Source organism: Pseudonocardia sp. ICBG601, from assembly GCF_020496245.1.
Genome location: NZ_JAHLJA010000183.1, coordinates 1 through 57671, shown reverse-complemented (window position 1 = coordinate 57671; position 57671 = coordinate 1). Strand labels below are relative to the sequence as shown.

The following is a 57671-nucleotide window of genomic DNA, read 5'->3' as shown; positions in this document are numbered from 1 at the left end:
AGGTCATCGTCCGGGCTTCCGGTGGTATCGGTGCTGGTCAGGGCCTCGACGCGAGGGCCGGTGCGCATTCCGGCGTCGGTGTCGAAGATCGTTTTTTCGGTGGCGGACAGGACGGTTTGGATTTTCATGCCGGGGCGGTTGTCGAGTTTCCACAGTGCGCGGCCTTGCGCTTGCATGGCCCATCCGGTGATCGCGGCCTGCTCGGTGGTCGAGAGGCCGAGTTGGTCGGCGAGGTCGTCGGTGATGGCGTCGGATTGGCCGAGGAGGATTTTCGTCGAGCACAGGGCGAGGAAGTCCCGGGCGATCGCGGCCTCGTGTGATCCGGCGGCGCCGACGGCGTGGAGGTCGGACGGCTGGTGCATGATCAATAACTGGATGGTGCGATCACTGCGGGACAGGCGTAGGTCGGCGTTGATGGCCTGGACTGCGCGTAGGCCCAGGCCCATTTGGCGCCAGACCTCGTCGCGGACCACGATCCGCGGCGCCCCACCCGCCCCGCCGGTGCCGGTGTTGTCGACGGTGTTGTGCAGGGTGGTGAGCATCGACGACCACATCCCGAGGCAGGTCAGGGCGACGTTCATGGCTTTGTCGCCGAGTGGGTCGAGGCGGGACAGGTCCATGGATTGGATGGGGGCGTCCCAGTCGAGGTCGAAGTTCGTCTCGGCGTCGAACAGCCCGGCCAGCGGCCCGGTGACCAGGTTCGACAGGGCGTCGGTGACCGCCCGAGTCTGCGTGGTGAACTCGGTTGCGGTCGACGAACCGGGTCCCGCCCACAAGTCGGTGTCGGGGTCGGCGAGCAGGCGGTGACCTGCGGGATCGTGACCGGGCGGAGCTGGTCGGTGGTGTCATCGGCGCCGAGCAGGCGGCGCAGGACGCGTGCAGGACGTATTCGTCGGTCACCGACGGGACGTGGCCCTGGGCCGCGGCCAGCGACAGCAGCAGCCGGTTCCAGCGGCCGAGGATCACGTCGAGTTCGCGGCGTTGCCGCTCGGTGCTCCAGGCCGGCCAGTACGTACGTAGTGGCCCGAGGTCCAGGGCGTTGAGGCGGCGCGGTGACCCGGGGCCGAGCGCGATCGGTTCGATCCCGAGTGCGCGCAGCACCGGCGTGTACTCGCCCTTCCGATCACCACTGATGAGGGTTTTGAAGCCGAACGGCATCATCCGCAGGCAGAACGCACACACCGTCGACGACTTCCCCCGCCCGGGCTTCCCGAAGATCATCATGTTCGGGTTGGTGACGATCTTTCTCAGGACCCACTCGGGCGGGTGGGTGTAGAAGGAGCCGCCGGTGGAGACGTCATAACCCATCCGGGCGCCGACCGCGGGGACACCGTGCGCGGCCAGCAGCGGGAACAGCCCACCGATCTGGTCGGTGGTGGCCCGGAACACGGTAGGCGTCGGGCGGCGTCGACCGGGGCCCAGCCCCGACCGGGCTCCCGGTGTCCGCGGCGCGGGTCGAGGTTCCAGGCGACACCGTCGTCGAGGCGGCCGGTCTCCGGCGCCGCAGTCACGGTGAGCTGTTCGGTGGTGAGGTCGGTGAACGCGGTCAGCAGTTCGCCGGTACTACGCGACACCGGCACACTCCGCCGCCGCCGCGTGAACATCCTGCTGTTGAGCCGGGTCATCGTTGCCACCGCCGGTTCGGCAGACCGGGGAGGCCGTAGCCGACGGGCAGGCATGCCGCGGTGAACGCGGCGTCCTGGGTGAGTTCCAGGCGCAGCAGGCCGAGCGGTCCCGGTCCGCGGCGTCGTTCTCGATCCCGGCCGCGGCGTCCTCGATGCCCCAGTCCGCCCAGTCCGACGGGACCGTGGTCGCGGCGGCGATGGTGTAGCGGACCAGGGCGTGCCCGGCCGCGACCGCGGCCTCGTGGGCGTGCCCACCAGCGTGACGCTGCTGGTCCTCCACCGTCGTGCCGAACCCGCGGGCGGCCTTCAGATCCGCGACCAGGGTGTCGCGGAACCTCGTGCGCGCCACATGCCGTCGGGCATGGGAGGGATCGAGGACCTCGTAGTGGATCTGCAACGACCGCCGCTCCCCCGCCCGCCGCACCGCCAGCAGCGGTCCGAGGGACCCGAAGCTCGTGCCGCCGACCGGTGGCTGGACGGCGTAGGCGACGGTGGCGAATCCGTCGTGGGCGTAATGCCGCGCCGCCGGGGTCGGCGCCAGCACCGGCCCGGCCATCGACCACGACAGATGCCCGGCCCGGTCCGGGCGAGTCAGCTGCTGATGCCGCAGATGCGCTGCGGCGGCCGGATTGAAACCCGTCCGCACGGCTTCGGCGACCGCGGCGGAGGACAACCATGCCACGTCGGTGACGCCGATGCCGCGTAGCGCGTCGGCGACACCGTCCAACACGCGGTAGAGGGCATACGCGCGCCGGCCACGCCGCCGCCGGCGGCTTTCGCCGCCCGGCGTAGTGAGTGCTCGGTCCCGCACACAGTCACGAACAACTCCGTCCGCACCGACGCGGCGGCCACAGTCCGGTCGATCTCCGCGGCGATCTGCCGGGTCAGCTCGGGGGCGTCGGCGACCTCGTGCTGTTCGCGCCACAACGCATAGTCGGTGCCGTCATCGGGGACGGTGCGCACCAGCAGCGACACTCGGTCGATGACCTCGCGGTGCGCGACGCCGATCAACATCGTCCCGAGCTGCGCGGCCAGGCCCTCGGACTCGCCCGCCGACGCCATCGCCACCCCGGAGTGCGTGAGCCGCCCGGTGATAGCCCACCGGCCGTCGACGCTGTCCTGGATCAGGCACAGGCGTTGGTCCGAGAGCGGGGGGCCGTCGTGGAAGCGGAACCGGGCCAACACGCCCGGCAGGTCCGGGGCGGCCGGGTCCTCGGCCCGCCCGGCCGCAGCGCGGGATTGCCAGGGGGACCAGCTCATTGCGACTCCTGTGGTGAACATGCACAGGTCAACCAGCCAGAACAGTGCGGGCCGGCCGCGGATCGGGACCGTCACCAACACCCACACCCCGCCGCGACCAGTAGCCAGCCGAACGCGGCCGACCACCGCCCCGCCCCGACCGCTACGACCACCGGCACACACGCGGCCCCGACCACGACCGCCTGACCGGTCGACAGGCCCGCGAGCCATCCGGCGCCTTCGCGGTGGTGCAGATTCCGATACATCCGCCCGGGATCGGTCGTGGTCATCGGTCGCTCCCGGTGTCCGGCCGCGGCCGCGGCGGTGTCGTGGACGGCGGTGTCGTGGACGGCGGCGGCGGTGTGGTCGGTGGCGGCTTGGGTGGGCGCCGGTCGGTCTCCGGCGCCGGGCGCGGGGCCCGCTCCTGCTGCTGGGCGAGCCGGTCCAGCTCACGCCGCCGCTGCGCAGACTCACCACCCGCAGCGCCACCCGAATCCCCGCCACCAGCGCCGCCACCAGCGCCGCTGCCGGTGTCGGGGATTCGGTCGGTCTGGTCACGTGTCGCGGCCCGGCCCAGCTCCGGCGCCGGAGCAGGAGCAGGCGGGGTGACCTGCGGCGGGGCGCCGCCGTGGCCGACATCGGGCGCCGCCGCCGGCCGGGCCGGTACCGGGGACGGGCGGACGCTGGGCGTGTGGCGCAGCACGAAGCCGCCGCCGTGCCCGACACCGGTCTGGGCGGCCTGCTGGTTCAACCGGCCCGCGGCGTACTCCCCGCCGCCGCCACCCGTGATAGCCGGCCGACAATGCCCCGCCGACCGTGCGGCCGGCCCGCACCGCGCCCGCCGCGACACCACCACGCCCACCGGCCTGAGCGCGGGCGTGGTCGGCGAACCGCCCCGTATGCGCTTCCTCGGCTGCGACACCACCGGGGCGGGCCGCCCCCGCCGGGGCCGGGCGCCGCGCCATGACCGCCCGCACATCCATGCCCGCGCCGGTCGCCGGATCGACGAACGCGAGAAGTTTGTAGGCCGCCCACGGGCAGAACACCGCCGCCAGCAACGTCACCGCCCCCGCCAACACCCCGGACACACCGGAGGCGCTGCCCAGCATCCCGACACCGATGACCAGCAGCAACGCCAACGCCGGTTCCAGCAGGATCGCCGCAGCCAGCCACCGCGCGGTCCGCCACCACCACGCCGACGTCGCCCCCGACAACAACCCCGCCGCCGCGATCGGCGATACCGCAATCAACATGACGATGATCGCCTGGCGCACGACCATCTCGAACGCGAAACCGACCGACGCCGCCGACCCGAGCGCCCCAGCGATCGCCATGATGATCGCCCTCGTCATCTCCGTCAGGCCCTCACCCAGGTCCGGGTTGTCGATGAAGATCGCCCCGACACCGGTCACCGGCTCCTCCGCCGGGGCGTCCGGGTCGGCCGGCGGCGGGTCCAGCACCCGGGCGAAATCCGGTGAGCCCAACGCTAGATCGAGCAGGCCGCGGGCGATCCCGTCCGCCGCGGCGACCAGGCCTGCCGACAACGACAAGATGAAGGCCAGCGCGATCCCGAAATGGACCGGTCCCAGCAACAACCGCGACGCCCCCCACCCGCCCCGGGCCACGACCGCCACGATCTGGGAGAAGAACACGCAGGTAGCGACCAGGATCGCCAGCCACCACAACGCCGGCCACACCTGCCCCAGACCGCGATCCGGAGCGAACAACGCAACCAGATCGAACCGCGTCAGATGATCGATCAGGGCGAGGGTGTCGCGCAGCATCGCCAAACCGGCCGTCCACACCGACTCCAGGACACCGACCACACCGGCCTTGACGTACTCCGTCGCCGCGGTGGACAAGGCGCCGCCGGGATCGGTAGCGATGCCCCCGCACTGCTCCAGAAATCTGGTTCAGGAGCAGGGGGCGGCGCGGGCTCGGGAGGTGGCTGTGCCAGCCACCGGGCCAGCAGCTCAGGCCCGGTGCCCTCGGAACTCTTGGCGGGGGTCATCGAGCGATGGCCCGGTATCCGGCGGCGACCGCTTCAGCGGTCCCCGGCCACGGCGACGGAGCCTGCTCCGCGCTGGGGGCCCGCGCGATGCGCCACTGCTCCCCGTCGGCGGTCGCGACGCGGCGCATCGCCTCGCAGTCGCCCATCCCGCCGGACACGACCTGGCCCTTGAAGTCAAACGTGAACTCACCCAGCACACAGACCACGACGAACCGATCTCCGACCTGGCCCTTGACCAGCGCCTCTGCCGGAGTCCAGGTGATCGACATCCCGGGCTTCGGCCCATGTGCCGGGAGCCCGGCGTTCTTCCGGAAGTTCGTCAGGATCCAGGACAGGAACGCGCCCCTCCCGGGGGGCGCCCCGGCCTCCGCGATCGAGTCGTACGCGCGGGCGTAGTCGGCCGGGTCGCCACCGAGCATCCCGGCCTGAGACATCGCCACCAGCTGCGCGATCGCGCCCTCCGGCGTCGCGGGGAAGCTGTCGGGGAACGGCACACCCACCACACGCCCCGGGGCGGGGAGCGTGATCGGCGGCCCGGCCGTCTCGGTGGTCAACGTGTGCGGCTGGCTCGCGGCTTCCGGCAGCACCAGCATCGGCGCGGCCGCGAGTTCCTGTTCCGAGGCCCACTCCCGGGCCTCCACACCTGCCGCCGCGGGTGGTGCGGCGGGAGCCGGTGCGGGTTCGTCCCGCACCCCGATCCAGCCCGTCACGGTGTAGGCCAGGCCGGCGACCAGCAGTGTCGCCAGGACGCCGACTCCGGCGGCGATCGCGTAGCCGCGGCGCCGGTTCGGCTCCCGCACCACCGGCGGCGTAGACGGGCTGGTCATCCGAAGTCCCCGGTCGCGATCGTCTTCAGCAGGTTCTGGCCGGACGCCCAGAGCACACCGGCCAAGACCGAGGTGCCGACCATCCCGGCACCGATCGTCGCCGCGATCCGATTGCCCCACAGTCGTCCGGCGCCGATGGTCAGGACACCGAGGAAGAACAGGACCGGCACCGACCAGCCGGCCAGCGACATGATGACACCGCCGAGGTAGTCGGCGGTGTCACCGAACCGGCCGGGCAACGGCCTCGGTACCACCGTCGGCAGCTGCGGCAGGCCTTGTTCCTGCCCGGCCGGCGGCGGCGCAGGCGGCGGCTGCTGACCCGGAAGCCCAGCACCGAACCACCCGGCGCCGAACCGGCCGGCACTGAACCACACAGCATTATCGGAAATAGTTCTCAACACGGGGGTGCTCCTCAGCGCAGCGAACACGGACACGGACACGGCGGGAACCAGCTGTCAACGGCGGTGTGCTGGTCACGGGCCTGGTCCTCGGCCTGGTCCTGGGGTGTCGCGGGCGGCGGCCGACCCGGCCAGGAGGTCGATCACGCCCCAGGAGGCAAGCAGCGGTCGGAGTGCGTCGGTGACTTTGTCCGGTAGCAGGTCGGGAGTGACACCGTCGGCTTCGACCGCGGCGTTCGGTGGGATGAACACCGCGTCATCGAGCAGCGTCGACAGTCGTGGCCCGGTGGCGCCGTCGATCCCGACCGGCCAGCGTTTGGCGCCGTTGACGACCAGCGCGCACACCGGTGCCGCGACACCGGCCTGTACCCAGGTGTCGTGGCGGGCCAGGACCTGCTCGGCGGCGCGCAGCGACGGCCGCGTAGCGCGCACGACCAGCACCGGGCGCGGCATCGGCTCCCCGCCGCGTAGCCAGCCTCCGGCACCGGAGGTCACCGACGCTGCGGCCCGCCAGCCGCCGTTGCCCAGATCAGCGACGGTGACGTGCAGCGGTCGCGGCGGCGGGGACGGGAGCCAGTCCGGCGGCGCGGGCACCATCCCCGGTGTCACACCGGGGAGCGTGGTGTCGAGGCGGGCCAGCAGCGCACCGGTGCCGGGACGGCCCCCGCGCCAGCTGTAGCGGACCTGGACCTGGTCGGTGACCGGGCGGGTCCACGGCCCGTCCGCGCCGGCGGCCTGAGCGAGACCGGCCCGGGCCGGATCGTCGGCGTCGATGAGCAGGCAGCAGCGTTTGTCCTGGTGGGCGATGTCGGTGATCGCCGCGGCGACCGTCGATGCCCCCGCGGCGGGGGACCCGGCCAGCACGGGGATGACCGCGCCGAACGGTGTCCAGTCCGCCGCCCCGACGTGGTCGGGCCACACCTGCCGGGCCCGGGCTGTCACGGCGGCGACCGTGGCGCCCATCTGCTCAGCCAGGGCGAGCGTGTCGGTAGGACTACCGGCGCGGGCGGTACGGGCCGCGGCGACGGCGGTCAAATCCACGATCATCTCCACATCCGTTGCATCCAGGCCCGCCCCGCCGCCTCGGCGGGCGGCGGTACCGAGCAGGTGACACAGCTGCGGGACCGACCGCGGCCGCGCCGCCGAACCGGCCGCGGGCAGGCCGGGACCTTCCACGGCGCGGTCGTCGGTGCCGTCGGTTGCGTTGGTGGCGGCGGTCATCGGAGCCCGAGTCGCTTCGAACAGGCCGGCCACGCCGCCCAGCCCTGCACGGCCTGCACGCGTTTGGCGACCTCGATCTGCTCTTCCCGGCTGGCCTCGTGCGCTTCGCCTTCGCCGCCGAACGCCCGCCAGGTCGACGGGGAAAATTGCAGGCCGCCGGCGTAGCCGTTGCCCGTGTTGGTGCTCCAGTTCCCGCCGGACTCGCAGTGGGCTAGCTTGTCCCAGGTCGAGCTCGCCGCCGAGGTTGCGACTCCTCCGTCTGTCACCGGCGGCGGCTCGGCCCTCACCCCGGCCCTACGCGGCTGCTCACCAGCAGTGCCGCCACGAGCGGCGTGGTCATCGGTAGCGGCCACGCCGTCCTCGGCCCGCTCACCAGCAGCGGCGTCTCCGGTGGTGTCGTTCCCGGCGGCACCGGTGCCGCTGTCGGTGCTGGTCGTGCGGCTGCCCTTCACACCGGTGCCGGCACCGGTGCTGGGGCCGGCGGTGCGGTCGAGGGCGTCGAGGAGGTCCTGGGCGACCGGGTCGACCTCGGCTGCGGCGCGGGCCTGCGCGGTCAGCTTCTCGATGCCCGCCGACACCGCTCCCGAACTCGCCGACACAGCTCCCGACCTGCTGGTCTGGGTCTCGGGCGTTGCGCTCGTGTCCTGACCCGCGCTGGTGTCCTGACCAGCGCCGCTCTCGGTAGCGGCGGAACTGGACGTGGCCTCGGCGGTGCTGCCGTTTCTGCTGGTCTGGGTGCGGGTGATCGCTGCGCCGGGCCGGACCTCACCGGCCTCTGACTCTGACTCCGACGGCGGCTTCGGTGTCGGGGCCGTGCCCGCCGTGGGCTGGTCGCTGTCGGCGGTGGCGCGGAGGTGGTCGAGGGCGTCCAGATCGGCCGGGTCGGCGCCCAGCGCGGCGAGGCGATCACGGTCGAGGGCGTCGAGGACGGTCGCCCCGAGCTGGGTGGCATCGGCGTCACCGGAGGTGGCGATCGCCGACAGCAGGTCGCTGACCATCCCGATCGCCTCCCGCGCCGCCGCAGCGTCCTCCGACGACGAGGCCTGTCCAGGGCCGGTCTGCACGTCGGTGACGACGGTGTTCGACGATGTCGAACGCGGGGCGGTGGCCGGTGTCGAGTTCGCGGGTGTTGAGGTCGCGGGTGTTGAGGTTCGGGGCGTGGTCGGCGCGCTGCTCGGGGCGGGATCGGTCGTGTCCCGGCTGTCGGTGGCCCGGTCGCTGCTGCTGTTGGGGCCGGTGGGCGTCGGTGGTGTCGTGGTGGGTGCGGCTGGGGCAGGCAGCGCAGCAGCAGCGGCCGGTGCCGCCGGTTCACCAGTCGGTGCGGGCCGTGCCGCGGCGGTCTTTTCCCCCGCGGGCGGTGTTCCCGGCGCCGCCGGCGCCGTGGCCGGGCGGGGCTGGTCGGTGCAGGCCGCCGGGACCGGCGGCGCCGCGGCCCGCGGCCGCTCCACCCGTTCCGTCGGTGCTGCTGGTGCTGTGACCGCGGCGCGGGCCTGGTCGACCGCGCCGAGAACGGCCGCGGCGCCGGCGGCGGTGTCGTCGACGAGGTCCGCCGCAGGCGGAGGCGGGGTCGTCAGGTCGGCCGGGGTGGGACCGAGCCCGGCCGCGGCCAGGCGCACACCCACCTCGCGGACCTGCGGATCAGCGCTGTCCAGGTGGTGAAGCTGGTCAGAGACGTCCACGGCGTGCTGACGCCACTCGACCGACTGTGTGGCGGGGCGGAATCCGAGGTCGGTGATCTGTTCGGCGAGGGCGTGGTCGGCCGGGTCGGCGGACAGGGACAGCTCGGTGAGCAGCGCCCGCGCCTGGGCGCGGGTCTCGGTGGCGGCGGCATGCTGGCGGGCGGCGATGTTCTGGTCGCAGTCGCCGTTCGCGGTCAGCCCGAGCACCGCCACCGAGCGCCGTTCCGGGTCGGTGACGACCGCGACGGCGTAGCCGCCGCCGCCGAGTAGCGCGGTCGCGGTCAGGACCGCGACCGCCGAGCGCCGCACCACCACCGGCGCCGTCGACGGCGCCCGGGCAGGAAGCAGACGGTCCGGCAGGCGTCGGCGCGGTACGTGGTCGGCCCACGACGGCCGCGCAGCACGCCGCCGAGACAGTCTCGGTCGTGGAGACATTCGGGGAAATCCTCCAGGTCAGCGGGGGAGCAGACGAGCCAGAAAACGAGCGAGCACAGTAGGCAGTGGGCGGCTACGACCTGCCCACGTTGTTGATCTTGTCGGTGATCGAGGTCGAGGAGTCCGCGTCGGTCGAGCCGGCGCTGCCGCCGGAGGTCGTGGACGGGCCCTCACCGGCGGCGAGGCCCCACTGCTTGACCCAGTCGACCTGCATCCGCCCGGACTCGCCGTCTCCGCGCGGGAACCAGTCCAGCTGCAAACAGAGGTGCATCGGGCCGGGCGGCAAGATCGAGGTGTCTTCTGTCTTCCACCATTCGCGGCCGTCGACGAACGCGGTCACACCCTCCGGTGTCCACTCGACCGCGTAGTTGTGCCACTCGGTGGCGTCGATCTTGAGTTCGCCGTGGACCTGGGAGTTGTCCGCGCCGTAGTGCAAGAACAACTCGATCTTGTCCCGGGCTGGGTCCATGATCTCGGCGAAGTCGATCTCCCCGCCGACCGGGAAGTTCTCCTGCGTGGGCCACAACAACGCGAGGGCGTTGTAGGACGGCGAACCGGTAGGTGCGCGCATCCGCGTCTCCCACCGTCCGTATTTCTGGGAGTGCGCGGTCCAGGCCAGGCCGGCGGTCGTGCCGTCCCCGGTCCCGTCGATCGTCAGAATGCCGTCAGCGACGGTCGCCGCGGCCGGGGAGCGGGTGCCGTTCCCGGCATGCCCGGGGCCGTCGTAGGCGTTCCAGCCGGGCCCCAGCTGTGTGCCGGTGAAGTCGTCGACAACGTCCGGGGCACCCCAGCCGAACACCTCACCTGCGGTGTCGCCCTGGTCGGGCACGCCCGGCAGCGCAGAAGAACCGCCCTGCGCGTCCTGTCCGGTCTGTCCGGTCTGTGCTGGATGCTCGGTGGATCCGCTTTCATGATCATCCGGGTGGCTCCCGGGTGTGGTGGTGTCGGGCTGCTGATAGCAGGCCGCGGGGATGAAGCCGGGCTGGTCGGCGCCGACGCTGGTCAACGCCGCCCGCCACATCTGCGCCCGCTCGGAACGATCGCCGTCGAGTTCGGCCAGGACGTGCACCGCAGTGATACGCCAGCCGCACTCGACTCGTGCGTCCGCCGGGACAGGCGCGGCCGGAGTGAACGCGACCGCCAGCGACGTCACCGCCGACACCACCGTGCTGACCAGGCCCGATCCGATCACCGCATACCGGCCTGACGGTCGGCGTGGTCGGTGCGGAAGCCGTGCGAGGCCAGACCATGAGTGCGGCTCTGGAAACCGTCGGCGACCACAGCGGCGAGTTCGAGGACCGCGTCCCGCGTCGCCGGTGCGAGGGCGTCGAGGTCGATGATGTCGCCCGTGGCGAGGTGTGGGTCGGCGGGAAGTTCGACCACTGCCCGCACCCTGGAGGCGAAGTAGTCGCGGATGACGGTGTCATCGACATACCGGGACTGCCTGTCACACGACAGGACGACCACGGCGTCGCGGACCAGGTCCCGATACGGAAACCGGCCCTGGTCGTCCTGGTGGGTGGCGAGCCATTGCAACGTCCGCGCCGCCCGCGACGCCCCGTCCTTCGTCGGGGCGCCGACCACGACCAGGGAATCCGCGTGGCGCAGCGTCCCTTGCATTGCTGAGTGCACCAGGCCGGTCCCGCAGTCGGTGAGCAGCAGCTCGTGATAGATCGAGAGCAGGCGCAGGACACGCTCGTAGTCGCGCTCGGAGAACATCTCCGACAGTTCCGGGGTTTGCTCCGAGGTGAGGACGCGTAGGCGTCCGGCGAGGTGGGTGTAACCCGACAGCTGCGTAGAAGTACGGACCTGATCCAGATCCCGCAACAGGTCCCGCACCGTCCGCTTCCCGGCTTGGGCCTCGCCGACGAGGCGGTCCCCGAGTGTCCCGGCGTCAGGGTTGGCGTCGATGGCGATGACTCGGTCCCCGCGGTACTCAGCCATCGCCAACCCGAGCGCACAGGTACACGTCGTCTTCCCGACACCACCCTTGATCGACCCGACCGCGACGCTGAACGGCCCCGACAGCGGTGTCGTGATCCGCCGGACCTGCTCCTTCAACCGCAGCTCGGCCTCGGACAGGCCTGGGTTCCACCGCCCGGCCGTCATGGCGTAGACCGCAGCACGCCAACCGTGTGTCGGCGCGGCCAGCTTCGGCCGCACCACATCGGCGAACGCGCCACCATCAGAGAAACCGGCGACCGGAACGTCCTGGCCGCCGAGCTCGGCGGCGGTGTCGGTGTTCCAGAACGCCGCTGCTGTCTCCGCTGGCTCGGGCGCAGGTCGAACGGGCTGCGAACCAGGACCGGCCCCCGCCACCAGCTGCTCCGGGAAGCCGTTCGGCACCGGCTGCTCGGCGGGGACCTCGGGAGCTGTCGCTGCGGTCGGCGGCGGCGCGGGCGTGGGCGGTGCGCCGGGTGCGGCCCACGCCGCCGCATCGCCGGTCAGCCACGACGGCGCCCCGGTCGGCGTCGACGTCTCCGGCGGCGGCACGTGGTTGCCACTCGGCATCAGCGGTCACCTGCTTGTTCACCGGTGGCTCCGGAGAGCAGACCGGGATCGACGACCAGGCGGCCGTCCTCGGGTGCGCGTGTGACGGGCACGGTCATCCGCACCCACCGCGGCTCGCCCGCCGTCCACGCTGCGTCCGACTCCGGTGGGGCGCAGGAGCGGCCGATCGTCCCCGCCGGCTCCACCAGACCGCCGCGCTCAGCGGCGTTCTCGGGATAGTCGGACTCGGCCACTGCCCCGGCACGGGCATACGGAGTGGCCCGGACGACGACCTCGACGAACACCACCGTGTCCGAGCGCCGATACAACCGCCCCGGCAACGGGGAATCCGCACGCTGACGACCCGCACCCGACCAGCCCCACGTACACGCCTGCGCATCGACGAGGACCTCACGCAGGACCTCGGCCCGCCGCCACGGCACGTCCTCATCGAAGGACTGGAAATCGCAGGCGAACCGGCCCGCGAACGCCGCCGCCTCCACATCCGACACCGGCTCCCAGGACCGCACCGACCGCGTAAACGACGCTTCCTCAGGCCCCCGAGCCAGCGACCGTCCACGGCGGGCCTGCGGCGCTGTCGACGGGATCTCTGTGTTGAACCGCGCTTGCGGCGTAGCTAGTTCGATCTCGGCCTCGGGGCATGGACGGCGCTGTTCGGCATGGACGGGACCGAGCGCTGTTGGTTGGCTGGCGGGTCGGGTGCTTCGTGGCCGCCGCGGGGTGATGGCGTGAACAGACGCCGTACCGGCAGCACACGGGGCTACCGAGGCCTCGGCGGGGGCGCCGCTGGGGCTGTTGTGGGACGTGCTGTCGATGCCCGGTGCTGATCGCCACGGCGACGTCTGTTCTGTGGCCACACCGCGAACCCGTCTCGCCATCAGGTCAGGCTCCAGGGGCGAGCCAGTGGCTCTCTTCATGGATCGCCTCGATAGGAGATGCACCCCTGGTTCGCCCGCGGTCCCCGTCGAGCGAGGCAGGCAACAGGCGCGCGAGGTCCGCCGCATGACTGACTGCATGCCGCCGATCGCTCACGGAGAATTTTTTACCAGCGTAGCTAGTGGTGTGCAAGCTTGACGGGAAACCTTATGGCGGCAGTGGGCTTCGAGGAGGGAGCGCGCTACGCTGTGATGAGATGCTCGGTCGGAGGGAAGGTGTGGCTGGTGACGGACAAGCAGGAGGTTTCCCCCAAGCTGGATTCGCTGGCGGACCGGATCAACTACTTGTTCGCGGCGTTGCCGCCGCCGGACGGCTCCCGGGCCGAGTACGCCAACCAGCATGTCCTCACGTGGCTGCGAGAGCATGACTACGAGCTGTCTCCCTCGCACATCTCCGAGCTGCGCCGCGGGATCAAGACCAACCCGACCATGCGGGTCTTGCAAGGCCTCGCCAACTTCTTCGAGGTCCGGGTCGGCTTCTTCTACGGCGATACCGACGCGGTCCGAGACACGCTCTCGGAGCTCCGGCTGCGTCGGGCGATGCGCGAGAACCAGGTGACCGACATCGCAGCCCGGGTCGCGGGCATGAGCCCTGCCCATCGTCATCTCGTCGCGGACTTCATCACCGACGTGATCTACAAGCACGGCAAAGGCGGCAGCTCATCATCCACCTGACGCCGACGGTAGACGCTCCCCTTCGTCCTGCACCTGCGAGACGAAAGAGGCGGCATGCCTGGCCCCAAGGATGACGACGACAGTCTGGCCTTGCGCCTCCGCCGACTCGTCGACCTGACCCAGGTACGCGGCCACTCGATAGCTGGCACGGGACAGTGGCAGAGCTTTCGCGCTTATCTGAGCAACCTTCCCGCAAGTGAACTCCAGGGAAAAGCGACACCGAGCGACAGCGCCCTGGGCGTTCTCGTCGCTGCGCTCCACGACGATCCTTCGCCGACACAGCTGGAGGACGTTGCCGTTTTCCTTGAAGCCCCGCCACGCTATTTCGACATGGCCCGACCACGTCACAAGGTTGAACGGGACCTCCTGCTCGCACAGCTTTGCAAGGTTGGCGCCGGGGGTATGCGGCTTTGCCGAGGCCAGCCCACCGGATTCGAACTCGTCGAGATCCTCGAATGCGTGCTCGACATCGCCTGCAGACACAGCGCCCCGCCCGTCGACGCTCTCTAGAGAAACTCCTGCACCCTACGAGTGACTGGACTGTTGCTAACCGTTAGACATGCGTCTCTCCAGGACCCCCGGAAGCTGTACTCAGGCCGCTACAGATGGTTAGATGTACTGGTCAGGGAACATGGCGAGCGGGAGGCGGGCAGTGAATGAACGAGAGCTACGGAAGTTCGGGAAGGCGCTCCTGACGGAGCTGGGCCTGCGGAAACCTCCCGCCCCGCCGGAGTTCTGCCGTCGCCTCTCCGAGCATCTCGGCGTCCCCATCGTTCTGGAAAGCGGTCGCCGCCCTGGGGTTCGGTCGTATGCGTGCGTCGTCCCGTTTCCCGATCAGTTTGTGATCGCCTACTTCGACACGCTTTCCCCGGCCCGCGTCAACTATGTGATCTACCACGAAATAGCGCACATCATCCTCGGGCACCTCGCCGGGAACACCAGCGGCGTACCACTTGTCTGCGGCGCACTCTTCTCTAAAGACGAAGACGAAGACGAAGACGAAGACGAAGGTACCCCACAGAAGTCATTTTACGCCACCCCCCGTGAGTGGGAAGCAGAGACAATGGCGGCAATCCTGTCGGGCTGGTCGAAGATGCCGATCCAGGCAGACTGGAAACACCTCGGTCCTTACGGAGATGCACTAGGCAGAGCGTTCGGCGGGCGAGGGGTCTGAAATCGGCATGTCCTACTTCTTGTTGACCCTCTGCGGTGTAGCTTTCTTGTGGCAGATCACCGATGCGGTCCGTTCAAAAGTATGCGTCGAAAAGTTGTCAGCGGTACTGTTTTGCCTGGGTCTCGGGCTTATGGTGTTGCTGTATCGCCGCGACGTGACGGTCGTTATCGACGGACTTTTGGGAGGCAACTTTACTGCGCTTGTGCGGAACCTGGTCCTCGTCACCGCCTTCACTGCGATGCAACTATTCCACCTTAGAAACATCGCAAATATTCGAGTTTCTTTGCGAAAATCCGCTCAGTCTGTCGAGTTGACACTAATGTCAATTACTGCGGCGATAATGGTCGCCGCCACAGCTTCGATCGGGACCGGTGCCGATCTAGTTGCCAGCAAGGAGAATCTCCACTCCCCGGCAGTTCTTACCTTCTTTGTCATCGCAAGCGTGTACTTAATATATGCGTGCCTGACTCAGATCTGCTGGACTACCCGCGGTCTGCTGACTGGAACGATTGGTAGAGGAGCTGAGTTCAGGTTCGCAGCTCTGTGCCTAGCCATCGGCTGCATCGCATACCTGACACTACTCAGTCGTCGCATGTATCACTACAGTGTAGCTATATTCGTCAGCCCCGATCAGGTCACCATGACAGCCTGGGCTGCGGAGATATTTTTGATTCGCACAAGCATTCTGGCGATGCTCCTTGGAGTCATGTTGCCAGTCGCAGTGGCAGATATAAAACGATGGGCCAATTGGATTAATGCATTAATTTCCGACATCTGGCTGCGGCCGCTCGACGTGATCGCCTGTACTCTTTTTCCGCGTCTACTCATTCCGGCTGAACCTGAGGGGCGAGGTAGAGACGGCGACGGTGTCGAGCCAGGGGGTGGCCCAGGCGGCCGTGTCTCGCCTACCGCGCGTGAGTTGCGGGAGAACAGGTGCAGTGATGGGTACGGTCGACTGCACGACATCATCGCGGGGGAATCACATGACAGTCGGGCTGATGTCGCGGCGGTCATCGACGTCCTCGCCGCGATTCCCGGTGGGCTCCCCACTGAATGCGAGAGTGGGGATACCCGGCATCTGATCCGGATATCGCGGTGGTTGAAGAAGAACCGTGTCGCGGACATGCTGGCTGGGATGAACAACACGCCGCGAGCGGCGGTAGGGGTAGCGGGCATGGAGAAGGGCGAGATCTGATGGTAACGCTGTATGAGGCGGATCGGGTGATCTCGCCCGGGGCGGAACTCCCCGATGGTGCGGACGCGGTCCTGGTCGACGGCAGGTGTATCGCCGCGGTCGGCCGAGCTGGTGACCTGCGGGCAGGACACCCGGGTGCTGACGTGCGGAGTTTCCCCGGCGCGAGCATCATGCCCGGGCTGATCGACAGCCACGTCCACCTTGTCGCCGACAGCACGACGGCGCCGTTCACCACGGCGACGACCGGAACGTTGACCGAGGTCAGGGCTCTGGCCCGGCGGAACGCGACCGCCTGTCTGCGGGCGGGGATCACGACCGTCCGCGACCTAGGCGACAGCCGTGGTGTGGTCGCCGACCTCCGTGACACCGCCGCGCCCGCAGCGCCGCGGCCGCGGATCCTGTCGGCGGGGATGCCGTTGACGATCACCGGTGGGCATTGCTGGTACCTCGGTGGGGTCGCTGACACTGCTGCTGAGCTCCGTACCGCGATCGACCTCGCCGCCCCGACGGTGGACCTGATCAAGGTGATGGCCGGTGGCGGCTACCTCACCACCGGCGGGCCCGGGGTGTTCGACGCCCAGTACTCGACCGAGTTGTTGAAGGTCGTGGTCGACCACGCCGCCCAGCACGGGCTTCCGGTGGCTGCGCACGCCCACGGCAGTGAGCCGATCATCCGGTGTATCGACGCCGGTGTGGCGACGATCGAGCACTGCGGGTGGCGCTCGGGGCCTGCGCAGCGGAACTGGGACGACGACAGTGCCCGCGCGATGGCCGTCCAGAACACCGCTGCGGGGACCACGACCCCGACGCACTGGCGCACGATCGCCGACATGGTCACCAGCACCGCCACCGCGTCCGGGTCGGACTACCAGTTCGGTGCCCAGATCACCTGGATGGACTCCCACGGCGTGCCAATTCTCATCGGCACCGACGCCGGAACCCCGCAAGCAGTGTTCGACGACATCCGCACCCCTCTGGAGCTGTTCGAACAGCTCGGGTTCACCCCGGCCCGGATCATCGAGCTGGCCACCACCCAGGCCGCCCGGATCCTCGGGCTCGCCGAGACCACCGGAGCGGTCCGCCCCGACCTCGACGCCGATCTCATGATCGTCACCGGTGACCCCCTCGTCGACCTCGACGCGCTCCGCCGCCCGGAACTCGTCATCGCCCAAGGCACCGCCTACACCCCCGACCGGCTCACCGACCCCACCCCCGTCCCCGGCGCCTCGGTCACGGGGACGTCGTCTCCGTGAGCGTCGTCAAAATCCACGTCCTCCACCTCGACGACGAGCAACGCGCCGACGTGGAGGAGCGGTTCGCGGCCTGCCGCGCGGCCGAGCACATGACCGACGTGCCCGGGTTCCGCAGCGTCGAACTCCTCCGACCAACCGACGGGCAGCCCCACTACTTCCTGCTCTCCCGCTGGGACGACGACGCCGCCTACTGCGACTGGCTCGCCCACGGCACCACCTACCGAACCATGACCACCGCCAGCGTCGACCTCCTCGAATTCGACGCCGTCGAACCCCGGCACAAACAAGATCTGATCATTCATATTCTGCAACTCTGGTCACTTTCACGAGCGGATACGAACACGATGACAACGAGCATCACAGCAGGGAAATGTGTTATCGACGTTACGGACAGCGGCGGGCCGGGCGCCGCTATCGTGTTGGCTCACGGTTTCGCTTTGGATCGTTCGATGTTCGACGGCGCGATACCGGCATCTCCGGATCGGCGGGTCATCACCTGGGACGCACCTGGTCATGGGGACAGTCCGGCCAGCGATGAGCCGTTCTCGTTCTGGGATCTCGCGCGGGACCAGCTGGCAGTGATGGACGCTCTCGGGATCGACAAAGCAGCGGTCGGCGGCTGTTCACAGGGTGGTTTCATCGCACTCCGGACTGCGTTACTCGCGCCGGAACGCGTGACCGCACTCATCCTGATCGACACCGAAGCCGCCGCATTGGACACGGCCGAGACCGCCGCATATCAAAACATGTTCGCGGCACTAGCCGAGGCTGGTCCGACGCCGGAACTGACCACAGCATTATCCGGGCAGATCATCGGAGACCATCCCGCCGCGGACACCTGGGCCCGGACCTGGCAGACCCGCGGAATCCCCCTCGGTCACCCGGTCGATTGCCTGCTGAACCGTGACGACATCACCGACCAACTCCCCCAGATCAGAGTTCCCGCACTGGTAGTGCGCGGTGAGCACGACCACTCGATTCCCCCGGAACGGCAGCAACAGCTCCGCGACGCGCTCCCCGGCCCGAGCGAGGTACTTGTCATCAACGGCGCCGGACATTCCCCGACGGTGACCCACCCCTACGCAGTCCGTACGGCCGTGGACCACTTTCTGACCGCTACAACTTTTCATTTACAGTAGGAACCCGTGACTTTCTCTCCCGATAACCGGATCACCGCGACCGCCTACATCGATCCGGTGTGTCCGTATGCGTGGATCACCGAACTCAAGCGCACCCGAACGACGAGCAGCGATGAGTGACCTCACGCAGGCGCTCGCGGCGCGGGCCCCGGACCTTCCCGACATCCCGTTGTTCGGTGGTGTCACGGTCGGTCAGGTGTTCGTGGCGGTCGCGGCGGTCGTGGTGCCCGCCACCGTGGTCGGGCATGTGCTGGTGTTGTGGGCGTGGGCCCGCGGCTGGGAGCCACACCGCCTGCGCACCGTCGCTCTCGTGGTCGTGGCCGCCGCTGTGCTGGCCGGACCGATCGTCGGAACGGTCCCGTGGTGGGGCGCCGCGACCGCGGGTGGCGCGGTCCGGCAGGCGTGGGACGGGCACTACCTGTCCGCTGGGATCGACTCCGCCGCCGCGACCGCACCTCTCGTGGCGGCGGCGTCTTGGGTGTGGTGGCACTTCTACACCAAGCGGATGCGGTCCGGTGTCGCCCAGGCCGCCGGGGAGCGTCATGTCCGCCGGCAGCTGCGTATCCGCGCCGGTGCGGCGGAGCGGCGCGCCCGCCGCGAGCGCATCCCGCTGACCAGCCACGGCTGTGACGGCGTCCCGTCGGTGGTCCTCGGCCCCCGGTATGAGACCGTCCGCGCCCAACCGGACCTGCTCACAGACACCCTGACCGGCCGCGCCGCACCCTGGCTGGAACTTCCGCTGGCGCGGATCGCGCTGCACATGGCGTGTATCGCCGAGACCGGCGCCGGGAAGACCACGATGCTGGTGCGCTGCTCAGCCTGCTGGGCCGAGATCGCCTGGACCGCCTACAACCAGCAACAGAGCACCGGCGGGCCTGGCGGGGCGCGGCCGTTGGTGATCTTCCTGGCCGCGAAGGGCGGCCCCGACGCCGACACCGACGCCCACGAATGGGCCGACGCGATGGAAGACCTCGGCCTGCACCCGGACCGTGTCGGGGTGTTCCCGTTCGAGACGCGGCTGAACATGTGGCGCATGCCCGCCACGCAGCTCCGCGCCGCCCTGCACAAACTCGCGAAAACCGATCACCGCTTCTACGACGTCCTGCAACGCGGCCTGCTCCACCTGATCATCGACGCACCGACCGAGAAACCACCCGCCTCCTCGGCGGAGTTCCTCCAACGCCTCGACCCGGCCTGGCTCACGGCGGCGTGGGCGGGGCATCCGGTCGAGGAACGCAGCATCGCCGCCCTGACCAAGACCACCGGCGCCGGAGCGGGCGCCTCATCGCTGGACTCCGACCTGTTGCTGTTCGCGGATTTGTTCCGCAGCATCGGCGGCGACTTCGACGCCGGCCAACCCTTGTCGGACTTCGACGCCCTCTATGTCTCCGTGCCCGGCGCCACCGACCAGGTCGTCGCCGCCACCAAGACCGCCGTCCTCATCGAACTGCTCACCTACGAACTCGGTGTCGCTCACGACGGGCAACGCCGTCAGGTGTTGTTCGTCATCGACGAGTTCTCCGCGGTCTCCGGTGACACCGCCGGTGACGTCATCAACCTCGTCGAACGGCTGCGTTCCCTGGGCGGCTCGGTCATCGTGTCCGCCCAGTCCTATGAAGGCCTCGCCGACACCGAAGACCAACGCCGCCGGCTGCTGGGCGCGATGGGCGGCGGCGCCCTACTCGGCCGCACCAGCAACGCCGAACAACTCGCCGAGCGGTTCGGGACGCGGCTGGTCGACGAAGTCGGCTACCAACTCGACGGTGGCCGTATGACCGGTGTCGGCACCGTGCGCCGCCAGCACACCTACCTGCTCGACCCGAACCGGCTCCGACAGCTCCCCCGCCACCACCTCGCCTACGCCACACCCGACCAGGTCGTCTACGGCGTTGTCACCCCACTCGCCGCCTCGCCCGCGATCGTCGGCTCGCCGCGGCGGACCGCACCCACCGACGGGCCGGCCCTGTCCCGGCGCCGACTCACCGCAGGCCAGGCCGCCGCGATCAACCGGCGCCGCCACCGCCCCGGCACCACCGGGCCCGACAGCCGCAGCAGCGCGACCACCGAGTCCGCACCACCGCCGCCGCCGCGGTGGACGACACCGAGTTGGATGGACGACACCACCACCGACAACCGTGACGACGAGACGAACGGATACCCGCTGTGAGCACAGAACAAATCCCGGATTACCCCGATGTCATCCGAGTCGGCCGACAGTCTCCGACACCCGAGACAGCCGGCCAGTGGGTCCTGCTGTCCGGTGCCTCTCCCGAGGCATACCGCTTCTACCATGTGTTGCGCGTCTACGCCGAGATCGAGCTACCGCCCGGTCAATCGATCTGGGGCATCGTCAGCGCGCTCCCGGAGATGACCGAGCAGAAGACGTTCGAGGCGTTGTTCGAACTCGAAAATCTCGGCGCGATCGACCTCGAACAGGCCCGCACCCCGAGAACCAGCATCTTCTGTTACACCGTCCACGAGGCGCCGTATCCCGGCTACGCCGGCCCGGTCGACGTCGACGACCTCTATAACCGCAACCCGGACCTGCACCCATGAACACGCCCACACCCACCGGCCAGGACCGGGCCCAGGCCGCCGCGCTGCTCGGCGTCCCACCCACCGCGACGCCAGAGGCACTACGGGCGGCGTGGCGGACCGCGGTCCGCCACGCCCACCCTGACCGGGGCGGTGACACCGAACGGTTCATCGCTGTCAACGCCGCCTACGAACTACTCACCACACCACCCGCACCGCCGCCAGCCCGGCCGACACCGCCTACACCGACACCGCCGCCGCCGGGACCGCAGGGCACAGCTACGCCAAGCAGCGACCTCCCGGGCTCTCCCGTCGACGGACTCCTGATCCTGCGGGTCGCCGCTCTGCTGGTCGCCGCTGGTGTCCTCACCGCCGGTGTCGCCATGATCGCCGCACCGGTCGCGGCCGCCATGGTCGCGTTGGTGGCCACGGCAGCGGTCGCCCACCACGTCTACCTCGCCACCGAGACTCACCGCCCGGGCTGAACCCAGCGGGGTCGTGGGGCGGGCGCCGACTAGACCGCGTTTGCTCCGACCGCGAAACAGGAGTGGGCCTTCGCCCTCGCCATCACCGCAACCCGACACCAGACACCGGACCGGCCGGTGCTCGGGTTGCAGGCCGGGGTCGTTCTCTTTTCCCTGGTCGCGGCCTCGATGAACCTCCTCCACGGCCTCGAACAGGGCCTCACCGCCGGTGTCGTCATGGCGATCGTGTCCATCGCAGGCGTCGCCGCGCACCAGCTCACCCTGGCCGGAGCGCCCCGCTCGCGGGCCGAGCGCCGGGCCGCGCGCCTGGGAACGCTGGTCGCGGCGAAGACCGAGAAGGCACGGCGCCTCGCCGTCCGCGACGCGGTCGCGGTCATCGGAGCGGACGGGACCGCGTCCCTGACCTACCGGCCCGGGACCTACCAGGTCCACCGCCGGGCTCTCGCCGCGACGACCGTCCCGGGACGCCCTGCCGCACCAACCCAGCCGGTCGGCATCAACATCGCCGATGACTGGGACTGGGCACTCGCCGCTCTGGTCGAGGGCGCGGGATGCGTCGGATCGCGGCTCACCAACGACCTCGACCACCAGGCCGACCCGGCCCCCGACTGCCTCGACTCCGGGGTCGACTCGCACCCCGACGATGATCATGGGGGTGGTGTCGCGCTCCTCGACCGAACACCGGACGAGTCGGGCAGGGAGTCGAGGCCTGACCTGCGACAGTCGACCCACCCAAGATCATCGTCGACCCTCGGAGTCGACCCCGACCATGATCTTGAAACCGGGTCGACTCCACGCAGTATCGATGATCTTCGCCAGCTCCTCCGGGCCGCCATCGCCGACGGCCGCGTCGACCCCGGCTCGGCCGAATCGATCCGCCGGACACTGCGCTGCTCCGCTGCCCGCGCCCGCCAACTCCGCGACGAGGTCCGCGGCGAGACCGGAGGCCCGCGATGAACAACGACGACCGTGAGAAGAACGAGAAGTCTGGCGGCGCCAGCCCGAACCAGCACGCGCCATCAGGGGACAGACTGGCGCCGGTCATCACCCTGCACCACCACGACCAGCACACCGACGACACCCCCGAGGTCGTCGAAGGCGAGATCGTCGACCCGACCTGCGGACCGCAGGTGGAAGACCCCGCGCCCGGGACACCGGGGGCCGAGGTGGTGTCGCGGCGCGACATCTACCGCTCCGACCTGCACGCCGCAGGCCGAGGCGCCCTCGCCGTCGCCACCCACCCCGTCACCGTCGGCGGAACGAAGGCCCTGGTCCGCAACACGTGGTTCGTGTTCTCCGGCGCCGGTGTGCTGGTCCAACGCTGGCGCGACACCCACGGCACCACCCGCTATGAGCGTCAGATGCGCGCCGCTGAAGCCGCAGGTGACCAGGATCGCCTGCTGGAGTGGGAGGCCCGCGACGTCGCCGAAAAGGCCCGCCGTCATGGCCGGGTGATGGACTGGGTCAACGCCCCGCTGGCCTGGGCACGCGCCGCCGGAGTCGGCGCCCTGATCACGCTCGGCATGCTGGTCGGCCTCGGCGCCGTCCTCGCCATCGCCGCCAAGGACATCTCCCTGGTCATCGCCCCCATCACCACCGTGATCCACACGATCGCCTGGGTCGTCACGTTCGTAACCGTCTACGCCACCGTCCTCACCACCCTCGCCCTGACCGGGGCTGCGCTCGGGCTGTGGGCACTCGGCCGAGCGCGGACGGAGGTTCCGGCCTGGGTCGCCACGCCATCACCGCCTGACCAGGCGCGCGGGGAGCTGGTCACCGCCGACGGGATCGTGACCGCCCTGACCCATCTGCCCATCCCGAAACTGCGCGACGCGATCAAGAAGAACAGCTGGACACCACGGTTCGCGCTGATCCCCACCCGGGAAGGACACGGCGCCTTCCGCGGCTACCGGACGATCTTCGACCTCCCCATGGGCGTCACCCCGAAAATGATCACCGACCAGGCCGAAGTCCTCGCCCGCAACCTCCACCGCATCACCGTCGAGGTCTGGGCCAGCGACCACGGCAAAGAACCCGGCGGCACCGCCGGATACGTCAACCTCTACGTCGCCGACTCCGGCGTCATGGACAAACCCACACCCGCCTACCCGCTCCTGCACGACGGGCAGACCGACGTGTTCACCGGCGTCCCGATGGGCATCACCCAACGCGGCGAGCCCGTCACCATGCCCGTCGTCGGCTCCAACTCCGTGTTCGGCGGCCAGCCCGGGCAGGGCAAGTCCAACGCCGTCCGCGTCGCCGTCGCCGGGATCGCCCTCGACCCCCTCGCCGAGATCCGGGTCCACGTGTTCGCCCTCAACGGCGACTTCGACGCCTACACCCCCCGCCTGTCCCGCTACGACAAAGGCGCCACCACTGACCACGTCACCGCCGCCGCCGAACACCTCCACCACCTCTACGACGAGGTCGGACGCCGCGAAGGACGCCTCGCCCAGCTCGGAGCGAAGAAGCTCACCCGGCCCATCGCCGCCAAACACCCCGACCTGCGGCCGCTGGTCGTGGCGTTCTCCGAGTGCCACGAGCTGTTCTCTCACTCTGAGCACGGCTCCCTCGCCGCCGAGCTGGCCATCGCCGTGGTCAAACGCGGCCGCAAGACCGGCATCACCCTGATCTTCGACACCCAGTCCGCCCGCGCCAACGCCATCCCCGGCCAGCTCGTCGAGAACGTCGGGTTCAACGGCTGCTTCGCGGTCAAGACCTGGCGTTCCAACGACGGGTTCCTCGGCGACGGCAGCTTCGCCGCCGGTATCCGGGCCACCGAGCTCCGCTTCAACACCGACCGCGGCACCATGATCACCACCGGTGCCACCGACGAACTCTTCGACCTCGTCCGCACCTACTTCATCGACGTCGACGACGACACCGGCTGGGACCAAGCCACCGACATCATCACCCGCGCCACCACCAACCTCGCCGCACATACCCCCAGCGCGACCAGCCACGACACCGAGGACGAGATACCGGCGCGCAGTCTGCTCGCCGACCTCATCACCGTCTGCGGCGGCGAGCGGGTCCCCGCCGCTGACCTCCCCGCGCGCCTGCGCGACCTCGCCCCCGACTGGGCGCCCTACCAGCGGCTGACCGGGACCAAACTCCGCGCCCGCCTCGCAGCCGAACACGGCATCCACGTGCCCTCAACGAAGAACAAGTACCCGGTCGACCCCGACACGCTCCGTGACACCCACGCACGGGAAGAACAGACCGCACGAGACGAGGACGACACGGCCGGAGACGACGACACTGGCCACGGGTGAGGTCGAGAACCAGACCACCCCGCCTCGCGAATCCGGCCCCTCAGCGGGGTCTACGACGGGCGGCCTCGCCCACCTAACCATCTAACTCGCCGCAGTTCAGCAGCCCGGGAGCGCGGTGGGCGGGCCAGGTGAAAAACCTAACCCGCCCACCCCGACCTCACCCATCACCTCACCTCGCACCTCACCCACGACGCCACCCCACGCCCCGGTCGCGCCGCGACCCCGCCATGCCCAAAACAGGAGACCCCATGAACACCCACAGTCACCACCCTGAACGACCGGAACCACCCGCCGCCCGAACGCTGGCGGTCCCGATGTCGCGCCCGTCCGAGACGGATCGGGCCGACGCCCTGGAGGTGATCGGGCACCTCGATCCGGCCGTACTGGCCGCCGTGCTCGGGCGGGCGCAGCCGACCGCGCCGCTGCTGGTCGCCGCCCGGCTGGGCGTGGAGGTCGCCGACCTGCGCCACGCCCACGCGACCGCACTACGCGACGCCAGCAAGCAAGTCTCGGTCGCCTACACCGCCGCCGGGCTCGCCCGACAGCCGTCCTGGGCCGAACTCATGCGGCGCCGCTACCCGCCTCACGGCGACCGGCCTGGATGGGCGCGAGGGGACGCGGCATGACCACCACCGCAGACGACGCCCTCTGGGCCGTGGGCAAGTCGACCCGGACCGCAGCCCGCCCCAGCGGGCGAGGACCGGAAGCGACGCGGCAGCACCTTTCAGCCGCGCACCGGATGTCGCGGCTCGCAGTCCAGGTCGCCGACCGACGTGAACTCGCCGTCCTCGTCGACGGGCCGTGGCGCGGCCGCTGGTACTGGGCCGACCAGCTGACCGACATGCAGACCGCGTCCCGCCGCTACCCGGACGGCCACCCCGCCGCCGAGCTGCGCACCTACGCCCCCAGCGGCGAGTTCGCGCCGCACCCGGCCGAGCCCGAGGTGACCGGTCGCGTCTGGCGACACCACCCGCACCCATCCGCAACCGCCGCAACCACCTTCAGGAGGACGACGTGAACGACCACGACGAACCCGCAGGTCAGGCCGAAGGTTCCGAATCCGGCACCTTCGACACACCGACACCCGAGCCCCCGAACAGCACCACCAGCCACGGCGTGGACGGGGCGGTGATCCTCGACGACCTGGAAACCGCGCTGCGCCGCTACGTCGCCCTGCCATCCGACGCGGCCGTGGTCGGTGTCGTGCTCTGGATCGCCGCCACCCACGCCCAACCCGCCTGGGCCCACGCCCCGCGCCTGGTCGTGCGGGCTCCGGAGAAGCGCTGCGGGAAATCCCGCCTCCTCGACGTCGTCGAAGGCGCCTGCCACCAGCCGTTCATCACCGTCAACGCCACACCGGCAGCGGTCTACCGCTCCATCACCGCCGACCCACCCACGATGCTCGTCGACGAGGCCGACACGATCTTCGGACCCGCAGCCACAGGCCACGAGGACCTCCGCGGACTGCTCAACGCCGGACACCAACGCAACCGGCCCGCGAAGCGCTACGACCTGGCGAAAAACCGCGTCGAGTCGATCTCGACGTTCGCGATGGCCGCCCTCGCTGGGATCGGACGCATGCCCGACACCATCGAAGACCGCGCCATCGTCGTCCAGATGCGCCGCAGAGCCCCCGGAGAACACGTGGCGCCGTATCGACACCGACGCGACCGGCCGCGCCTCCAGAAGCTCGCTGAACGCCTCCACGGCTGGCTCCGCGACGACCTCACCGCCCTGGAGGCAGCCGAACCCGTGATGCCGGTCGAGGACCGGGCCGCCGACACCTGGGAACCGTTGATCGCGGTCGCCGACCACGCAGGCGAGCCCTGGCCCGAACGAGCCCGCCAGGCGATCCTCGCGTTGCAAGCCGAAGACGCCGGGGACGACCGCTCCGAACGCATCCGACTCCTCGCCGACTGCCACGCAGCGTTCGGGGACGAGCAGGCGTTGCCGACGATGCGGCTCCTCCAACAACTCCGCGCCGACCCCGAAGCACCCTGGGCCGACTACGGGCCACGCGGCGAAGGACTCACCGCCCGACGACTCGGCGCTTTGCTAGGCGAGTACGACATCCAGTCTGTCCAGACGCAGTTCCCTGGACTGGGGCGAATCAGGGGATACCACCGTGACGCGTTCGCCGACGCCTGGCGGCGCTACACACCAGACCTCGTCACCAACGGTGATGCCACCGCCCAGGGGGGCAACTGACCGGCGTTTCTGCTGTTCAGCGCACCCTTGTGGCGGTCCTCGGATCGTTTGAGCGCGTCGTTCGGTGGGGGCCTGCTCGGATTGATCCGAGCAGGCCCCTCAATCCGAGCAGGGGGAAACCCGCCGCTGACCTGCACAGTTAGCAGTACTTGCTCGGATTGCTCGGATAGGCTCGGATTGGGGGTGGTTTCGGGACATCTCCCAAAATATCACTCTGTGTGATCGGAGGTGGGGCGTGCCACGGCGGTCGCCCACTCACCGTGTCGCCGGGCGTCAGCGAGGAGGCGGCCGACGATGGCGGGGGTGTCGCCGGTCTGGGCCGCAATCTCTCGGTAGGTCAACCCCTGGCGGCGGAGCGCCACGACAGCTTCGCGTCGTGTTCTGGCTCGTTGTTCATAGTCAGCGCGCGGCTCGGCCACCATCCTGACAACGGTGGCGCGAGTGATCCCGAATTGCTCGGCGATTTCGCGAGCGGTCCTGGTGCGGCGGCGCGCGACTCTCGCCGTCATAAGAGAGCCGCTTTTACTACTAGTCGCTGAAGCTCGGATGAAGCATCAACTTGACTCCCGCCACGCACGAGTCCTCCGGGTCGGCTGTTTCCGGCGAGTCCTCCGTTGCGTCCTGATCCTTTGCGTCCGCGTGCGGCTTGGATGGCGGAGAAGGCGGCGTCGTAGGCGGCGGGGCCGTCGTTCCACATGCGGGAGTAGTTGATGGTCCAGTCGGAGATGGACTGGGAGATGTGGCCGAGTTCGTTTCCTCCGAGGGGGTGGGGGAAGTCGGCGTTGAGGATGGCGACGTGTTTGGCGACAGCGGCGCGGTAGCCGTCGGCGTCGCCCCAGTGGTGCCGCATTTCCCGGTAGGCGAAGCGGCGGACCATGTGGAACAGGGTTTCGTTGCGGGAGTAGCCGACGGGTGCGCGGCGGCGTTGGTTGTGCCATGCCCGGCCGGGCATGTGCCCGGCGGCGGTCAGGATCGCCCCGAATTGGTTGAGGGTGGAGGTTTTGTCGTGGAGGATGTGGGTGATCCAGCGGGAGTGGAACGGGTTTTTGATCAGCCGCCCGGGATAGGACGGGTCCCCCCCGACGGCGCGCCGTAGGGCTTCTTCGATGGACAGGCCGTAGCGGACCGCGCGGCGTGATCCGTAGGGGTGCCGGTAAGGATCGTGTCATCAGCCGCAAACGAGCGCTGGGGGCTTGACCCTGAATCTCTGGTCGCGGCGGTGTCCGGGGGGTGGGAGTAGCGTCCGTGCGTGGCGCGTGAGCTGGGTCAGGACGAACTGATCGATCGGTGGACGCTGGTCGAGGCCGAGCTGGCGATGGTGGCCGGCAAGCGTGGCGCGACGCGGCTCGGGTTCGCGGTGTTGCTGCGCTTTTACACCGAGCACGGCCGGTTTCCCCGCAGCCGGAGCGAGATCCCCGACGCCGCTGTGGACTACGTGGCCCGGCAGGTCGGTGTGCCGGTGACCGAGCTGGCGTTCTACGACTGGTCCGGCCGCACGATCGAGTTCCATCGCAGCCAGATTCGCCGGACACTGGGGTTCCGGGAGTGCAGCGTCGCCGACGCCGACAAGCTCACCGAGTGGCTGGTCACCACCGTCACCCAGACCGAGCGCGGCGCTGAACGTGTCCGTGACCAGCTGCTGGACCGGTGCCGGGAGGAACGTATCGAGCCGCCCACCGGCGGCCGCGTCGACCGGATCGTGCGCTCGGCGCTGCACCGCGGCGAGGAGCTGCTGTTCGCACGGGTGGCGATCCGCTTATCCGAGGCGGTGCGCGTTCGGCTGTTCGCCTTGGTCGCGGCCGGTGCCGATGACGACGGCCAACCCGGCGGGGACGGTGACGGGCCGGCGGTGCTGGCCTCGATCCGGTCCGATCCGGGCAACGTCAGCCTGAACACGATGTTGACCGAGATCGCCAAGCTGGAAGCGGTACGGGCGGTCGGCCTGTCAGCCGGCGTGTTCGCCGACATCGCCCCGAAGGTGGTCGCCGCCTGGCGGGCGCGGGCGGCGGTCGAGGCGCCCAGCCACCTGCGCGGACACGCGCCTGAGGTGACGCTGGCCCTGCTGGCGGCGTTGTTGCACTGCCGGGAACGGGAGATCACCGACACGCTGGTCGAGCTGCTGATCTCCACCGTGCACCGGATCAACGCCCGCGCCGAGGTCCGGGTGACCAAGGAGCTGATCAAGGAGTTCAAGCGGGTCACCGGCAAGGAGAACTTGCTGTTCCGGGTCGCCGAGGCGACCGTGAACGCCGGCGACCAGCTCGTGCGCGACACCGTGTTCCCGGTCGCGCCGCAGGCCGTGCTGGCCGACCTGATCGCGGAGTTCAAGTCCTCCGGGCCGACCTACCAGCGCACCGTGAAGGCCACGCTGAAGGGCTCCTACACCAACCACTACCGGACTGGGCTGATCAAGCTGCTGGACGTGCTGGAGTTCCGCAGCAACAACACCACCCACCGGCCGGTGCTCGACGCGCTGGAGCTGATCACCCGCTACGCCAGCGCCGGGAACCTGCACTACTACCCGGCCGGCGAGCACATCCCGGTCCATCGCGGCCTGAGCGAGGACTGGGAGGCGCTGGTTTACAAGGACGACAAGCGCCGCCGGCAACGGGTCGTGCGCATGGTCTACGAGGTGTGCACCTTCCAGGCGCTACGCGAGCAGTTGCGGTGCAAGGAAATCTGGGTCGTCGGCGCGGACACCTGGCGCAACCCGGCCGAAGACCTTCCGACCGATTTCGAGGACCATCGCGTCGAGCACTACCAGGCGCTGCGCAAGCCGCTGGACCCCAGCCAGTTCATCGCCGACCTGCAAGCCGAGATGCGCGCCGAGCTGGAGGCCCTGCACACCGCCCTGCCGGGCTGCGATTGGTTGTCGATTAGCGACCGCGCGGCTGGCGCGGTCAAGCTGGCCCCGCTGGAGGCCTCGCCGGAGCCGCGCAACCTGCGCCGGCTCAAGCAGGCTGTGCAGGCCCGGTGGGGCACGGTGCCGCTGATCGACATGCTCAAGGAGGCGGTGCTGCGCACCGGCTGCCTGTCGGCGGTGACCTCGGTCGCCGACCGCGGCACCTTGCCCGAGCACGTGCTGGCCGAGCGGTTGCTGCTGGCTATCTACGGGTACGGCACCAACACCGGCATCCGTGCGGTCGCCGGCGGCGAGCACGGGCATTCCGAGGACGAGATTCGCTACGCCCGGCGCCGCTACCTGAGCACCGAGGCCGCGCGGCAGATCGCGATCGAGATCGCCAACGCCACCTTCGCCGCCCGCCAGCAGACACTGTGGGGCGACGGATCCACCGCCGTGGCCAGCGACTCGACTCACTTCGGCGCGTTCGACCAGAACATCTTCACCGAGTGGCACTCCCGCTACGGCGGCCGAGGGGTGCTGATCTACTGGCACGTCGAGCGCGGCTCCGTGGTGATCCACTCGCAGCGGCTGAACTGCTCGGCCTCCGAGGTGCACGCGATGGTCGACGGCGCGATCCGGCATGGCACCGACATGCAGGTCGAGGCCAATTACGTGGACACGCATGGTCAGTCCGAGATCGGGTTCGGCATCACGAAGCTGCTCGGGTTCGACCTGCTGCCGAGGATCAAGCGGATCAACAAGGTCAAGCTGTACCGCCCGGCTGCTGGCGAGCCAGACGCCTGGCCGGGTCTGGCACCGGCGATGACCCGCCCGGTCCGGTGGGACCGCATCGCTGAGCAGTACGACCAGATGCTCAAGTACGCCACCGCGATCCGCGTGGGCACCGCCTCGACCGAGGCGATCCTGCGGCGATTCATGAAGGCCAACGCAGCGCACCCGACCTACCAGGCGATGATCGAGCTGGGCCGGGCGCAAAAGACCATCTTCTTGGCCCGTTACCTGCACAGCCGGGCACTCCAGCGAGAGATCCACGAGGGCCTGAACGTGGTCGAGTCGTGGAATCGGGCCAACGCGGTCATCTTCTACGGCAAGGGCGGGGACCTGGCCACCAACCGGCGCGACGAGCAGGAGATGAGCGTGCTGTGCCTGCGGATCTTGCAGGCCGCCCTGGTGTACGTGAACACCCTGATGATCCAGGACCTGCTCGCTGGCTCCGAGTGGGACGACGCGCTCACCGCTGAGGATCGGCGCGGGCTGACGCCGCTGTTCTGGGCGCACGTGCTGCCCTACGGCGAGGTGCGGCTGAACATGGACGCCCGTCTTCGCCTGGCCGCCGCCGCCTCCAGCGGCTGACTGGCCGGTCTCGAAACCAAGGTTCCGCGACAGCGTGCAGGCGAGTTCGGACATCGACATCACCCCAGGTCACGCTGTCTCACAATCTAACGTCGAAACACCGCCTCGAAACACGGCCACATGGTAAACTTATGAGACAGTTGCGGGAGGAAACGAGACGATCATGACCGGCGAGTCCGCCATTACCGACCCGCGGATCGCCGCCGCCCTGGATGCCGACCGGGACCAGGCCAGGACGGTGACGTGATGGAACTGGGCTACGCCCGCGTCTCGACCACACACCAGGACCTCGAACGACAGCTCGACGCCCTGGGCCACCACGGCATACCCGACGAGCGGATCTACACCGACAAGAAGACCGGCGCCACCATCGACCGGCCCGGCTTCACCGAGCTGCGCCGCTACGCCCGCTCCGGCGACACGATCATCGCGACCAACCTCGACCGACTCGGCCGCAATCTGCGCGAATGCCTCAACGTCGTGCACGAGCTGCGCGAGCAGGGCATCGGGATCAAGACCCTGAAGGACCCGATCCCGATCGACACCACCGACGACTCGCCGATGGCCGAACTCGCCGTCGCGCTACTGGCGCTGTTCGCACACATGGAACGAGTGTTCATGCGCGAACGCGCCGCCCACGCCCGCGAGGCCACCGCAGCCACGGGCAAACTGCCCGGCCGACCCCGCAAACTCGACCCCAACCAGCTCGCCGCGGCCCAGGCCGCCCTCGACACCGGCCAGACCGCCGACCAGATCGCAGCCGCGTTCGGCGTCAGCCGCGCCACCCTCTACCGCAACCTCACCGAAAATAAACCCGCTGACCAGCAATGATCGACTCGTTTGCGGCTGGTGACAACTCCCTTACCGGCGCCCCTGCTGGCGGCGCATCGCGGTCTGTAACGGCGCCGTGATCACTTGCGCGACCTGCGGCGACACCTCAAGGAGTTGCAGCACGCAATGAAAACTCTTCGCCACCAACGCACCCCCCACAGGTCCAGGTCCAGGATAGTCCGATTCATGCCGCGCTAGTCGATCTTGCGGGTGCTGGTCTGGAGACCGTCGGCGCCGACGACCCTGCCGGCGAGGTGTTCGACCTCGGCGGAGCTGAACCGGTCGGGCAGCGCGACCGGGAGCAGCCGGAAACCGTCACGGATCGTGTTCAGCGCGGTCGCCAGCCCAGCGACGCCGTCACGGGCGACGACGTCGATCTCCACGCTGAGCAGGTCACGATCATGGCCGTGACGAGCCGGATTCAGAATGACCGCAGCAACCGCACGAGACAACACACCGCGGCGCAACAGCCCCGTGAAGTGCTCCGTGAGGACCTCCGCCGCCCGCCGAAGGTCCTTCCCCGGCGGCAGATCGAAGTCCTGACGGCAGATGACCAACACCGCGTTCACGCCCACCGGCCTCACCGCGCCGCCCGCCGCGGCTCCCAGCACGGCACCTCCTCCAGACTCCGCACCGCCCACCGCAACTCCGGACCCAACGCCTGCGGGTCCCGCGCCCGCCCGCGGCGTTCCCGCGTCCGAGCCACGTACTCCTCAACAACATCCCGGACCCGCTCCAGAATCCTCGGCGCGCACCAATACACCACACCCATACAACCCAACTCCCGAGCCCGGGCCTCCACATCCGACAACAACCCAGCCGCCATGTCCCCGCTCCCGTCCTGCGGGCGCGGCTCCAGATAACGCGACCGGGTTTTCGCGGTCAACTCCACCTCCGTCAAAATCCGGCGCCCATCCGGACGAACCTCAACACCATCCGGAACATGCCGAACACGCTCCCCTTTCCGCCGCCAACCCACCTGATGCTGCAACGTCCGCTCCGACACCCACCGACCCACATCCAAACCCACCCGATGAAAACGCACCGCCGCCACCGCACGCACATGACCCACCACCGGCGGCGTCGGCCGCCACCCCGGCGTATCCCACCCCAAACACTCCCGCGCCTGACCCTGCCCCAACCAAAACCACGTCGCCCCCGCATCCACCTTCCCCGAACGCACCCACCCCGCCCGCTTCCACCGCAACATCACCGACTGCACCGACTGCACCGACACCCCCAACACACTCCCCAACAAATCCTCCGGCAACCCATACTGATGCGCCATCACCTCCATCAACACCGCATCCCGCTCAGTCTGCCGAACACCACCCACATCCCGACGCTTCGCACGCACCCGCACCACTTCCTCCAACACCACAACCACCCTCCTCAGCCGTTCATCCACCACATTCTTTTCACAACACCCCACTCGACGCCGAGGCGACAGCGAGGCGAACAACCCCACCCCCTACAGAAAGATCACCACCAAACCAACCCACCTCCACAAAACGAGGGTAATCTTCGCCGAAGCGCAGCGAGGCGAACAACCCACCCACACCACAGATACACCCAACCCAGCCCAACCACCATCCTCCCCACAGTCTGTTGACTTTGACCTTGACCTTGCTTTTTTAAAGGCATTGAACTTCGTACTCTGCTCTCTGGGTCACTCCGTGACCCGGCTGGGTGCCGCTGGGCCCGCCGGACACCTCGACCGGCCGTCAGCGAAGCAGGGTGGTTGAGGTGTCCGGCGGGCCCAGCGGCACCCAGCCCACAAAACCGTAGGTCACACCGCACAAACCGGCCTCCCACACCCCCGGAGATGATCTACAGGAATCCGGGGGAATCCGAGCCAATAATAAGCCAATCCGAGGGTACCCTGCCAGGGGCGACGAGCGCGGACCACCGCGCGGAGTCGGGACGAGGCGCACCCCGTCAGCGGCCCGACCAGAAAGCCCGCCTCCGGCAAGAGCGACAAGAAGACGTCGCATTCAGCAACGCAAACAGCTTTCACTAATTACGGTCGGGATAGCAGCCCCGACACAGGTCCGGAACACACACCTCGAAACACCGACGACACGAGACGCCAGGACAGACGAGCTGCGCTGGGTTCACAAAGGAGACACCTTTGCGAACCCAGCGCAGCCCAAGACACACCGCCCACAACACACGGTAAAAGCACTCGCTCAGCGCGTCACCAGTGCCGCATCAAAGTCCCGACGCTGAGCGGCAATTCCAGGCCATGTTCGACCAGCAATCGCTTTACGTCGGCCTGTGTGAGCGGTTCTCCGTTCTTCACCGCGCAGAACGGCATCTTCTCGGCATCGGCTATGAACGCCAGATGCGCCGCGCGCCAGTCCTTGACCTTCAGTTTCACCGCGTCCCGCTACTTCTTTTTCTTCGGCGGCAACGACTTGTAAGCGTGCGCGCGGTGCGCGTTCTGCGCAGACTTGTAGCCGTAACCCTGCGCATCATCGATGATCTCGCCGGTAACGGCGTCGAGAACGACATACCGCAGATCCCGGCCCCGCGACAACGCGGTACTAATGACCACTTTCACTTCGGTGATGGTGCGGTTCTCGGCGGTCACCGTCGGGCCAGCCCGGCGAAACGGCTGTAGTGCAGCTGGTGCGCCACAGCGACCGTGCGAGTCGGCCCACCCCGGTTCTTCGCCAGAATCAAATCCGCCTCACCGGCGCGCGGGTCCTCATGATCGTAGGCGTCCGGACGGTGCAACAGGATCACGACATCGGCGTCCTGTTCCAACGCGCCGGATTCCCGCAGGTCCGACAACATCGGCCTCTTATCGACACGCTGCTCCGGCCCACGATTGAGCTGGGACAGCGCAATCACCGGGACATCGAAATCTTTCGCCAGCACCTTCAACTGCCGGGAGAAATCGCTGACCGCGACCTGCCGGTTCTCCGTCCGCGCACCCGAGGACATCAGCTGCAGGTAGTCCACGACGATCAAGTCCAGACCGTGCCGGGCCTGCAACCGGCGGGCCTTCGCCCGGATCTGAGCGACCGTCGTGGTCGCGGTGTCATCGATGAACAACGCACCACCGCCGATGACCCGGGCCGCCGCCGCAGTGATCCGCTCGTAGGCGAGCGCATCGAGCGCGTGCGGAGTCCGCAGATCCGACACCCGCACCCGCGCCTCCGCAGCGACGATCTTGTCGCGAAGCTCGGACTCCGACATCTCCAGCGAGAAGACCACGCTGGTCCTGCCATGGCGCACCGACGCCGACCGCACCATATCCAGAGCCAGCGTCGACTTCCCCAGACCCGGCCGCGCGGCGATCACGATCAACTGCCCGGGCTTCCAGCCGCCGGTGACCTCATCCAGATCATCCAAGCCGCTGGGCAGTCCGGACTCGCCGAAACCGGCTTGTAGGCCGTCGAGCCTTCACGGCTGTTGTATGCGAACGACTAGCGGCCCTTTTCCTGCCAAGGGGGGGGCGTTCGTCGTATTCGGGGACTATCCGAAACCCAGGCCGACATGACGCCGCTAGGGATCATCGCGCTTCGCGGTGCGGGGGCGGTGCGTGACAATGCTGCGGCCCAGCGCCCGACGGACGGTCATCCGGGCCGCACCGGAACGCTCAACCAGCGACTGCTCAGACCCCGGCGTGGCGATCAACGCCCCCGTCACTCTCGCCATCCGCAACCGCTCAGCCCGCTTAGCCCGATGCCACCGCCCCGAAATCGCCTCCAGGGTCTTGACACCCAGCGCCACCTGCACCGCAGCAGCCCGAGCCTCAGCCCGCTCCTCCACCTCATCCCGATCCGCATACCGAGACTCGATCGCATCAAACGCCGCCGCGATCCGCTCAGACTGCGCCTCGGTGACATCCCCAGCGCCAGCACCGAGCCACTCAGCAACATCCGACCGCACCGCACTACCCTCCACAACTCGCACTCCACCCAACACCCCAACCGTACTGCAATAGACTGACTTGGCAAGTCAGCCATCAGCGACACGCCGGACAGATCACGTGCAGGCCTGCTGCAGCGCCGACGCCCGCGCCGCGGTGACCGTGAGCTGGTAGCGGGTGGCGACTCGGGCGAAGTCGTGGGCGTAGGCACACGCGTCGACCTGCGGCATCCAGTGCTCGGGCCCGTGGTCGGACTTTGCTCGGTTGACCGCCGCGGTGGTGGCGCGCAGGTTGTCCGGGTCGTTCGCGAACACCTCGCGCTGCTGGTCGGTCCAGGCGTGTGCGCCGGTGCGATGGGCCAGGGCGAGCGGGACGACGTGGTCGATGTCGATCTGCCTGCTCGACCCGGTCACGGTCTGGCCGCTGTACGGATCCTGCAGCGTCCCGGCGGTCACGTCGCAGCCGCGGGCCACGGTGGTGGCGGTCAGGTCGCGGGCCAGGACCGCGTCGCGGACATCGCAGCCCGGCCCGACCGCGGGGGCCCACCCGGGCCCGAACGCCTCCCGGCGGTAGTCGCGACCGTGCCGGTCCGGGGCAATCCGGAGCGCCGACAGGTCGACCGGGCCGGACGCGGTCACCATCTCCGGAACCGACGGCCCCGCCGTCGTCGTCGATGTTCCGGTGTCGGCAGCGGCGGTGTCGGTCTCCTCGCGGGCGGCCCAGATCTCGACCAGCACGAACACCGCCGCCGCGAGCACCGTGAACAGCACAGTCCAGGTCCGGGTCACCGCAGCGATCCTTCCCTATCGTCCGCCCTGTTCGACACGGGATAGCCGGAATGTCCGGCTACCGGCGCCGTCACGACCGGTCCCCGGCGGCCTGGTAGCGGCCCCGCGCGACCCGGATGATCCGGCCGTAACCGATCAACGCGTCCAGGGCGTCATGCACCGCAGCTTTCGACGCTGTCGCAGCATCGACGAGGTTCCCGGTCGTCGCCGTCCCGGCCGCGATCAGCGCGAGGACTTCGGCCTGCACCGGGGACAACACCACCTCTGCCGGTTCCACCGGAGCGGCAGACTCGCCGCCGGCCTCGACGCCGCGGCTCCCCCAGGGAGCCCGGCGGCCCCCCCGACCGGGCGGGACGACGACAGCGGCTCCACCAGCGCCGCTGCCGGCGTCGCCGAGAGTGTGGGTGGCGCCCAGCCCACCGACCTGCCACCGCCCGTTCACGGGCGGGCCGAGGACGCTGGTGACCGCCGCCTCGTCGAGTGGATGCAACTCCGGCTGGTTGAAGTACCGGTCGAACGCGGTCGACGCGGTCAGTGCCGGCGCCGGGAGACCTTTGCTGACCATCCGGGCCGCGTCCGCATCGCTGGGCAGCCAGTCCCAGCGGACCGGGGCATCCAGATGGGCGTGGACGGCCATCCCGGGCACCGGGCGCCGCGGCCGCCCATCATTGAGCGGGAGCTCTGCCGGGTCGAACAGCAGACCGGGCACCAGATCCGACGAGGATTTCGAGTTCGTCCGGAACGCGATCACCTGCGAGGCGAACGCCGAGCGGGCGTGGTCCCCGCCCCACGCGCCCTGTCCCTGGGACTGGTTCAACCCGACCAACCAGATCCCCAGCGCACGCACCGTGTTGACCGTCTCGGTCCACAACGCGGCGACCTTCGGGTCGTGGGCGACGAAGGAGTACTCGTCATGCAGGAACGTCCACCCAGGAACCTGCTCGCTGGGGAAGATCAGGTCGGAGCGCTGTTCGGCGGCGATCTGTGCCCGCGCCTCCAGGATCGCCGTGACCAGCCGCGGCAGCGCGAGCACGTTCTGCTTCCCGATCACCGCGACCCGCGCCCGCGCCGCGAGCGCGGTCGAGGAGTTCCCTTTCGGGTCGGCGTAGAGCAGGTTCAGCACACCGGTCGACAACGCGGCGGTGGTCAGGATGTTCGTCGCCCCGGACTTCCCACCGCCGGTCGAGCCGACGACCGCGGTCGGCACGGTGCCGCCGTCGTCCCACATCAGCACATCCACCTCACCGGAACCGTCGATCGACCGGCCCACGCCCTTGATCGTCCCGTCGACGACCTTCGGGGCGGTGAACAGCCGGGTGTCGGCGACCGGGTCGGTGTGGATGATCGTCAACCGTGCCCGGTTCGCGCCCTGCCCGGGGCGTCCCGGGGCGAACAGGACCCGGTCGGCGTCGAGGCCGAGCCCACCGGCCAGCCGCACCCGATGAGTCACCAGATCCTCCACGGTGTGCGCACCCGGCCGCAGAACCACATCGAAGGTCGTCGTGTGCGCATCGTCGGCGCGGCCGGTCAACCGCGACCCAGGAACCTTCCCGTCCTTCGAACCATTCGTCTCCGCCCACGCCCGACACAACGCATCCAGATCCGGATCCCGCAGCGCCGGCGGCGGCACCACCGGCGCCGCCAACGCCGCAACACGCGGCCCGAGCGGATGCACCCGCCACCACCGAGCCCCCAGCACCGTGGTCCCCACGACCGCCGCCGCACCGAGCAGCGGGGACGGACCAGTCGCGGCCAGGCCGTAGGCCAGCGCTGACGCGCCCACCACCCCGGCGACCAAATCGGGCCACCACCGGCCCACCGAGGATCGGTAACGGGCCGCGACCACCGCCGCCGCACCCACCGGCACCACCGCCGCCGGGACCGCCAACACCGCCGGCCCCACATCCGCTACTGCCGCTGCTCCGGCGCCGAGCCAGTGCCCGCCCATCCCCGCCGCCCCGCCGACCGCGGCCGGGATCCACGGCCACCGCCGGCGCCGGTTCCGATCCGCGACCAGGACTCGACGCGCGTTCTCCGCCCGATCATCACCACCACCAGCAGCGTCGTCGGCCGTGTCGACACCGGCCGGAACGACCGTGCTCGTCAACCGCGACCAGAACACCGAAGCCGCGCCCGCACCGGCCGCGGTCGTCGTGTCGGCGACAGCACCGTCGCGGTCGCGGGCGGTCTGGCGGGCCTGCGCCCGCACCTCGGCACGCGCCGCCGCGAGCCGAGCGGCATGCTCGAACCGCGTCTTCCGCGTGATCGTCTGCGTGGACTTCGTTGAACGGGCCATGACGGTCCTCCCTTCCTGTTTTTCTGCTGGTCAGAACCGTGCTGATGGAGCCGCTGATGGGGCCGGAGCACCCGCCCAGACACCGGCGGCTGCCGGGATGCCTGGGCGGGACTCGAAACCCACCAGGCGGTCAGCCGTGTCCCAGCGACGCCTTCGACGCACGCGTGATCATGTGATTCGAGGTGAGCGCGTCCCGCACGATCTGCCCGCCCACACCGATCCGCTCCGCCGCAGTCGTGAGGTTGTCGATCACCGCGCCGATCTGCGTGCCCGCGCCGTCGAGGCCGTCCATCCCGGTCCAGCCGTGGCCTTCGAACTCATCGGTGATCGACCGGTGCGTCGCCACGAGCTGCTCCAGGTCCGACGCTGCGTCCCGCAACGCGGCCGAGGCGAACTCGAAGTTGCCGTCCCCATCCAGTGAAGCCATCTCCACCATCTCCACTCCGTGTCTATGCCTGTGGCTGTGTGTGTGCTGGTCAGGCGCCGAGAGACGGCGCCGGTTAGAGGACGGCGTGCGGGCCCGGCACGTACGGCGCCTGGTCGTAGGCGTCCCGCCCGCGGTCGCCCTGGGCGCGCATCTGCTCGGCCAGCCCCCGGTACAGGCCCTCGGCGGCGTTCAGCCCGGACAGCGAATCCGAGAGTGGGCCGGTGACCTGCCCCCCCCCAGCCGTCCCCAGCAAGCCGGTCAGTGAACGCCGAGAGCTGGGTCTGGTAGACGCCACACGCATCCGCCGCAGCGATCAACCGGGCAACAGCGGCCTCATACATCCCTGAACCTCCAGAAGAAGCAGTGCTGGGGACCGTCGACGGCGGCGCCGCCGACGGGGACGTGCCGGATGAAGACGACGCCGGTGCCGCCTCCGGATCCGTGGTGGGCAGGTCGTCGAGGGCGCCGGCCCTGTCCGGGGCCGGGCGGGCCACCGGAACCTGCTCAGCCGCCGACGGGCCGGGCAGACCAGAATCATCAGTCGACACCGCCGCCCCGCCCGCCGATCCGGTGGCGGGGCCGGTGGCCCGGGCGTGACGGCGGCGTCCCCACGGCTCCGGGCTCGTCACCCCCGCAGGCCCGGCCGAACCGGTGCCGCTCGCCCCGCTGCCACCGCCCGCACCGTCGGAGCCGGTGCCGGTGCCGGTGCCGGTGCCGGTGCCGGTGCCGGTGCCGGTGCCGGTGCCGGTGCCGGTGCCGGTGCCGGTGCCGGTGGTGGTGGTGGTGGTGGTGGGGAGCAGGCCGCGGGCCTGTGCCCACCGGGCCCGCGCCCGATCCGCCCGCTCCATACGCCGCTGCTGGACCGCGCGCCAACGCTCATCCCGGGACGGGGCGGTGGCATCGAACCACGCCCGCCGACGCGCCGCCCGATGCTCACCACGGTGCTGCGCGGCCCGGCACGCGTTCGCCCACCGCGAGGCGACCAGCAGTCCGAACGCGCCGCGCCCGGTCGGACGGCCCGACGCGGTACGGGCACCGCCTGCGTTCTCGTGGCGCATCCGGGCTCGTGCCAGCCCGGGTGGTTCTTTGCCGTTGCTGTAGGCGGCGGTGTCGGTGCGGCCCTTGGTCACGAAGAACGCGACCACGACACAGGTCAGGAAAAACGCCTCCACCAGCTACTCCTCTCTTCTCTAGCGCTGTATCGGCCTGTAGCTAGACCGGTCATCAGGTCAGCGATGCCGCGAGGGCGGCGATGAAGGTGTCCGCCGCGCTGTACAAGCGCGGGACACCGGCCAGGACCGTGCCGACCAGCGCGAGAGCGGCGACGACCAGCAGCGACTTCGTCCTGGTGGCGGCGGTGATCCCGGAGCCGCGTAGGCGGCTGTAGGCCCACAGGCCCGCGCCGGCGGCGACCGCGCCCACCGCGGACACACCGACCAGTTGGGCGGTGGCCTGCCCGGCCCCGGTCAGCGCGCCACCGGACAGGGCGGTGAACAGACCGCCGAACCAGCCGGCCGAGGCGCCGCCGACGCCGAACCCGCCGACCACCGCCAACACCGCGGCGACCTTCTCCCAGTCCACGCCCTTCCCAGGCACGTCCAGATAGACCAGGACGATCGCCAGGACCAGGGCCAGCGCGCCGAGCGCGGGCATCGAACTCGGAATGAACATCGACCACGACACAACAGATCGCCTCCTTCTAGAGGGCGAGGGCGAGTAGGGCGACAACGACAACGGTGAGCACGAAGCCGGACGGCTTGTCCCGGACCACGTTCGACACCCAGTCCAGCGGGAACACCACCGCCAGCGCGGCCAGCGTCAGCGCCGCGTGCACGGCCCTCACCAGCGGATTGGTGCTGGTGGTCCAGTCCCCGGACCGTGAGTAGGCCCAGGTCTGGGCGTACGAGGGTGGTGCCTCGTTCCACCGCGGGCGGGCCTCCACCACGTCACTGACGAGCTGGGCGATGCGCTGGTCCCACGGCGCCAGCGGCTTCAATCCCGGCTCCGCCGGGCCAGCCGCCTGGTCCTCGCCGCCGGTGGGCGGCGCGGTGCTCGGGTCGACGACGTAGAGACCCGGCCGCTCCGGAGCGGACTCGCCCTTCTGCTGGTCAGATGCGGGCTGCGGCACGACGACCACCTCCCACCTTCCGACGATGACAGCGGCCACAGATCTGCGACGGACGGGCCCCGTCCTGCGGGAACTCGAATGACCGCGTGCAGAGCACGCACCGGCCGCGGACCTTCACCGCTGCTCACCGCTCGTGTCGAGGGCGGCGGTTTGGCGCTGCTCGCGGCGGGCCTGGCTGCGGGCCGCGGTGCGTTGCTTCGTCCTGATCGCGGCTGCTGCGGCGGCTTCCTGCGCGGTGTGCAGTTCGGTGAGCAGGTCGGCGAGGTCGTCGGCGATCCGGTCCAGCCGACGACCAACCTCGGCCGACTCCGCCAGCGGGCGTGTGACTGTGGCCGGGAGCGCGGCGCGGACCGCGACCAACGCGGCAGCGACTCGATCGATCGGTGTGGTGGCACGGCCGTAGGCGGTGACGAACCGGGCCCGCTGGGCCTCGACCCGGCGCAGGATCGTGTGCGCAATTCGCGCCCGCAACACCGGAACAACAGCATCCGCCGCTTCGATGGGCGGCGCGGTAGTGGGCGTGGTCATGCCGCCACCGCCGACCGGGCAGCCACGACGCCGATCTCCGCGCGACGGGCCGTGTCACGCTCGTCGGCGGTGGTGCCGCCCCAGATGCCGTACTGGCCCGTCGCTGTCGCCCACTCCCGGCACGCGACACGCACCGGGCACCCGGTGCACACCAGCCGGGCCTGCAACACGCCCAGCTCACTGACCGGGAAGAACACCTCGGTATCGACACCCAGGCAGTGCCGCCCAGGATGCGACACCAACACAGGCGGGACCGGGACTACAGGTCCCGGATCGTCGTCAAAGACAGGACTACGCTCGACCACGTAGGTCGCCTCCTAGCACTCCAGGGCGGCCTATAAGGGCCTCAGCGGGATACCGCCCGTTGGGGCCCGACCACCTCCAGGTCGATGCGAAATCGCATCGACCACATGCGCACTGCTGAGTGTGCAGGACCTCTCCGGGCACGTCAAGAGTGCTCCCAGACCCCCTGCGCTCTAACGTCGATCAAGGCTGGCTCGTCCTCGACGGTCGACGTGACCGAGGTCGTGACGGCGGTCTCCACTGCGAAGGCCACGACGTCTTCGCAGGACCGGTCGGCCGCGACATTGGAGGGAGTGAACCGTGACGACCAGTCGAGCCACTGAGCGTTCTCAGCTGGGAGAGAGGTTGCGCCGCTATCGCATGGCGGCAGGACTATCCGGCCGTGAGTTAGGGGCGCTGCTTGACTGCGATCAGTCACGCATTAGCAGGATTGAATCAGGAAACATTGGAATTCCCTCAGAGGACGCAGAGAGATGGCTCCAGGCAACAGGGGCGCCCGTAGGCGAGCACGGGAAGGTGCTGAGCCTTGTCTCGGCAGCCTCTCGTGCCCCCCTGCCTCCACGGACTCCCTCTCTCGCAGGATGGAAGTCCCGGCGCACTGATCGCGCAGCGATCGAGTTGGAGGCCTCGGGCGCCTTAGTGCTGAATCATTCATTCATTCCCGAAGTACTACAGACAGCAGCATACGCGCGTCGATTTGTTCGACTCAATTCGACGCTCTCGAAGAGGGGCGTCGATAGCTGGCTCTCTTCTTGTGTCTTACGCCAAGAGGTGCTGTACAGGGAGGGGAGCCACTTGGAGGTCATCCTCGGTGAAAGTTCCCTGCGGCGACCGCTGGGAAATTCGGCAGTAATGCTAGATCAATTGAATAGAATTCAGTCACTAGCGAGGCAGCGTCGACTCGACCTGGCGGTTCTGCCGGATAGCGTCCAAGAAATGAGAGAGGGGGTGAACTTTTCTGTCTACCTAGCGCCGAACGCTGATGCTGCTAATTTAGTTGCGTCCTCTGACGATGTAGATGTCAGCGACAAGGGCGAGGTCGTGGAACGTCACGTGAATCTCTTCCGTTCCTGTCAGCGACACAGCTGGCGTGGTGACCAGGCGATCGAGTTCGTCGAGAGTCTCGCTCGGGAGATGGGCAGCGGCGGGTCCGGTGCCAGCGACGCCGACGGTGAGCGTGACGGTGCGTGATTGTCCAGTTGTCCAGCTGGACAACGAGCCGAGCGTGCTAGCGTGCGTCCTACGCGTGCGCGTGCACGCGCACGCGTAGGACGCCGGAGCCCAGCCGTTTGCCCAGTCTTTGTCCAGTGGTTTGTCCACCCGCTGGACAAGCACAGAGCGTGACGCACGCAAGCGCGGCGGCCTCTGGGGTCGGCTCTTCCAGGCCGTTCGCTGCCGGGGCGATGCTCAGACCGTAAGCCCATGTCTTGTCGGCGCACCCCCTCGGCGCACCCCCTCGGCGCACCCCCTCGGCGCACCCCCTCGGCGCACCCCCTCGGCGCACCCCCCCCAGAACCGGGCGCACCCCCTCGGCGCACCCCCTCGGCGCACCCCCCCAGAACCGGGCGCACCCCCTCGGCGCACCCCCTCGGCGCACCCCCCCCAGAACCGGGCGCACCCCCTCGGCGCACCCCCTCGGCGCACCCCCTCGGCGCACCCCCCCCAGAACCGGGCGCACCCCCTCGGCGCACCCCCTCGGCGCACCCCCTCGGCGCACCCCCTCGGCGCACCCCCCCCAGAACCGGGCGCACCCCCTCGGCGCACCCCCTCGGCGCACCCCCTCGGCGCACCCCCTCGGCGCACCCCCTCGGCGCACCCCCTCGGCGCACCCCCCCCAGAACCGGGCGCACCCCCTCGGCGCACCCCCTCGGCGCACCCCCTCGGCGCACCCCCCCCAGAACCGGGCGCACCCCCTCGGCGCACCCCCTCGGCGCACCCCCTCGGCGCACCCCCTCGGCGCACCCCCTCGGCGCACCCCCCCCAGAACCCCCTCGGCGCACCCCCTCGGCGCACCCCCTCGGCGCACCCCCTCGGCGCACCCCCTCGGCGCACCCCCTCGGCGCACCCCCCCCAGAACCGGGCGCACCCCCTCGGCGCACCCCCTCGGCGCACCCCCTCGGCGCACCCCCCCCCAGAACCGGGCGCACCCCCTCGGCGCACCCCCTCGGCGCACCCCCTCGGCGCACCCCCTCGGCGCACCCCCTCGGCGCACCCCCCCCAGAACCGGGCGCACCCCCTCGGCGCGGGCCGGGCGCGCGGCAGACTGGACGGTCGCTCTTCTTCGCGTCGGTTATCGAGCTTCCCGAGCTTGGGTCTGGGTTTCCTTGTCTCGGGCTGCTCTGTTCTTTGCCTCGCGGCCGCCAGTGAATTCATGGGCGGCGGGGTCGTGTAATGTCGTGTGTGCCACCACTGGCGCGGCAGAGACGAGGGATCGGTCATGACTGTTCATGAACTCAGGCCCATGAGCGGAATCGGCGAGGGTGGCGAGAGCTCTGTCGGTGAGCGGTGGGCTCGGCGGGAGCAGCAGCCGATCTCGGAGGAGAGCCCACCGCAGTCGGGTCGTGTTCGCCCGGGTTTGTGGGCGTCGGTGTGGCCGCGTGTTCTTGCGGTGCTTGTGGTGGGTTCTGTGGGTCTTCCGGCGGCGGTGGCGTCGTATTGGCATTTGCAGGAGGTCGCGGCCCGGTTCAATCCGGGGTCGGCGTTGGCGTATTGGCTGCCGCTGTCGGTGGACGGGCTCCTCGCGGCGGCGTTGGTGGTGGTGTGGTCACGTCGGACGCGGGGGGAGCGGGTCGGGTTCGGGCCGTGGGCGGCATTCGCGTTCGGGATGTTCGTGACGTTGCTGGCGAACGCCGCGTCTGTCGTCCCGGAGAGCGAATGGGCGCGTACCGGATCGCATTTGGCGTCGGTGGCGGCGTGGATGGTGGCGTTGTTCCCGCCGGTGGCGTTCGCGATCAGTCTGGAATTGATCGCGATCGTGCTGCGGCCCACCCGTGCGGCGGCCCGTGCGGCGACGCGGACCGTCGCTGCTGCCGCGCCTCGGTGGACAGCTCCGAGCGGCCGCGCCGGCCACGCCTCGCCCGACGGCGACGGCGCAGTCGCTGCGTCGGGCGGGGAGCGTGCTGAGGGCTCCCAGGCCTCGGCGGCGGCGGCGCTGCCGGTGCAGCCGGTGGATCCGGCCGATGACGACCCGAGCGCCGGCGGCCAGGGCGACACGGCCCCGTTGCCTGTGGTGACACCGGTCCCGGTGCGGCGAGCCGGCTCCGCCGAGACCGATGGCTGCGGCGACGGCGTGGGCGTGGGCGTGGGCGTGGGTGTGGGCCAGCGGACTGGTGTTGGTGTCGAGATTGCGGCGGGTGAGACGAAGCAGGCCAAGGCCGAGGCGTTGTTCGTTGCGGCCTGGACGCGTGGGGAGGACCTGTCGTTGTCGGAGGTCGACCGGATGATCGGCGGGAACCGGACCGCTGCGAAGGCCAAGCGCAGCCTGCGCGACCGCGGAATGCTCCCGCCCGCTGAACACGGCCTCCCCGCGCCGCGCGCCGGCGCATCCGGCGGTGCGGCTGCTCGGTCTGGTCGGGTGGACGCGCGGATGGTCCCGGCCTGACCGCGCCGTCGAGGAGCGGGCAGCAGCCCGGTGGCGGGCCCGGCGTAGCGGAGACCTTCAGTTCCAGATCACGGTGATGGTGAGCATCGCGGCGACGATGACCAGGCCGAGGACCATGAGTGTGAGCCACGGCCCGGTGTCCGGCCGGGCCGTGGATGACGTGGCAGCCGATGACGTGGCGGTCCTCGTGGGCGGCTGAGCTGCGGCACGAGGCCGGGCACGGTGGTCGTGTGCCAGGTCGTCATGCAGGGCAGCGCGGTTGAACACCACCGTGTCGGCGGTAGCCGCGGCTTCAGCGGCGACGCGGTCGGGTCCGGACATCCAGGTCGGCCAGGGCAGCCGATCGCCACGGGGATCGTTGCATGGTGTGTTCATGTGTGCACTGTGCGCGACAGGTGACGTGGTCGTGTGAGCAGGTCCCGGGTGCTGCGGCGTTGCTGCTCTGGCCGGCGGCGGCTGGGTTCGTGGGCAAGTCGATCCGGACCGCAGCCCGCCCTCGGCGGGTGAGGACCGGAAGCGACGCGGCAGCACCGTTTTCGACACCGTCTTCGGCTCGGCAGCGTCTTCCGTGCACCGGGCACCACCCGCCGGCGGATGTCGGGTTTGCCCGATTGTGTCCGGTTTGTCTGGTTATCGCCATGCTTTCGGGTTGAGTCGCCGCCGGCCGGTCGTGGCCGGGGTGCTGGTGCGGGTGCTGGTGCGGTTCAGGAGGTGGACACGGGTGGACTCGATCAGGGCGAGGGTGGCGGCCGAGCGCTGGTAGGGCTGCGCGGCGGCGGCCTGGGTGGCCCGGCGTTGTTCGTCTTCGGTGATGCGGTCGGTGGCGGGGCGGTCGTGGTGACAGCGCAGTGGTGGGTCGTAGGAGCCGCCGGCGGGGTCGTGCGGGTCGAGGACGTAGCCGTACTCGTCGCATTCGGTGCAGTCGGCGATCTGCCGGCGTGCGTGTTGCGCGGTCTCAGAGCGCTTCTGAGCGGCTTCGGCGACCTGGAGGTCTCGGAGTGCCTCGTGGTGGCGGCGGACCGCTCCACAGCCGCCACAGGGCCGATCCTGGGGATCTGGTGCGGCGAGGTGCCGGGCGCATTTCCAGGTGTCGGGCCGGGCCTGGTCCGGAGCGGTAGCGATCGCGGGTAGCGCGCCGCCGGTCGGGGTCGGGAGCGGTGCGGCGGTCGGGTGCGCGGCCAGGGTGGTGGAGAGCTGCGCGGCGACCTGGGCCAGTGCCGCGGTCACCGCTCCCAGTTCGCTCACCAGTGCCGCCTCAGCGCCGTCTGCTGCCGGGGTCGCGATCGGGGACTGCGCCACGGCCGTCTCCGCCGCGGGTGCGGGTCCTGGCTCGAGTGCAGGGCTCTGGGGGGGCGTGGACGGGCCCGGAGACCTCGGCGGCCGAGCGGTTCGTGCACGCTCGCGCCCTCCCCCCTTCGGGTCGTTCAACTTCGGGTCGTTCTGTGCCGGTTTTTCGGCAGACCCATCTGCCGCAAAATCGGCATATCCCCCCAATGCTAACGACTCGTCGTGTCCCCCGTTTGGGGGATCTGCCGATTTTGCGGCATACCCCCTGCGACCTGCGGGTTCTTGACCGGATCGGGTCGTGTCGTGGCTTACGGCGGCGGTGGTGCGGCGGCGCGCCCGGGTCGCGGCGCGGTTCGTGGCGCGGTTCGTGGCGGGGCAGGAGCGGGCGGTCTCGGCCGCTGGTGGCGGGGGTCCGGCGGGGCGTGCGGCGAGGGCCTTCGCGGTGGCTTCGGCGTCCTCGGCGGCGACGAGCGCGGCGAGTTCCTGGGTGCTGGCCAGGCCGGTGTAGCCGGGCGGTGGGGCCTCGTGGACGGTGTAGATGTTGCGGCGCCCGGTCGCGGTCGCGACGGTCTCGACATCGACCGCGCCGATCTCGACGAGCTCGGCGATCGCCGCGCCCACGGTGTGGGCCTTGGACACCCCGAGGCCGCGGGCGAGGAGCCGCTGCCCCGGCCAGGCCCGTTCATCACCGCGCTGGGTGTTCACGAACGACCGGAGCAGCACATAGGCCTGGATCGCCCGCGGTGACACCCCGGACAGGGCCACCCAGTCCCCGACCGTCGTGTACGGGAACTTCCGACCTGGCAGGTACTCATCCCCCACGTCCCGCTCGCGCCGAGACCCGGGCATCGACAGGGCGCGAGCCGCCACCGCCGCCGCCCGTGCGCCACCGCGATCACGCAGGCCAGCAGCAGAAGACGAAGCACCTACCGACGAGTACCGCTGGTCGAGGTCGAGGTCGAGGTCGAGGTCGACTCGGTTTGCAGCCATGGATACAGTGCTCCTGCTCAATCGCTGAGTGCGGTGGCTGCGGCACCCGGAATCTCGGAAAAGAACAGGGTGCCGCAGTCATTACTTGGACGCAGACAGTAGCGGGCCAGGGTCCGGTCAGGACCGCCCGCACCGCCTACTTCAGGATCGTGCTGGTCCACCGGGCCTACGCCGCCCGCGCCGCAGCCGAGACCGCCCCGCCCGCGGCGGCGCCGTCACCGGAGTTGGCCAGGTCGCTGTCCAGGCATCCCGCTGCGAGGTAGTCGCCCGCGGCGGCCTCCAGATCCCGGCGCCCGTCAGTGGCGGGCGCCAGCCAGTAGGTCGCGCAATCGCTACAGACCAGCGCCTCGACCATGCCGAACGCCAGCGTCCGGGGCTCGTGGTTGCAGGTCGGGCACCGGTAGCCACCAGCGGTGTTGTCCCACCGCAGGCCGTTCACGTCGGTCGTCGCGGCGCTGGTCGGGAAGGTCAGATAGTTGGTCATGCTGCTGCGTCTCCGTCCTGTGCGGTGTCGTTGTCGGTGCGCGCCTGGCGGGGCGGGGTGAAGCCGAGTTCGCCCAGGCGCCAGGTCAGCTGTCCGGTCGTGTACTCGCCCCGGGACTCGGCGGCGCTGGTTGCTTCGGTGTCCTCGGTGGGTGTGGCGGCAGGTCGCTGTCGTTGCTGCCAGCGCCAGGTGCCGCCCCGGTGGTCGTGTCGTCGTCTCATCACTGCCGGTCCTCCTTGTGGGTCGGTGAATTGGCTGGTCAACGGGCTCATGCCGCCCGCCCGGTGGCGCGGTGGCGGAGCCGAGCCCGGAACGTGGTGGTGTCGACCAGCTGGGCGGTGACGTGGCCGTCGGCGACCAGGACCCCGTGTTGGTCGTGCGCGGTGACCGCGAACACGGATCTGTTGCCGGTCGTGCTGGTGCGCCGTGCGGTGACGTGGAGGCGGTCCCCGGGGATCGCCGGCGCCCGATGCGCCACCTCCACCCGGGTCCCGACCGGGGCCTGCCCGGCCCGGGCCCGGCGCCACAGGTAGGTCAGGCACGGTGCTTCGAGCAGCCCGATGAGGTAGCCGGTCGCGAACACGTGCTCCCCACGGCGGAAGGCCCCGAGGTGTGGGTGCAGGTCGGGGACGAGCTGGTCGTCCGGGACGACGTAGAACAGCGACACGACCTCACCGGCCCTGTCGTCTTCTGTCCGGGTTTGTCCTGTTGTGTCGGGTTGTGTGTGGATGGTGGTCACCATCGGAAGAGGTCTCCGTCGAGGTAGAAGCGCCAGTCGTCGGTGGTGAGGCCGTGGCTACCGGTGCGTAGGTGGTAGGACATGCCGGGCCCGCGATACGGCCGGTCGGTCGCTGGTGGCCACGCCGTGTTCGGGAGCCCGGTGCCGGGGAGCTGGTAGAGCGCCCACGCGCGCTCGGCGGCGGTGTAGGCGGCGTGTTCGCCCTGCGGGTCGGCCGTCGCGTCGTCAGTGGCGCTCGCGACGACCAGCCGGCCCGGTGCGACGAGCGAGAGGAGCTGGTCCTGGTCGATGGGCAGAGTGTCGGTCCGGTCGGCGTAGGCGCGGTAGACCGGTGGGAACCAGTGCGGGAACGCCGAGGTGAGGGCGTCGAGGGATTCGCCGCGGCCGGTGTCGGCGGGTTTCGCCCCGCCCGCGCCGGAGTTGTTGGAGACCACGACGGGGAACCGGGTGTCCTGCGCCCCGGCCCACAGCGCAGCCTTCCCACCGCGGGAGTGCCCGATGACCGCGACCCGGCCGGGGTCGACCCCGACGGCGGTGGCGTCGTCGGTGTGGAGGTAGTCCAGCGCTCGGGACGCGGCCCACGCCCACGCGGCGATCGTCCGGCCCGCGTTGTCGGGCAGCTCGGCGTCTGGGTGGTGGAAGGCGCCGATGACACCGTCACGGAACCGGCCGGGGTCGTCCGGGGCGACCTCGCCTGCGTCGAGGGCGGCCAGGGCGTAGCCGGCGCCGACGATCTGGGAGATCGGGGCGTAGTCGCTGGTGGAGCCGGTGTCGTCTACCGCGGAGCGGTGGTCGATGAGCAGGAACGTCCCGCGGACCTCTCGCCCAGCCGGTGTGAACAGGCGCAGGGTGAACCGGGCGGTCCCGGCCGGGCCGGTCACGGCGATGACGACCTTCTGCCCGGCCGCCCCGTCACCGGTAGCGCCGAGGTCGGTGACGTCGTAGGTGACCGCGTCCGGGTGGGGCAGCGGGCGGCCGTAGACGTGTTCGCGGAACGCCTGCAGGAGCTGCGGGCGCTGCTGGGTCTCCCACCGCCCGACCGGTGAACCGCCCTCGTTCCGGGCCTCGTCCTGGTCGGCGTTACGGTGCTCGGGTGGGGCCGCTGCGGCGGCTGCGGACTTCGTTCTCATTACCGTGGCTGCGGCGGCGGCCTCACCCGTGCTGAGGCCCAGCGTGGCGGCGAGCGCGACCACGCAGACGGCGGTGCGTCGGCGGCGGGTCATGAGGCCGCTCCTGTCGCAACAGCCGGTGCCGGTGTGCCCGCCGGTGCGATTGCTGGTGTGTGGACGCGGCGGATGTGGGTGACCTTGTCCGCCCAGTCGGACAGTGGCTGTAGGACGACGCCGCGGGTGGTGTCGTAGGCGTTGACGATCAGGCCGTGTCCGACATACATGCCGTTGTGCCGAGGATTCCCGGCTGTGCCGAGCGAGCCCGGGATGAACACCAGGTCGCCGGGCGCGATGTCCTGGATGCGGACCGATGTCCCGGCGTGTTTCTGGCTGACCGTCCCTGCTGGGAGCGCGACACCGGCAGCGGCCCAGCTCGCGAGCATGAGTCCGGAGCAGTCGAACCCGTCCGGGCCTGTCCCTCCCCACACGTACGGTTTCCCGAGCTGGGCCAGGGCGTAGCCGACCGCCGCCCGCGCGACCGGGTCGGCGGGCGGGGTGAACCCGGCCGGGAGTTTCTTCGGGTCGACCGGTCCGGTCGGCAGCGGCACTCCGGCGCCGCCGGAGTCCGGGCAGGCATACACGCTCGCGGCGAGTTGTGCGTTCGTGGTGACTGAGCTGTCGGTGCCGCGTGGTAGCTCTACGGGATTGTCCGCACCCACCCAGAGTTGGTCGACCAGCGCTGCGGCCGGGCCCTCCTGAGGCGCGTAGCGATCCGGGAACGCTGAGCGCTGCACCGCCTGCGCCGCCGTCCCCGGTGCCATGGTGTGCCATCCGGGCAGCGCGATGAGGCGGTCGAGGAAGGAGTCGGTGGCCGCGACCGGGTTGAGCACCCGGGCGGGCGGGCCCCAGCCCTGGGACGGGCGTTGCTGGTAGAGGCCGAGGGAGTCGCGGTCGCCGTAGGCGACGTTGACCAGCCGGGATTCGACGATGACGGTGGAGAGCGCGATCACCGCCGCTCTTCTGGGTAGTTGTCGTTCCACGACGCGGGCGACGATCGTGGCCGCGTTCTCGGTCTGCTCGCCCGTCCACTCGACACCGTCCACGGACTGCGCCCCGCCGCCGAGCCCACCGTCGGGTCCGCAGCCGAACCGGCCCCCGGCGATCCCCAACACAGCGATCACGGCGAGCCCGCCGATCGCGGCGGTCACCAGCAGCACCACCGACAACCCGAGCCCGCCCGCGACCAGCACGCCCCGTCCCACTACGACTCCTCCGTCAACGAGTCGTTGACACCGGCGATCCCGGTGGGGTCGCCGGTGTCGGCGCGCGGGAGGTCATCGTCCGGGCTTCCGGTGGTATCGGTGCTGGTCAGGGCCTCGACGCGAGGGCCGGTGCGCATTCCGGCGTCGGTGTCGAAGATCGTTTTTTCGGTGGCGGACAGGACGGTTTGGATTTTCATGCCGGGGCGGTTGTCGAGTTTCCACAGTGCGCGGCCTTGCGCTTGCATGGCCCATCCGGTGATCGCGGCCTGCTCGGTGGTCGAGAGGCCGAGTTGGTCGGCGAGGTCGTCGGTGATGGCGTCGGATTGGCCGAGGAGGATTTTCGTCGAGCACAGGGCGAGGAAGTCCCGGGCGATCGCGGCCTCGTGTGATCCGGCGGCGCCGACGGCGTGGAGGTCGGACGGCTGGTGCATGATCAATAACTGGATGGTGCGATCACTGCGGGACAGGCGTAGGTCGGCGTTGATGGCCTGGACTGCGCGTAGGCCCAGGCCCATTTGGCGCCAGACCTCGTCGCGGACCACGATCCGCGGCGCCCCACCCGCCCCGCCGGTGCCGGTGTTGTCGACGGTGTTGTGCAGGGTGGTGAGCATCGACGACCACATCCCGAGGCAGGTCAGGGCGACGTTCATGGCTTTGTCGCCGAGTGGGTCGAGGCGGGACAGGTCCATGGATTGGATGGGGGCGTCCCAGTCGAGGTCGAAGTTCGTCTCGGCGTCGAACAGCCCGGCCAGCGGCCCGGTGACCAGGTTCGACAGGGCGTCGGTGACCGCCCGAGTCTGCGTGGTGAACTCGGTGCGGTCGACGAACCGGGTCCCGGCCCACAAGTCGGTGTCGGGGTCGGCGAGCAGGCCGGTGACCTGCGGGATCGTGACCGGGCGGAGCTGGTCGGTGGTGTCATCGGCGCCGAGCAGGCGGCGCAGGACCGCGTGCAGGACGTATTCGTCGGTCACCGACGGGACGTGGCCCTGGGCCGCGGCCAGCGACAGCAGCAGCCGGTTCCAGCGGCCGAGGATCACGTCGAGTTCGCGGCGTTGCCGCTCGGTGCTCCAGGCCGGCCAGTACGTACGTAGTGGCCCGAGGTCCAGGGCGTTGAGGCGGCGCGGTGACCCGGGGCCGAGCGCGATCGGTTCGATCCCGAGTGCGCGCAGCACCGGCGTGTACTCGCCCTTCCGATCACCACTGATGAGGGTTTTGAAGCCGAACGGCATCATCCGCAGGCAGAACGCACACACCGTCGACGACTTCCCCCGCCCGGGCTTCCCGAAGATCATCATGTTCGGGTTGGTGACGATCTTTCTCAGGACCCACTCGGGCGGGTGGGTGTAGAAGGAGCCGCCGGTGGAGACGTCATAACCCATCCGGGCGCCGACCGCGGGGACACCGTGCGCGGCCAGCAGCGGGAACAGCCCACCGATCTGGTCGGTGGTGGCCCGGAACACCGGTAGGCGTCGGGCGGCGTCGACCGGGGCCCAGCCCCGACCGGGCTCCCGGTGTCCGCGGCGCGGGTCGAGGTTCCAGGCGACACCGTCGTCGAGGCGGCCGGTCTCCGGCGCCGCAGTCACGGTGAGCTGTTCGGTGGTGAGGTCGGTGAACGCGGTCAGCAGTTCGCCGGTACTACGCGACACCGGCACACTCCGCCGCCGCCGCGTGAACATCCTGCTGTTGAGCCGGGTCATCGTTGCCACCGCCGGTTCGGCAGACCGGGGAGGCCGTAGCCGACGGGCAGGCATGCCGCGGTGAACGCGGCGTCCTGGGTGAGTTCCAGGCGCAGCAGGCCGAAGCGGTCCGCGGCGTCGTTCTCGATCCCGGCCGCGGCGTCCTCGATGCCCCAGTCCGCCCAGTCCGACGGGACCGTGGTCGCGGCGGCGATGGTGTAGCGGACCAGGGCGTGCCCGGCCGCGACCGCGGCCTCGTGGGCGTGCCCACCAGCGTGACGCTGCTGGTCCTCCACCGTCGTGCCGAACCCGCGGGCGGCCTTCAGATCCGCGACCAGGGTGTCGCGGAACCTCGTGCGCGCCACATGCCGTCGGGCATGGGAGGGATCGAGGACCTCGTAGTGGATCTGCAACGACCGCCGCTCCCCCGCCCGCCGCACCGCCAGCAGCGGTCCGAGGGACCCGAAGCTCGTGCCGCCGACCGGTGGCTGGACGGCGTAGGCGACGGTGGCGAATCCGTCGTGGGCGTAATGCCGCGCCGCCGGGGTCGGCGCCAGCACCGGCCCGGCCATCGACCACGACAGATGCCCGGCCCGGTCCGGGCGAGTCAGCTGCTGATGCCGCAGATGCGCTGCGGCGGCCGGATTGAAACCCGTCCGCACGGCTTCGGCGACCGCGGCGGAGGACAACCATGCCACGTCGGTGACGCCGATGCCGCGTAGCGCGTCGGCGACACCGTCCAACACGCGGTAGAGGGCATACGCGCGGCCGGCCACGCCGCCGCCGGCGGCTTTCGCCGCCCGGCGTAGTGAGTGCTCGGTCCCGCACACAGTCACGAACAACTCCGTCCGCACCGACGCGGCGGCCACAGTCCGGTCGATCTCCGCGGCGATCTGCCGGGTCAGCTCGGGGGCGTCGGCGACCTCGTGCTGTTCGCGCCACAACGCATAGTCGGTGCCGTCATCGGGGACGGTGCGCACCAGCAGCGACACTCGGTCGATGACCTCGCGGTGCGCGACGCCGATCAACATCGTCCCGAGCTGCGCGGCCAGGCCCTCGGACTCGCCCGCCGACGCCATCGCCACCCCGGAGTGCGTGAGCCGCCCGGTGATAGCCCACCGGCCGTCGACGCTGTCCTGGATCAGGCACAGGCGTTGGTCCGAGAGCGGGGGGCCGTCGTGGAAGCGGAACCGGGCCAACACGCCCGGCAGGTCCGGGGCGGCCGGGTCTCCCTCGGCCCGCCCGGCCGCAGCGCGGGATTGCCAGGGGGACCAGCTCATTGCGACTCCTGTGGTGAACATGCACAGGTCAACCAGCCAGAACAGTGCGGGCCGGCCGCGGATCGGGACCGTCACCAACACCCACACCCCGGCCGCGACCAGTAGCCAGCCGAACGCGGCCGACCACCGCCCCGCCCCGACCGCTACGACCACCGGCACACACGCGGCCCCGACCACGACCGCCTGACCGGTCGACAGGCCCGCGAGCCATCCGGCGCCTTCGCGGTGGTGCAGATTCCGATACATCCGCCCGGGATCGGTCGTGGTCATCGGTCGCTCCCGGTGTCCGGCCGCGGCCGCGGCGGTGTCGTGGACGGCGGTGTCGTGGACGGCGGCGGCGGTGTGGTCGGTGGCGGCTTGGGTGGGCGCCGGTCGGTCTCCGGCGCCGGGCGCGGGGCCCGCTCCTGCTGCTGGGCGAGCCGGTCCAGCTCACGCCGCCGCTGCGCAGACTCACCACCCGCAGCGCCACCCGAATCCCCGCCACCAGCGCCGCCACCAGCGCCGCTGCCGGTGTCGGGGATTCGGTCGGTCTGGTCACGTGTCGCGGCCCGGCCCAGCTCCGGCGCCGGAGCAGGAGCAGGCGGGGTGACCTGCGGCGGGGCGCCGCCGTGGCCGACATCGGGCGCCGCCGCCGGCCGGGCCGGTACCGGGGACGGGCGGACGCTGGGCGTGTGGCGCAGCACGAAGCCGCCGCCGTGCCCGACACCGGTCTGGGCGGCCTGCTGGTTCAACCGGCCCGCGGCGTACCCCGCCGCCGCCACCCCGTGATAGCCGGCCGACAATGCCCCGCCGACCGTGCGGCCGGCCCGCACCGCGCCCGCCGCGACACCACCACGCCCACCGGCCTGAGCGCGGGCGTGGTCGGCGAACCGCCCCGTATGCGCTTCCTCGGCTGCGACACCACCGGGGCGGGCCGCCCCCGCCGGGGCCGGGCGCCGCGCCATGACCGCCCGCACATCCATGCCCGCGCCGGTCGCCGGATCGACGAACGCGAGAAGTTTGTAGGCCGCCCACGGGCAGAAACACCGCCGCCAGCAACGTCACCGCCCCCGCCAACACCCCGGACACACGGAGGCGCTGCCCAGCATCCCGACACCGATGACCAGCAGCAACGCCAACGCCGGTTCCAGCAGGATCGCCGCAGCCAGCCACCGCGCGGTCCGCCACCACCACGCCGACGTCGCCCCCGACAACAACCCCGCCGCCGCGATCGGCGATACCGCAATCAACATGACGATGATCGCCTGGCGCACGACCATCTCGAACGCGAAACCGACCGACGCCGCCGACCCGAGCGCCCCAGCGATCGCCATGATGATCGCCCTCGTCATCTCCGTCAGGCCCTCACCCAGGTCCGGGTTGTCGATGAAGATCGCCCCGACACCGGTCACCGGCTCCTCCGCCGGGGCGTCCGGGTCGGCCGGCGGCGGGTCCAGCACCCGGGCGAAATCCGGTGAGCCCAACGCTAGATCGAGCAGGCCGCGGGCGATCCCGTCCGCCGCGGCGACCAGGCCTGCCGACAACGACAAGATGAAGGCCAGCGCGATCCCGAAATGGACCGGTCCCAGCAACAACCGCGACGCCCCCCACCCGCCCCGGGCCACGACCGCCACGATCTGGGAGAAGAACACGCAGGTAGCGACCAGGATCGCCAGCCACCACAACGCCGGCCACACCTGCCCCAGACCGCGATCCGGAGCGAACAACGCAACCAGATCGAACCGCGTCAGATGATCGATCAGGGCGAGGGTGTCGCGCAGCATCGCCAAACCGGCCGTCCACACCGACTCCAGGACACCGACCACACCGGCCTTGACGTACTCCGTCGCCGCGGTGGACAAGGCGCCGCCGGGATCGGTAGCGATGCCCCACGCACTGCTCCAGAAATCTGGTTCAGGAGCAGGGGGCGGCGCGGGCTCGGGGAGGTGGCTGTGCCAGCCACCGGGCCAGCAGCTCAGGCCCGGTGCCCTCGGAACTCTTGGCGGGGGTCATCGAGCGATGGCCCGGTATCCGGCGGCGACCGCTTCAGCGGTCCCCGGCCACGGCGACGGAGCCTGCTCCGCGCTGGGGGCCCGCGCGATGCGCCACTGCTCCCCGTCGGCGGTCGCGACGCGGCGCATCGCCTCGCAGTCGCCCATCCCGCCGGACACGACCTGGCCCTTGAAGTCAAACGTGAACTCACCCAGCACACAGACCACGACGAACCGATCTCCGACCTGGCCCTTGACCAGCGCCTCTGCCGGAGTCCAGGTGATCGACATCCCGGGCTTCGGCCCATGTGCCGGGAGCCCGGCGTTCTTCCGGAAGTTCGTCAGGATCCAGGACAGGAACGCGCCCCTCCCGGGGGGCGCCCCGGCCTCCGCGATCGAGTCGTACGCGCGGGCGTAGTCGGCCGGGTCGCCACCGAGCATCCCGGCCTGAGACATCGCCACCAGCTGCGCGATCGCGCCCTCCGGCGTCGCGGGGAAGCTGTCGGGGAACGGCACACCCACCACACGCCCCGCCCCCGGGCGGGGGAGCGTGATCGGCGGCCCGGCCGTCTCGGTGGTCAACGTGTGCGGCTGGCTCGCGGCTTCCGGCAGCACCAGCATCGGCGCGGCCGCGAGTTCCTGTTCCGAGGCCCACTCCCGGGCCTCCACACCTGCCGCCGCGGGTGGTGCGGCGGGAGCCGGTGCGGGTTCGTCCCGCACCCCGATCCAGCCCGTCACGGTGTAGGCCAGGCCGGCGACCAGCAGTGTCGCCAGGACGCCGACTCCGGCGGCGATCGCGTAGCCGCGGCGCCGGTTCGGCTCCCGCACCACCGGCGGCGTAGACGGGCTGGTCATCCGAAGTCCCCGGTCGCGATCGTCTTCAGCAGGTTCTGGCCGGACGCCCAGAGCACACCGGCCAAGACCGAGGTGCCGACCATCCCGGCACCGATCGTCGCCGCGATCCGATTGCCCCACAGTCGTCCGGCGCCGATGGTCAGGACACCGAGGAAGAAACAGGACGGCACCCGGACCAGCCGGCCAGCGACATGATGA

52 protein-coding genes and 4 pseudogenes (1 of these 56 running past the window's edge) are annotated in these 57671 nt (G+C 70.2%); 17 read left to right on the top strand and 39 right to left on the bottom strand.

Going from position 1 to position 57671, the window contains the following annotated elements; all coding sequences use genetic code 11:
* The 11 genes and pseudogenes from KPL57_RS58760 to KPL57_RS58710 all read right to left on the bottom strand — a co-directional run.
* Positions 1 to 776 carry the 5' portion of a hypothetical protein gene (locus KPL57_RS58760; RefSeq protein ID WP_226358701.1) on the bottom strand. The gene continues 70 nt to the left of window position 1, outside the view, so the window shows 776 of its 846 coding nt (coding positions 1–776); its start codon is at positions 774 to 776; its stop codon lies beyond the left edge, outside the window.
* 787 nt (positions 777 to 1563) lie between these two features.
* Positions 1564 to 2355 (bottom strand): SCO6880 family protein, encoded by a 792-nt coding sequence (locus tag KPL57_RS58755; protein ID WP_374203948.1) that lies wholly within the window; start codon positions 2353 to 2355, stop codon positions 1564 to 1566.
* A gap of 122 nt (positions 2356 to 2477) precedes the next feature.
* Positions 2478 to 3095, bottom strand: a pseudogene (locus KPL57_RS73280) (SCO6880 family protein); the annotation flags it as partial.
* A 323-nt stretch (positions 3096 to 3418) separates the two neighbouring features.
* Positions 3419 to 4726, bottom strand: a complete 1308-nt coding sequence (locus tag KPL57_RS58745) for a hypothetical protein (RefSeq protein WP_226358698.1) — start codon at positions 4724 to 4726, stop codon at positions 3419 to 3421.
* A 145-nt stretch (positions 4727 to 4871) separates the two neighbouring features.
* Positions 4872 to 5702, bottom strand: coding sequence for a hypothetical protein (locus KPL57_RS58740; protein WP_226358654.1), 831 nt, complete (start codon positions 5700 to 5702; stop codon positions 4872 to 4874).
* Positions 5699 to 6076 (bottom strand): hypothetical protein, encoded by a 378-nt coding sequence (locus KPL57_RS58735; RefSeq protein WP_226358653.1) that lies wholly within the window; start codon positions 6074 to 6076, stop codon positions 5699 to 5701. The genes KPL57_RS58740 and KPL57_RS58735 overlap by 4 nt, the downstream gene beginning before the upstream one ends.
* A gap of 99 nt (positions 6077 to 6175) precedes the next feature.
* The gene (locus tag KPL57_RS58730) at positions 6176 to 7321 is read right to left on the bottom strand and encodes a hypothetical protein (RefSeq protein ID WP_226358652.1); all 1146 of its coding nucleotides are present in this window, start codon (positions 7319 to 7321) and stop codon (positions 6176 to 6178) included.
* Positions 7322 to 7326: 5 nt separating this feature from the next.
* Positions 7327 to 7587: pseudogene (locus KPL57_RS58725) on the bottom strand (transglycosylase family protein); the annotation flags it as partial.
* Positions 7588 to 9508: 1921 nt separating this feature from the next.
* Entirely contained in the window at positions 9509 to 10627 is a 1119-nt protein-coding gene (locus KPL57_RS58720; RefSeq protein ID WP_226358651.1) for a glycoside hydrolase family 16 protein, read from the bottom strand.
* A complete protein-coding gene (locus KPL57_RS58715; protein ID WP_226358697.1) occupies positions 10624 to 11946 on the bottom strand; it encodes a MinD/ParA family protein in 1323 nt (440 codons plus the stop codon). The genes KPL57_RS58720 and KPL57_RS58715 overlap by 4 nt, the downstream gene beginning before the upstream one ends.
* Complete coding sequence (locus KPL57_RS58710) at positions 11946 to 12437, bottom strand: hypothetical protein (protein WP_226358696.1); 492 nt, start codon at positions 12435 to 12437, stop codon at positions 11946 to 11948. Before KPL57_RS58710 ends, KPL57_RS58715 begins: the two co-directional genes overlap by 1 nt.
* Before the next feature lie 669 nt (positions 12438 to 13106).
* On the opposite strand from KPL57_RS58710, the gene KPL57_RS58705 reads away from it, so the two are divergent.
* The gene (locus KPL57_RS58705; RefSeq protein WP_226358695.1) at positions 13107 to 13556 is read left to right on the top strand and encodes a hypothetical protein; all 450 of its coding nucleotides are present in this window, start codon (positions 13107 to 13109) and stop codon (positions 13554 to 13556) included.
* On the opposite strand, the gene KPL57_RS58700 is transcribed toward KPL57_RS58705, so the two are convergent.
* Entirely contained in the window at positions 13545 to 14039 is a 495-nt protein-coding gene (locus KPL57_RS58700) for a hypothetical protein (protein ID WP_226358694.1), read from the bottom strand. The two genes, KPL57_RS58705 and KPL57_RS58700, sit on opposite strands and share 12 nt — an antisense overlap.
* Positions 14040 to 14169: 130 nt before the next feature.
* Between KPL57_RS58700 and KPL57_RS58695 the strand changes: the two genes are divergently transcribed.
* The 12 genes from KPL57_RS58695 (at position 14170) to KPL57_RS58640 (ending at position 26820) form a co-directional block, all read left to right on the top strand.
* Complete coding sequence (locus tag KPL57_RS58695) at positions 14170 to 14730, top strand: hypothetical protein (protein WP_226358693.1); 561 nt, start codon at positions 14170 to 14172, stop codon at positions 14728 to 14730.
* 7 nt (positions 14731 to 14737) lie between these two features.
* Positions 14738 to 15925 (top strand): hypothetical protein, encoded by a 1188-nt coding sequence (locus KPL57_RS58690; protein ID WP_226358692.1) that lies wholly within the window; start codon positions 14738 to 14740, stop codon positions 15923 to 15925.
* A 143-nt stretch (positions 15926 to 16068) separates the two neighbouring features.
* Positions 16069 to 17178: an amidohydrolase family protein gene (locus tag KPL57_RS58685; protein WP_226358691.1), complete on the top strand. Its 1110-nt coding sequence runs from the start codon at positions 16069 to 16071 to the stop codon at positions 17176 to 17178.
* Complete coding sequence (locus KPL57_RS58680; RefSeq protein ID WP_226358690.1) at positions 17175 to 18317, top strand: alpha/beta fold hydrolase; 1143 nt, start codon at positions 17175 to 17177, stop codon at positions 18315 to 18317. The genes KPL57_RS58685 and KPL57_RS58680 overlap by 4 nt, the downstream gene beginning before the upstream one ends.
* Before the next feature lie 112 nt (positions 18318 to 18429).
* The gene (locus tag KPL57_RS58675) at positions 18430 to 20484 is read left to right on the top strand and encodes a TraM recognition domain-containing protein (RefSeq protein WP_226358689.1); all 2055 of its coding nucleotides are present in this window, start codon (positions 18430 to 18432) and stop codon (positions 20482 to 20484) included.
* Positions 20481 to 20873, top strand: a complete 393-nt coding sequence (locus tag KPL57_RS58670) for a hypothetical protein (RefSeq protein WP_226358688.1) — start codon at positions 20481 to 20483, stop codon at positions 20871 to 20873. Before KPL57_RS58675 ends, KPL57_RS58670 begins: the two co-directional genes overlap by 4 nt.
* Complete coding sequence (locus KPL57_RS58665) at positions 20870 to 21337, top strand: J domain-containing protein (RefSeq protein WP_226358687.1); 468 nt, start codon at positions 20870 to 20872, stop codon at positions 21335 to 21337. The genes KPL57_RS58670 and KPL57_RS58665 overlap by 4 nt, the downstream gene beginning before the upstream one ends.
* Positions 21338 to 21505: 168 nt before the next feature.
* Entirely contained in the window at positions 21506 to 22294 is a 789-nt protein-coding gene (locus KPL57_RS58660) for a hypothetical protein (protein ID WP_374203947.1), read from the top strand.
* The gene (locus KPL57_RS58655; protein ID WP_226358686.1) at positions 22291 to 24612 is read left to right on the top strand and encodes a hypothetical protein; all 2322 of its coding nucleotides are present in this window, start codon (positions 22291 to 22293) and stop codon (positions 24610 to 24612) included. The genes KPL57_RS58660 and KPL57_RS58655 overlap by 4 nt, the downstream gene beginning before the upstream one ends.
* A gap of 248 nt (positions 24613 to 24860) precedes the next feature.
* Positions 24861 to 25238, top strand: a complete 378-nt coding sequence (locus KPL57_RS58650; protein WP_226358685.1) for a hypothetical protein — start codon at positions 24861 to 24863, stop codon at positions 25236 to 25238.
* Positions 25235 to 25630, top strand: a complete 396-nt coding sequence (locus tag KPL57_RS58645; protein WP_226358684.1) for a hypothetical protein — start codon at positions 25235 to 25237, stop codon at positions 25628 to 25630. The genes KPL57_RS58650 and KPL57_RS58645 overlap by 4 nt, the downstream gene beginning before the upstream one ends.
* On the top strand, positions 25627 to 26820 hold the full coding sequence (locus KPL57_RS58640; protein ID WP_226358683.1) for a DUF3631 domain-containing protein: 1194 nt from the start codon (positions 25627 to 25629) through the stop codon (positions 26818 to 26820). Before KPL57_RS58645 ends, KPL57_RS58640 begins: the two co-directional genes overlap by 4 nt.
* 505 nt (positions 26821 to 27325) lie before the next feature.
* On the opposite strand, the gene KPL57_RS58635 is transcribed toward KPL57_RS58640, so the two are convergent.
* On the bottom strand, positions 27326 to 27697 hold the full coding sequence (locus tag KPL57_RS58635; protein ID WP_226358682.1) for a hypothetical protein: 372 nt from the start codon (positions 27695 to 27697) through the stop codon (positions 27326 to 27328).
* A 114-nt stretch (positions 27698 to 27811) separates the two neighbouring features.
* Positions 27812 to 27958: pseudogene (locus tag KPL57_RS73275) on the bottom strand (replication initiation protein); the annotation flags it as partial.
* A 111-nt stretch (positions 27959 to 28069) separates the two neighbouring features.
* On the opposite strand from KPL57_RS73275, the gene KPL57_RS58625 reads away from it, so the two are divergent.
* Positions 28070 to 31039: a Tn3 family transposase gene (locus KPL57_RS58625; RefSeq protein WP_226351132.1), complete on the top strand. Its 2970-nt coding sequence runs from the start codon at positions 28070 to 28072 to the stop codon at positions 31037 to 31039.
* Positions 31040 to 31285: 246 nt separating this feature from the next.
* Positions 31286 to 31870 (top strand): recombinase family protein, encoded by a 585-nt coding sequence (locus tag KPL57_RS58620; RefSeq protein WP_226351775.1) that lies wholly within the window; start codon positions 31286 to 31288, stop codon positions 31868 to 31870.
* A gap of 194 nt (positions 31871 to 32064) precedes the next feature.
* On the opposite strand, the gene KPL57_RS58615 is transcribed toward KPL57_RS58620, so the two are convergent.
* The 12 genes and pseudogenes from KPL57_RS58615 to KPL57_RS58560 all read right to left on the bottom strand — a co-directional run bounded on the left by KPL57_RS58615 (position 32065) and on the right by KPL57_RS58560 (position 42222).
* The gene (locus KPL57_RS58615; protein WP_226358705.1) at positions 32065 to 32481 is read right to left on the bottom strand and encodes a hypothetical protein; all 417 of its coding nucleotides are present in this window, start codon (positions 32479 to 32481) and stop codon (positions 32065 to 32067) included.
* A 1586-nt stretch (positions 32482 to 34067) separates the two neighbouring features.
* Positions 34068 to 34250, bottom strand: a complete 183-nt coding sequence (locus tag KPL57_RS58610) for a hypothetical protein (RefSeq protein WP_226358681.1) — start codon at positions 34248 to 34250, stop codon at positions 34068 to 34070.
* Positions 34251 to 34259: 9 nt separating this feature from the next.
* Complete coding sequence (locus KPL57_RS58605) at positions 34260 to 34463, bottom strand: hypothetical protein (RefSeq protein ID WP_226358680.1); 204 nt, start codon at positions 34461 to 34463, stop codon at positions 34260 to 34262.
* Positions 34460 to 35245, bottom strand: a pseudogene (locus KPL57_RS58600) (DnaB-like helicase C-terminal domain-containing protein); the annotation flags it as partial. The pseudogene KPL57_RS58600 and the gene KPL57_RS58605, both read right to left, overlap by 4 nt.
* Before the next feature lie 621 nt (positions 35246 to 35866).
* A complete protein-coding gene (locus KPL57_RS58595; protein WP_226358679.1) occupies positions 35867 to 36538 on the bottom strand; it encodes an HNH endonuclease family protein in 672 nt (223 codons plus the stop codon).
* Positions 36539 to 36608: 70 nt separating this feature from the next.
* A complete protein-coding gene (locus KPL57_RS58590) occupies positions 36609 to 38834 on the bottom strand; it encodes a hypothetical protein (protein ID WP_226358678.1) in 2226 nt (741 codons plus the stop codon).
* Between the two features lie 130 nt (positions 38835 to 38964).
* Positions 38965 to 39270 carry a hypothetical protein gene (locus KPL57_RS58585; RefSeq protein WP_226358677.1) on the bottom strand — a complete coding sequence of 102 codons (306 nt, stop codon included), beginning with the start codon at positions 39268 to 39270 and terminating at the stop codon, positions 38965 to 38967.
* 64 nt (positions 39271 to 39334) lie between these two features.
* Positions 39335 to 39514, bottom strand: coding sequence for a hypothetical protein (locus KPL57_RS58580; RefSeq protein WP_226358676.1), 180 nt, complete (start codon positions 39512 to 39514; stop codon positions 39335 to 39337).
* Between the two features lie 971 nt (positions 39515 to 40485).
* Positions 40486 to 40932 carry a hypothetical protein gene (locus KPL57_RS58575; RefSeq protein WP_226358675.1) on the bottom strand — a complete coding sequence of 149 codons (447 nt, stop codon included), beginning with the start codon at positions 40930 to 40932 and terminating at the stop codon, positions 40486 to 40488.
* Positions 40933 to 40960: 28 nt separating this feature from the next.
* Positions 40961 to 41398: a hypothetical protein gene (locus KPL57_RS58570; RefSeq protein ID WP_226358674.1), complete on the bottom strand. Its 438-nt coding sequence runs from the start codon at positions 41396 to 41398 to the stop codon at positions 40961 to 40963.
* Between the two features lie 105 nt (positions 41399 to 41503).
* The gene (locus tag KPL57_RS58565; RefSeq protein WP_226358673.1) at positions 41504 to 41917 is read right to left on the bottom strand and encodes a hypothetical protein; all 414 of its coding nucleotides are present in this window, start codon (positions 41915 to 41917) and stop codon (positions 41504 to 41506) included.
* Complete coding sequence (locus tag KPL57_RS58560) at positions 41914 to 42222, bottom strand: WhiB family transcriptional regulator (protein ID WP_226358672.1); 309 nt, start codon at positions 42220 to 42222, stop codon at positions 41914 to 41916. Before KPL57_RS58560 ends, KPL57_RS58565 begins: the two co-directional genes overlap by 4 nt.
* Before the next feature lie 298 nt (positions 42223 to 42520).
* Here KPL57_RS58560 and KPL57_RS73270 point away from each other — a divergent pair, with 298 nt between their 5' ends.
* Positions 42521 to 43411 carry a Scr1 family TA system antitoxin-like transcriptional regulator gene (locus KPL57_RS73270; RefSeq protein WP_226358671.1) on the top strand — a complete coding sequence of 297 codons (891 nt, stop codon included), beginning with the start codon at positions 42521 to 42523 and terminating at the stop codon, positions 43409 to 43411.
* Between the two features lie 1246 nt (positions 43412 to 44657).
* Complete coding sequence (locus KPL57_RS58550; RefSeq protein WP_308253184.1) at positions 44658 to 45821, top strand: DUF2637 domain-containing protein; 1164 nt, start codon at positions 44658 to 44660, stop codon at positions 45819 to 45821.
* 57 nt (positions 45822 to 45878) lie between these two features.
* Here the strand turns inward: KPL57_RS58550 and KPL57_RS58545 are convergent, their stop codons facing one another.
* From KPL57_RS58545 to KPL57_RS58485, 13 genes are all read right to left on the bottom strand, one after another.
* Positions 45879 to 46196: a hypothetical protein gene (locus KPL57_RS58545; protein WP_226358664.1), complete on the bottom strand. Its 318-nt coding sequence runs from the start codon at positions 46194 to 46196 to the stop codon at positions 45879 to 45881.
* Between the two features lie 255 nt (positions 46197 to 46451).
* Entirely contained in the window at positions 46452 to 48098 is a 1647-nt protein-coding gene (locus KPL57_RS58540; protein ID WP_226358663.1) for a hypothetical protein, read from the bottom strand.
* 166 nt (positions 48099 to 48264) lie between these two features.
* Positions 48265 to 48582, bottom strand: a complete 318-nt coding sequence (locus tag KPL57_RS58535; RefSeq protein WP_226358662.1) for a zf-TFIIB domain-containing protein — start codon at positions 48580 to 48582, stop codon at positions 48265 to 48267.
* On the bottom strand, positions 48579 to 48803 hold the full coding sequence (locus KPL57_RS58530) for a hypothetical protein (protein ID WP_226358661.1): 225 nt from the start codon (positions 48801 to 48803) through the stop codon (positions 48579 to 48581). The genes KPL57_RS58535 and KPL57_RS58530 overlap by 4 nt, the downstream gene beginning before the upstream one ends.
* Positions 48804 to 48850: 47 nt before the next feature.
* Positions 48851 to 49249, bottom strand: coding sequence for a hotdog domain-containing protein (locus tag KPL57_RS58525; RefSeq protein WP_226358660.1), 399 nt, complete (start codon positions 49247 to 49249; stop codon positions 48851 to 48853).
* A 68-nt stretch (positions 49250 to 49317) separates the two neighbouring features.
* A complete protein-coding gene (locus KPL57_RS58520; RefSeq protein ID WP_226358659.1) occupies positions 49318 to 50544 on the bottom strand; it encodes an acetylxylan esterase in 1227 nt (408 codons plus the stop codon).
* A complete protein-coding gene (locus KPL57_RS58515; RefSeq protein ID WP_226353128.1) occupies positions 50541 to 51692 on the bottom strand; it encodes a C40 family peptidase in 1152 nt (383 codons plus the stop codon). Before KPL57_RS58515 ends, KPL57_RS58520 begins: the two co-directional genes overlap by 4 nt.
* Positions 51692 to 53389: an ATP-binding protein gene (locus KPL57_RS58510; RefSeq protein WP_226358658.1), complete on the bottom strand. Its 1698-nt coding sequence runs from the start codon at positions 53387 to 53389 to the stop codon at positions 51692 to 51694. The genes KPL57_RS58515 and KPL57_RS58510 overlap by 1 nt, the downstream gene beginning before the upstream one ends.
* Positions 53386 to 54918 carry an SCO6880 family protein gene (locus KPL57_RS58505; RefSeq protein WP_226358670.1) on the bottom strand — a complete coding sequence of 511 codons (1533 nt, stop codon included), beginning with the start codon at positions 54916 to 54918 and terminating at the stop codon, positions 53386 to 53388. The genes KPL57_RS58510 and KPL57_RS58505 overlap by 4 nt, the downstream gene beginning before the upstream one ends.
* Complete coding sequence (locus KPL57_RS58500; protein ID WP_226358669.1) at positions 54915 to 55610, bottom strand: hypothetical protein; 696 nt, start codon at positions 55608 to 55610, stop codon at positions 54915 to 54917. Before KPL57_RS58500 ends, KPL57_RS58505 begins: the two co-directional genes overlap by 4 nt.
* 78 nt (positions 55611 to 55688) lie before the next feature.
* Positions 55689 to 56489, bottom strand: a complete 801-nt coding sequence (locus KPL57_RS58495) for a hypothetical protein (RefSeq protein ID WP_226358668.1) — start codon at positions 56487 to 56489, stop codon at positions 55689 to 55691.
* A 147-nt stretch (positions 56490 to 56636) separates the two neighbouring features.
* Positions 56637 to 57473: a hypothetical protein gene (locus KPL57_RS58490; protein WP_226358667.1), complete on the bottom strand. Its 837-nt coding sequence runs from the start codon at positions 57471 to 57473 to the stop codon at positions 56637 to 56639.
* On the bottom strand, positions 57470 to 57671 hold a 202-nt coding region (locus KPL57_RS58485; RefSeq protein ID WP_226358666.1), incomplete at its 5' end, for a hypothetical protein. The genes KPL57_RS58485 and KPL57_RS58490, both read right to left, overlap by 4 nt.

Excerpts from the sequence above, each read along its gene's own strand:
- KPL57_RS58550 (WP_308253184.1), top strand. The coding sequence starts at position 44,658 with ATGACTGTTCATGAACTCAGGCCCATGAGCGGAATCGGCGAGGGTGGC.
- KPL57_RS58505 (WP_226358670.1), bottom strand. The coding sequence starts at position 54,918 with ATGACCACGACCGATCCCGGGCGGATGTATCGGAATCTGCACCACCGC.
- KPL57_RS58675 (WP_226358689.1), top strand. The coding sequence starts at position 18,430 with ATGAGTGACCTCACGCAGGCGCTCGCGGCGCGGGCCCCGGACCTTCCC.
- KPL57_RS58490 (WP_226358667.1), bottom strand. The coding sequence starts at position 57,473 with ATGACCAGCCCGTCTACGCCGCCGGTGGTGCGGGAGCCGAACCGGCGC.
- KPL57_RS58545 (WP_226358664.1), bottom strand. The coding sequence starts at position 46,196 with ATGAACACACCATGCAACGATCCCCGTGGCGATCGGCTGCCCTGGCCG.
- KPL57_RS58650 (WP_226358685.1), top strand. The coding sequence starts at position 24,861 with ATGAACACCCACAGTCACCACCCTGAACGACCGGAACCACCCGCCGCC.
- KPL57_RS58535 (WP_226358662.1), bottom strand. The coding sequence starts at position 48,582 with ATGACCAACTATCTGACCTTCCCGACCAGCGCCGCGACGACCGACGTG.
- KPL57_RS58695 (WP_226358693.1), top strand. The coding sequence starts at position 14,170 with ATGTACTGGTCAGGGAACATGGCGAGCGGGAGGCGGGCAGTGAATGAA.
- KPL57_RS58715 (WP_226358697.1), bottom strand. The coding sequence starts at position 11,946 with ATGCCGAGTGGCAACCACGTGCCGCCGCCGGAGACGTCGACGCCGACC.
- KPL57_RS58500 (WP_226358669.1), bottom strand. The coding sequence starts at position 55,610 with ATGGATGTGCGGGCGGTCATGGCGCGGCGCCCGGCCCCGGCGGGGGCG.
- KPL57_RS58655 (WP_226358686.1), top strand. The coding sequence starts at position 22,291 with ATGAACAACGACGACCGTGAGAAGAACGAGAAGTCTGGCGGCGCCAGC.
- KPL57_RS58740 (WP_226358654.1), bottom strand. The coding sequence starts at position 5,702 with ATGACCAGCCCGTCTACGCCGCCGGTGGTGCGGGAGCCGAACCGGCGC.
- KPL57_RS58510 (WP_226358658.1), bottom strand. The coding sequence starts at position 53,389 with ATGACCCGGCTCAACAGCAGGATGTTCACGCGGCGGCGGCGGAGTGTG.
- KPL57_RS58530 (WP_226358661.1), bottom strand. The coding sequence starts at position 48,803 with ATGAGACGACGACACGACCACCGGGGCGGCACCTGGCGCTGGCAGCAA.
- KPL57_RS58520 (WP_226358659.1), bottom strand. The coding sequence starts at position 50,544 with ATGACCCGCCGCCGACGCACCGCCGTCTGCGTGGTCGCGCTCGCCGCC.
- KPL57_RS58585 (WP_226358677.1), bottom strand. The coding sequence starts at position 39,270 with ATGGTGGAGATGGCTTCACTGGATGGGGACGGCAACTTCGAGTTCGCC.
- KPL57_RS58665 (WP_226358687.1), top strand. The coding sequence starts at position 20,870 with ATGAACACGCCCACACCCACCGGCCAGGACCGGGCCCAGGCCGCCGCG.
- KPL57_RS58690 (WP_226358692.1), top strand. The coding sequence starts at position 14,738 with ATGTCCTACTTCTTGTTGACCCTCTGCGGTGTAGCTTTCTTGTGGCAG.
- KPL57_RS58730 (WP_226358652.1), bottom strand. The coding sequence starts at position 7,321 with ATGACCGCCGCCACCAACGCAACCGACGGCACCGACGACCGCGCCGTG.
- KPL57_RS58540 (WP_226358663.1), bottom strand. The coding sequence starts at position 48,098 with ATGGCTGCAAACCGAGTCGACCTCGACCTCGACCTCGACCTCGACCAG.
- KPL57_RS58565 (WP_226358673.1), bottom strand. The coding sequence starts at position 41,917 with ATGACCACGCCCACTACCGCGCCGCCCATCGAAGCGGCGGATGCTGTT.
- KPL57_RS58660 (WP_374203947.1), top strand. The coding sequence starts at position 21,506 with ATGAACCTCCTCCACGGCCTCGAACAGGGCCTCACCGCCGGTGTCGTC.
- KPL57_RS58620 (WP_226351775.1), top strand. The coding sequence starts at position 31,286 with ATGGAACTGGGCTACGCCCGCGTCTCGACCACACACCAGGACCTCGAA.
- KPL57_RS58575 (WP_226358675.1), bottom strand. The coding sequence starts at position 40,932 with ATGTTCATTCCGAGTTCGATGCCCGCGCTCGGCGCGCTGGCCCTGGTC.
- KPL57_RS58645 (WP_226358684.1), top strand. The coding sequence starts at position 25,235 with ATGACCACCACCGCAGACGACGCCCTCTGGGCCGTGGGCAAGTCGACC.
- KPL57_RS58635 (WP_226358682.1), bottom strand. The coding sequence starts at position 27,697 with ATGGTCCGCCGCTTCGCCTACCGGGAAATGCGGCACCACTGGGGCGAC.
- KPL57_RS58590 (WP_226358678.1), bottom strand. The coding sequence starts at position 38,834 with ATGGCCCGTTCAACGAAGTCCACGCAGACGATCACGCGGAAGACGCGG.